Annotated in this window: 50 protein-coding genes, 1 tRNA gene and 1 pseudogene (2 of these 52 cut by a window edge); 31 read left to right on the top strand and 21 right to left on the bottom strand. The window is 69.2% G+C overall.

The window, feature by feature from the left end:
* Window positions 1-390, bottom strand: the 5' portion of a protein-coding gene (locus tag AJAP_RS39120) for a DUF2848 domain-containing protein (RefSeq protein WP_038521031.1). The gene continues 291 nt to the left of window position 1, outside the view; the window shows 390 of its 681 coding nt (coding positions 1-390); it begins with the start codon at window positions 388-390; its stop codon lies beyond the left edge, outside the window.
* A gap of 107 nt (window positions 391-497) precedes the next feature.
* On the opposite strand from AJAP_RS39120, the gene AJAP_RS39115 reads away from it, so the two are divergent.
* Both AJAP_RS39115 and AJAP_RS39110 read left to right on the top strand, forming a co-directional pair.
* Entirely contained in the window at window positions 498-1,802 is a 1,305-nt protein-coding gene (locus AJAP_RS39115) for an MFS transporter (protein WP_038521028.1), read from the top strand.
* Window positions 1,799-2,134: a cupin domain-containing protein gene (locus AJAP_RS39110; protein WP_038521025.1), complete on the top strand. Its 336-nt coding sequence runs from the start codon at window positions 1,799-1,801 to the stop codon at window positions 2,132-2,134. The genes AJAP_RS39115 and AJAP_RS39110 overlap by 4 nt, the downstream gene beginning before the upstream one ends.
* A gap of 55 nt (window positions 2,135-2,189) precedes the next feature.
* Here AJAP_RS39110 and AJAP_RS39105 read toward each other — a convergent pair whose 3' ends face one another.
* From AJAP_RS39105 to AJAP_RS39095, 3 genes are all read right to left on the bottom strand, one after another.
* Window positions 2,190-2,696, bottom strand: coding sequence for a DUF6319 family protein (locus tag AJAP_RS39105; RefSeq protein ID WP_037335074.1), 507 nt, complete (start codon window positions 2,694-2,696; stop codon window positions 2,190-2,192).
* A 167-nt stretch (window positions 2,697-2,863) separates the two neighbouring features.
* Window positions 2,864-4,834 (bottom strand): acetate--CoA ligase, encoded by a 1,971-nt coding sequence (acs, locus tag AJAP_RS39100; protein ID WP_038521022.1) that lies wholly within the window; start codon window positions 4,832-4,834, stop codon window positions 2,864-2,866.
* Window positions 4,835-4,934: 100 nt separating this feature from the next.
* On the bottom strand, window positions 4,935-5,513 hold the full coding sequence (locus AJAP_RS39095) for a GNAT family N-acetyltransferase (RefSeq protein ID WP_038521019.1): 579 nt from the start codon (window positions 5,511-5,513) through the stop codon (window positions 4,935-4,937).
* A 115-nt stretch (window positions 5,514-5,628) separates the two neighbouring features.
* Here AJAP_RS39095 and AJAP_RS39090 point away from each other — a divergent pair, with 115 nt between their 5' ends.
* From AJAP_RS39090 to AJAP_RS39070, 5 genes are all read left to right on the top strand, one after another.
* Window positions 5,629-6,126, top strand: a complete 498-nt coding sequence (locus AJAP_RS39090) for a phosphoribosyltransferase (protein ID WP_007028464.1) — start codon at window positions 5,629-5,631, stop codon at window positions 6,124-6,126.
* The gene (locus AJAP_RS39085) at window positions 6,123-6,854 is read left to right on the top strand and encodes a Fic family protein (RefSeq protein WP_037335083.1); all 732 of its coding nucleotides are present in this window, start codon (window positions 6,123-6,125) and stop codon (window positions 6,852-6,854) included. Before AJAP_RS39090 ends, AJAP_RS39085 begins: the two co-directional genes overlap by 4 nt.
* Before the next feature lie 159 nt (window positions 6,855-7,013).
* Window positions 7,014-7,772, top strand: a complete 759-nt coding sequence (locus AJAP_RS39080; RefSeq protein ID WP_038521014.1) for a 3-hydroxybutyrate dehydrogenase — start codon at window positions 7,014-7,016, stop codon at window positions 7,770-7,772.
* 26 nt (window positions 7,773-7,798) lie between these two features.
* Entirely contained in the window at window positions 7,799-9,115 is a 1,317-nt protein-coding gene (locus tag AJAP_RS39075) for an MFS transporter (RefSeq protein ID WP_038521012.1), read from the top strand.
* A complete protein-coding gene (locus tag AJAP_RS39070) occupies window positions 9,112-10,947 on the top strand; it encodes a helix-turn-helix domain-containing protein (RefSeq protein ID WP_038521010.1) in 1,836 nt (611 codons plus the stop codon). Before AJAP_RS39075 ends, AJAP_RS39070 begins: the two co-directional genes overlap by 4 nt.
* Here the strand turns inward: AJAP_RS39070 and AJAP_RS39065 are convergent.
* A complete protein-coding gene (locus AJAP_RS39065; protein WP_038521008.1) occupies window positions 10,925-11,509 on the bottom strand; it encodes a nitroreductase family protein in 585 nt (194 codons plus the stop codon). The two genes, AJAP_RS39070 and AJAP_RS39065, sit on opposite strands and share 23 nt — an antisense overlap.
* Before the next feature lie 4 nt (window positions 11,510-11,513).
* Entirely contained in the window at window positions 11,514-12,785 is a 1,272-nt protein-coding gene (locus AJAP_RS39060; RefSeq protein ID WP_174492081.1) for a tannase/feruloyl esterase family alpha/beta hydrolase, read from the bottom strand.
* Between the two features lie 119 nt (window positions 12,786-12,904).
* On the opposite strand from AJAP_RS39060, the gene AJAP_RS39055 reads away from it, so the two are divergent.
* Window positions 12,905-13,759, top strand: coding sequence for an extracellular catalytic domain type 1 short-chain-length polyhydroxyalkanoate depolymerase (locus AJAP_RS39055; RefSeq protein ID WP_038521005.1), 855 nt, complete (start codon window positions 12,905-12,907; stop codon window positions 13,757-13,759).
* Here AJAP_RS39055 and AJAP_RS39050 read toward each other — a convergent pair.
* A complete protein-coding gene (locus AJAP_RS39050) occupies window positions 13,736-14,041 on the bottom strand; it encodes an ArsR/SmtB family transcription factor (protein ID WP_038521002.1) in 306 nt (101 codons plus the stop codon). The two genes, AJAP_RS39055 and AJAP_RS39050, sit on opposite strands and share 24 nt — an antisense overlap.
* Window positions 14,042-14,093: 52 nt before the next feature.
* Here AJAP_RS39050 and AJAP_RS39045 point away from each other — a divergent pair, with 52 nt between their 5' ends.
* Entirely contained in the window at window positions 14,094-15,263 is a 1,170-nt protein-coding gene (locus AJAP_RS39045) for an MFS transporter (RefSeq protein ID WP_038520999.1), read from the top strand.
* A gap of 87 nt (window positions 15,264-15,350) precedes the next feature.
* Here the strand turns inward: AJAP_RS39045 and nicT are convergent.
* The 7 genes and pseudogenes from nicT to AJAP_RS39010 form a co-directional block, all read right to left on the bottom strand.
* A pseudogene (nicT, locus tag AJAP_RS39040) lies at window positions 15,351-16,390 on the bottom strand (Nickel transporter NicT).
* A 56-nt stretch (window positions 16,391-16,446) separates the two neighbouring features.
* On the bottom strand, window positions 16,447-17,376 hold the full coding sequence (locus tag AJAP_RS39035) for an N-acetylmuramic acid 6-phosphate etherase (protein ID WP_007028475.1): 930 nt from the start codon (window positions 17,374-17,376) through the stop codon (window positions 16,447-16,449).
* 17 nt (window positions 17,377-17,393) lie between these two features.
* Entirely contained in the window at window positions 17,394-18,392 is a 999-nt protein-coding gene (locus AJAP_RS39030; RefSeq protein ID WP_370323676.1) for a MurR/RpiR family transcriptional regulator, read from the bottom strand.
* Between the two features lie 210 nt (window positions 18,393-18,602).
* A complete protein-coding gene (locus AJAP_RS39025) occupies window positions 18,603-20,378 on the bottom strand; it encodes a serine hydrolase (protein ID WP_148311639.1) in 1,776 nt (591 codons plus the stop codon).
* Window positions 20,379-20,389: 11 nt separating this feature from the next.
* Window positions 20,390-21,658: an exo-beta-N-acetylmuramidase NamZ family protein gene (locus AJAP_RS39020; RefSeq protein ID WP_038520995.1), complete on the bottom strand. Its 1,269-nt coding sequence runs from the start codon at window positions 21,656-21,658 to the stop codon at window positions 20,390-20,392.
* A complete protein-coding gene (locus AJAP_RS39015) occupies window positions 21,655-23,460 on the bottom strand; it encodes a glycoside hydrolase family 3 protein (RefSeq protein ID WP_038520992.1) in 1,806 nt (601 codons plus the stop codon). The genes AJAP_RS39020 and AJAP_RS39015 overlap by 4 nt, the downstream gene beginning before the upstream one ends.
* Window positions 23,461-24,035: 575 nt before the next feature.
* Window positions 24,036-24,833: an HAD family hydrolase gene (locus tag AJAP_RS39010; RefSeq protein ID WP_016337846.1), complete on the bottom strand. Its 798-nt coding sequence runs from the start codon at window positions 24,831-24,833 to the stop codon at window positions 24,036-24,038.
* A gap of 581 nt (window positions 24,834-25,414) precedes the next feature.
* Here AJAP_RS39010 and ssd point away from each other — a divergent pair.
* The 8 genes from ssd (at window position 25,415) to AJAP_RS38970 (ending at window position 30,851) form a co-directional block, all read left to right on the top strand.
* A complete protein-coding gene (gene ssd, locus AJAP_RS39005) occupies window positions 25,415-26,488 on the top strand; it encodes a septum site-determining protein Ssd (protein WP_038520989.1) in 1,074 nt (357 codons plus the stop codon).
* Window positions 26,485-27,627 carry a TadA family conjugal transfer-associated ATPase gene (locus AJAP_RS39000; protein ID WP_038520987.1) on the top strand — a complete coding sequence of 381 codons (1,143 nt, stop codon included), beginning with the start codon at window positions 26,485-26,487 and terminating at the stop codon, window positions 27,625-27,627. The genes ssd and AJAP_RS39000 overlap by 4 nt, the downstream gene beginning before the upstream one ends.
* Window positions 27,624-28,364, top strand: coding sequence for a type II secretion system F family protein (locus AJAP_RS38995; protein WP_038520984.1), 741 nt, complete (start codon window positions 27,624-27,626; stop codon window positions 28,362-28,364). The genes AJAP_RS39000 and AJAP_RS38995 overlap by 4 nt, the downstream gene beginning before the upstream one ends.
* Window positions 28,365-28,423: 59 nt before the next feature.
* The gene (locus tag AJAP_RS38990; RefSeq protein ID WP_407639390.1) at window positions 28,424-28,927 is read left to right on the top strand and encodes a type II secretion system F family protein; all 504 of its coding nucleotides are present in this window, start codon (window positions 28,424-28,426) and stop codon (window positions 28,925-28,927) included.
* Window positions 28,928-28,942: 15 nt separating this feature from the next.
* Window positions 28,943-29,116, top strand: coding sequence for a DUF4244 domain-containing protein (locus tag AJAP_RS43395; protein WP_038520979.1), 174 nt, complete (start codon window positions 28,943-28,945; stop codon window positions 29,114-29,116).
* Entirely contained in the window at window positions 29,116-29,454 is a 339-nt protein-coding gene (locus AJAP_RS38980) for a TadE family type IV pilus minor pilin (protein ID WP_038520976.1), read from the top strand. The genes AJAP_RS43395 and AJAP_RS38980 overlap by 1 nt, the downstream gene beginning before the upstream one ends.
* Window positions 29,451-29,807, top strand: a complete 357-nt coding sequence (locus tag AJAP_RS38975) for an Rv3654c family TadE-like protein (RefSeq protein WP_038520975.1) — start codon at window positions 29,451-29,453, stop codon at window positions 29,805-29,807. The genes AJAP_RS38980 and AJAP_RS38975 overlap by 4 nt, the downstream gene beginning before the upstream one ends.
* Before the next feature lie 417 nt (window positions 29,808-30,224).
* The gene (locus AJAP_RS38970; RefSeq protein ID WP_038520972.1) at window positions 30,225-30,851 is read left to right on the top strand and encodes a bifunctional DNA primase/polymerase; all 627 of its coding nucleotides are present in this window, start codon (window positions 30,225-30,227) and stop codon (window positions 30,849-30,851) included.
* A 28-nt stretch (window positions 30,852-30,879) separates the two neighbouring features.
* Here the strand turns inward: AJAP_RS38970 and AJAP_RS38965 are convergent, their stop codons facing one another.
* Window positions 30,880-33,345: a DEAD/DEAH box helicase gene (locus AJAP_RS38965; protein WP_038520969.1), complete on the bottom strand. Its 2,466-nt coding sequence runs from the start codon at window positions 33,343-33,345 to the stop codon at window positions 30,880-30,882.
* A gap of 319 nt (window positions 33,346-33,664) precedes the next feature.
* Between AJAP_RS38965 and AJAP_RS38960 the strand changes: the two genes are divergently transcribed.
* The 4 genes from AJAP_RS38960 (at window position 33,665) to AJAP_RS38945 (ending at window position 37,937) form a co-directional block, all read left to right on the top strand.
* Complete coding sequence (locus AJAP_RS38960) at window positions 33,665-35,959, top strand: sodium-translocating pyrophosphatase (protein ID WP_038520967.1); 2,295 nt, start codon at window positions 33,665-33,667, stop codon at window positions 35,957-35,959.
* A gap of 116 nt (window positions 35,960-36,075) precedes the next feature.
* Entirely contained in the window at window positions 36,076-36,615 is a 540-nt protein-coding gene (locus tag AJAP_RS38955) for a hypothetical protein (protein ID WP_228694802.1), read from the top strand.
* Window positions 36,616-36,706: 91 nt separating this feature from the next.
* Entirely contained in the window at window positions 36,707-37,291 is a 585-nt protein-coding gene (locus AJAP_RS38950) for a hypothetical protein (protein ID WP_038520961.1), read from the top strand.
* A gap of 34 nt (window positions 37,292-37,325) precedes the next feature.
* The gene (locus tag AJAP_RS38945; protein ID WP_038520959.1) at window positions 37,326-37,937 is read left to right on the top strand and encodes a hypothetical protein; all 612 of its coding nucleotides are present in this window, start codon (window positions 37,326-37,328) and stop codon (window positions 37,935-37,937) included.
* A 419-nt stretch (window positions 37,938-38,356) separates the two neighbouring features.
* Here the strand turns inward: AJAP_RS38945 and AJAP_RS38940 are convergent, their stop codons facing one another.
* On the bottom strand, window positions 38,357-39,169 hold the full coding sequence (locus tag AJAP_RS38940; RefSeq protein WP_038520957.1) for a S1 family peptidase: 813 nt from the start codon (window positions 39,167-39,169) through the stop codon (window positions 38,357-38,359).
* Between the two features lie 268 nt (window positions 39,170-39,437).
* On the opposite strand from AJAP_RS38940, the gene topA reads away from it, so the two are divergent.
* Window positions 39,438-42,335: a type I DNA topoisomerase gene (topA, locus tag AJAP_RS38935; protein WP_174492080.1), complete on the top strand. Its 2,898-nt coding sequence runs from the start codon at window positions 39,438-39,440 to the stop codon at window positions 42,333-42,335.
* Window positions 42,336-42,414: 79 nt separating this feature from the next.
* On the opposite strand, the gene AJAP_RS38930 is transcribed toward topA, so the two are convergent.
* From AJAP_RS38930 to AJAP_RS38920, 3 genes are read right to left on the bottom strand one after another with little or no spacing between them, the layout of a single operon-like run.
* Complete coding sequence (locus AJAP_RS38930) at window positions 42,415-43,932, bottom strand: carboxylesterase/lipase family protein (RefSeq protein ID WP_038520954.1); 1,518 nt, start codon at window positions 43,930-43,932, stop codon at window positions 42,415-42,417.
* Between the two features lie 11 nt (window positions 43,933-43,943).
* Window positions 43,944-44,570: a VC0807 family protein gene (locus AJAP_RS38925; RefSeq protein WP_051972738.1), complete on the bottom strand. Its 627-nt coding sequence runs from the start codon at window positions 44,568-44,570 to the stop codon at window positions 43,944-43,946.
* 4 nt (window positions 44,571-44,574) lie between these two features.
* Window positions 44,575-45,165 (bottom strand): TetR/AcrR family transcriptional regulator, encoded by a 591-nt coding sequence (locus tag AJAP_RS38920; protein WP_038520953.1) that lies wholly within the window; start codon window positions 45,163-45,165, stop codon window positions 44,575-44,577.
* 112 nt (window positions 45,166-45,277) lie between these two features.
* Here AJAP_RS38920 and AJAP_RS38915 point away from each other — a divergent pair, with 112 nt between their 5' ends.
* The 6 genes from AJAP_RS38915 (at window position 45,278) to AJAP_RS38890 (ending at window position 52,125) form a co-directional block, all read left to right on the top strand.
* Window positions 45,278-46,069: an ESX secretion-associated protein EspG gene (locus AJAP_RS38915; RefSeq protein ID WP_038520950.1), complete on the top strand. Its 792-nt coding sequence runs from the start codon at window positions 45,278-45,280 to the stop codon at window positions 46,067-46,069.
* A complete protein-coding gene (locus tag AJAP_RS38910; RefSeq protein ID WP_038520946.1) occupies window positions 46,062-46,835 on the top strand; it encodes an ESX secretion-associated protein EspG in 774 nt (257 codons plus the stop codon). The genes AJAP_RS38915 and AJAP_RS38910 overlap by 8 nt, the downstream gene beginning before the upstream one ends.
* A gap of 34 nt (window positions 46,836-46,869) precedes the next feature.
* Window positions 46,870-48,090 carry a hypothetical protein gene (locus tag AJAP_RS38905; protein ID WP_038520943.1) on the top strand — a complete coding sequence of 407 codons (1,221 nt, stop codon included), beginning with the start codon at window positions 46,870-46,872 and terminating at the stop codon, window positions 48,088-48,090.
* Window positions 48,091-48,103: 13 nt separating this feature from the next.
* Window positions 48,104-48,718, top strand: coding sequence for a hypothetical protein (locus AJAP_RS38900; protein WP_228694800.1), 615 nt, complete (start codon window positions 48,104-48,106; stop codon window positions 48,716-48,718).
* 147 nt (window positions 48,719-48,865) lie between these two features.
* Window positions 48,866-50,920: a bifunctional MFS transporter/dTMP kinase gene (locus tag AJAP_RS38895; RefSeq protein WP_037335156.1), complete on the top strand. Its 2,055-nt coding sequence runs from the start codon at window positions 48,866-48,868 to the stop codon at window positions 50,918-50,920.
* A complete protein-coding gene (locus tag AJAP_RS38890; RefSeq protein ID WP_038520937.1) occupies window positions 50,917-52,125 on the top strand; it encodes a DNA polymerase III subunit delta' in 1,209 nt (402 codons plus the stop codon). The genes AJAP_RS38895 and AJAP_RS38890 overlap by 4 nt, the downstream gene beginning before the upstream one ends.
* 337 nt (window positions 52,126-52,462) lie before the next feature.
* On the opposite strand, the gene AJAP_RS38885 is transcribed toward AJAP_RS38890, so the two are convergent.
* Window positions 52,463-54,151 (bottom strand): hypothetical protein, encoded by a 1,689-nt coding sequence (locus AJAP_RS38885; RefSeq protein WP_148311638.1) that lies wholly within the window; start codon window positions 54,149-54,151, stop codon window positions 52,463-52,465.
* 140 nt (window positions 54,152-54,291) lie between these two features.
* Between AJAP_RS38885 and AJAP_RS38880 the strand changes: the two genes are divergently transcribed.
* A tRNA-Thr gene (locus AJAP_RS38880) sits at window positions 54,292-54,365 on the top strand.
* Window positions 54,366-54,447: 82 nt separating this feature from the next.
* On the opposite strand, the gene AJAP_RS38875 is transcribed toward AJAP_RS38880, so the two are convergent.
* Complete coding sequence (locus tag AJAP_RS38875; protein ID WP_038520934.1) at window positions 54,448-55,086, bottom strand: TetR/AcrR family transcriptional regulator; 639 nt, start codon at window positions 55,084-55,086, stop codon at window positions 54,448-54,450.
* Window positions 55,087-55,130: 44 nt separating this feature from the next.
* On the opposite strand from AJAP_RS38875, the gene AJAP_RS38870 reads away from it, so the two are divergent.
* Together AJAP_RS38870 and AJAP_RS38865 are read left to right on the top strand one after the other, a co-directional pair.
* Window positions 55,131-56,057, top strand: a complete 927-nt coding sequence (locus AJAP_RS38870) for an alpha/beta hydrolase (RefSeq protein ID WP_174492079.1) — start codon at window positions 55,131-55,133, stop codon at window positions 56,055-56,057.
* On the top strand, window positions 56,054-56,826 hold the 5' portion of the coding sequence (locus AJAP_RS38865; protein ID WP_038520932.1) for an SDR family NAD(P)-dependent oxidoreductase. The gene runs 43 nt beyond the window's last position; 773 of the gene's 816 nt are visible here — the first part of the coding sequence; its start codon is at window positions 56,054-56,056; the stop codon falls past the right edge of the window. Before AJAP_RS38870 ends, AJAP_RS38865 begins: the two co-directional genes overlap by 4 nt.

The raw sequence follows: 56,826 nt of genomic DNA, 5'->3' as shown, positions 1-56,826 counted from the left end.
GAGCCGCCAAGCCTTGGCGGCGAGGACGTCGGGGCCGGCGTTCTTGCTCCACGCGACGCCGTGCGCTTCGAGCGCGCGGTCGGTGTGGTCGCAGGCGGCGGTCAGGAGGATGTCCTCGGGCTCGGCGCCGGTGATGACGATGGCCCATTCGGCCTCGCCGGAGGTCCGCTCGTGCTGCACCGGGACCTCGTCGGTCTGGCTCGCCAGATACGGCGCGACCGGGTAGAGCGCCGGGATCACCGAAGGCGCGGGGACGCCGAGTTCGGCCAGTTCGGCCACGTGGGCGGCGACGTCCTCCTGGCTGCGACCGGCGTATCCGGCGTTCAGCAGCGTGTGGACCTCGGTCCGCCGCTCCTGGCCGTCGGGAAGGGTGAAACGCAGCTCAGGCATCTGTCCTCCGAGATTGGGGGTTGCGCATACAGCTTGTATACAAGGAGTATATCCGCAATTCAACCCCTCCCGGCGGGGTTGCGGACCTCCTACGGACGGATGTGGACATGACCTCACCAGCCGGTGACCGGCGTTCGTTGCACAAGGCCTTCGCGGCCAGCCTCTCGGGAACCGCGCTCGAGTGGTACGACTTCGCGGCCTATTCGGTGGCGGCCGCGACGATCTTCGGGCATCTCTTCTTCCCCTCGGAAGACCAGCTCGCGAGCACGATGGCGGCGTTCTCGACCTACGCGGTCGGCTATCTCGCCCGGCCGATCGGCGGGTTCCTCTTCGGCCGCCTCGGCGACGTGCTCGGCCGCAAGCGCATCCTGGTCATGACGCTCGTGCTCACCGGTGTGGCGACGTTCCTCATCGGTGTCCTGCCCACGTACGAGACGATCGGCGGCTTCGCGGCGGTCCTGCTCGTGGCGCTGCGGTTCGCGCAGGGCGTCGGCATCGGCGGCGAATGGGGTGGTGCCGTCCTGCTGTCGAGTGAGTTCGGCGATCCGGGCAAACGGGGCTTCTGGGCTTCGGCCGCGCAGATCGGCCCGCCCGCGGGCAACCTGCTCGCCAACGGCGTCCTCGCCGTGCTGGCCGCGCTGCTCACCGAGGACCAGTTCAACAGCTGGGGCTGGCGGATCGCGTTCCTGCTGTCCGGCGCGCTCGTCGGGTTCGGGCTGTGGATCCGGCTCAAACTGGAGGAGACGCCGGTCTTCAAGCAGATCCAGGAGCGGGGCGAACGCTCGTCGGCGCCGATCTCCGAGGTCTTCCGCACCGAACGCCGCGCGCTCGTCGCCGCCGTGCTCATCCGCGTCTGCCCGGACGTGCTCTACGCACTGTTCACCGTCTTCGTCCTCACCTACGTCACCACGCACACCGACCTGTCGCGCGGTGCCGGGCTGGCCGCGGTGATGATCGGTTCCGCGTTCCAGCTGATCCTGATGCCGCTGTTCGGCGCGCTTTCGGACCGCGTCTCCCGGCGCAAGATGTACCTGTTCGCGACCATCGCCGCCGGTATCTGGCCGTTCGTGTTCTTCCCGATGGTCAGCGGCGGATCGTTCGCGATGCTGGCGATCGGCATCGTGCTCGCGCTGGTCATCCACGCCGCGCTCTACGGCCCGCAGGCCGCGCTCGTCACCGAGCAGTTCTCGCCGCGACTGCGCTACACCGGAAGTTCGCTGGCGTACACGCTCGCCGGCGTGATCGGCGGGGCGCCCGCGCCGCTGCTGTTCACCGCGCTGCTGGCCGGTTTCGACACCTGGCTCGCGATCGGGGCCTACCTGCTCGCGACCGCGGTGGTGACCATCATCGGGGTCGTGCTCGCCCGTGACCCGGACCGCGAGGAGGCCGCCGCCATGGAGCCCGTGCGATGACCTGGACCGCGATGTCCACAGTGGAGGGTCTGTCGCTGATCGGCGGACAGGGCCGGTTCCGGACGCTCGCGACGGCGGAAGGTGGCCTGGCGTATGAGATCCACTATCCGGCGGGCGTCGCTTCTCCCGTGCACAGCCACGATCACGACAGCATCGTTTACCTGATTTCGGGTTCGCTGCGCGGCACGCTCGACGGTGCGGACGTGACCCTCGAAGCGGGCGGCACGATCGTCCACCCCCGCGGCGTTCCGCACAGCGTCGAGGCCATTGTGGACAGTCAGTGGGTCGAGTTCAAGACCCCGCTGCCCGCGCGGCCACCGATCGCGGAATGAAAGAAACCGGGGCGGACACTGATATCCAGCGTCCGCCCCGGTCGGGAGGAAAGTCTCAGGCGTCCAGCTCGGCCAGCGCCAGCTTCGCCTTCTCCAGCTCGGCTTCGAGCTGAGCCACCTTCGCGGCCTGCAGCTCGCGGGCGGCGTTGATGACCTCGTCGATCGGGCCCGACAGGTCCGCGTGCAGCTCCTTGGCGGCGCGGGACACGGCGGCGGCCGGGATCTCCAGGCCCTTCGCGACCCACTTCGCGCCGTTCTTGAGCTCGGCCTGCCACTCGCCGTCGGCGGTGCCGGTGACCGTGAGGGTCAGCTCGACGGTGCGGGTCTTCTTCGCCGTCGTGGCGACCTTCGGACGGCCGCGCTTGGGCTTGGGGGACTCCGCCGTGGCTTCTTCGGCGGGGGTCTCCGGGGTGCTCGAAGCCTCGGGGGTCTCGGCCTTGGCCTCGGCCGGGGCTTCGGTGGTCTCCGAGGTGGTCTCCGCCTGCGGCGTCGAGTCGACGGGCGCTTCGGTAGCCGCTTCTTCGGACACGGCGTCAGTGCGTGTCAAGGCATCCACGGTCATCGTCGGTGTCGTCTCCTTGCCCGGGTATGGGGTGGTACCCGGCACATCCTAGAACAGGCGTTCGAGTGAGGCGAACCGGGGTGTGGTAGGCGTGTCGGATGCGAGGAAAGGTCCTTTCCTCGCAAATTTTGCAAGGAAAGGACCTTTCATGGCGCGTGCGGGTGGGGTTACTCCTCGGACTTGCCGGACTTCAGACCCGAAGAGATCAGGTCCATCACCGACGAGTCGGCCAGCGTGGTCACGTCGCCGACCTGGCGGTTCTCCGCGACGTCGCGCAGCAGGCGGCGCATGATCTTGCCGGACCGCGTCTTCGGCAGCTCCTGCACGACCAGGATCTGCCGCGGCTTCGCGATCGGGCCGATCTCCTTGGCGACGTGGTTGCGCAGCTCCTGGACGGCGGCGTCTCCGCCGTCCACGGCGTTGCCGCGCAGGATGACGAACGCGACGATGCCCTGTCCGGTGGTCGGGTCGGTCGCGCCGACGACGGCGGCCTCGGCGACCGTCGGGTGCGAGACCAGCGCCGACTCGACCTCGGTGGTCGAGATGCGGTGCCCGGACACGTTCATCACGTCGTCGACCCGGCCCAGCAGCCAGACGTCGCCGTCGGCGTCGTACTTCGCGCCGTCTCCGGCGAAGTAGTAGCCCTGGTCGGCGAAGCGGGACCAGTAGGTCTCACGGAAACGCTGCTCGTCGCCCCAGATGCCGCGCAGCATGCCCGGCCACGGCTTGTCGAGCACCAGGTACCCGCCGCCGCCCTTGCCGACCTCGACGCCCTGGTCGTCGACGACCTTCGCCGAGATACCCGGCAGCGCCTTCTGCGCGGAGCCCGGCTTCGTGGCGGTGACACCCGGCAGCGGCGAGATCATGATCGCGCCGGTCTCGGTCTGCCACCAGGTGTCCACGATCGGCGCCGAGTTCGCGCCGATGTTCTCGCGGTACCAGATCCACGCCTCGGGGTTGATCGGCTCGCCGACGCTGCCGAGCACGCGCAGTGACGACAGGTCGTACTTCTGCGGGATCTCGTTGCCCCACTTCATGAACGTGCGGATCAACGTGGGCGCGGTGTAGTAGATGGAGACCTTGTGCTGCTGCACGATCTCCCAGTGGCGGCCCTCGTGCGGGGTGTTCGGCGTGCCTTCGTAGACGACCTGGGTCGTCCGGTTCGCCAGCGGCCCGTACACGATGTACGTGTGCCCGGTGATCCACCCGATGTCGGCGGTGCACCAGTAGACGTCTTCGCCCGCCTTGTGGTCGAAGACGTTGTGGTGCGTGTACGCGGCCTGGGTCAGGTAGCCGCCGGAGGTGTGCAGGATGCCCTTCGGCTTCCCGGTGGTGCCGGAGGTGTAGAGGATGAAGAGCGGGTGCTCGGAGTCGAACGCCTGCGGCGCGTGCTCCGCGGACTGGCCGTCGACCAGTTCGTGCCACCAGAGGTCGCGGCCTTCGGTGATCGGCACCTCTTCGCCGGTGCGGCGGACGACGATGACCTTCTCGACCGATTCGGCGCCTTCGAGCGCTTCGTCGACATTGGCCTTCATCGGGGCGGCCTTGCCGCGGCGGTACTGGCCGTCTGTGGTGATGACGATCCGCGCCGCCTGGTCGTCCACGCGGGAACGCAGCGCTGTCGGGGAAAAACCACCGAAGACGACACTGTGCAGGACGCCGATGCGGGCACACGCGAGCATCGCGACGATCGCTTCGGGCACCATCGGCATCTGGATGGCGACGCGGTCGCCCGCCTCGAGGCCCAGGGATTCGAGGGCGTTCGCCGCGCGGGAAACGTCGTCCTTCAACTGGGCGTAGGTGATGTCGCGGCTGTCGCCGGGCTCGCCGACCCAGTGGATGGCGACCTGGTCGCCGTGCCCGGAATCGACGTGGCGGTCCACGCAGTTGTAGGCGACGTTCAGCTTCCCGCCCACGAACCACTTCGCGACCGGCGCATTGGTCCAGTCCAGTACCTGCGACCACTTCGTTTCCCAGTGCAGACGCTCGGCCTGCTTGGCCCAGAACGCTTCCCGGTCGGCGTCGGCTTCGGCGTAGAAGTCGGCGGTGGCATTCGCTTGCGCGCTGAAAGCCTCACTCGGGGGGAAGGTCCTGCTCTCCGTGAGCAAATTGTCCAGCGCCGGCGACTGCTCGGTCATGGTGCGATGCCTCCTGTGTTTCGCGTGTCTTCACGCCCGTTGGCACGCTATCGACGTTACGACGCGAAGTAAAAGGTTGCATCGTGGTTGCGCTCGGCATTCACACGCTTGAGGACAAAGCGGTACGGACCGCCGGCCATTCTGGTCCGGTCAGGGAGTAGACGACGGTGTCGCGGATGGTTCCGTCCGGCCGCACGCGATGCGCGCGCAGCACCCCTTCCCTTTGCGCGCCGAGACGTTCGATCGCCTTCTGCGACTTGAGGTTGCGGATGTCGGTCTCCCACGAGACGCGGTTCGCGCCGAGGTCGTCGAAAGCGTGGCGCAGCAACAGGAGTTTCGACTCGCGGTTGAGCCCGGTCCGCTGCCATTCGGAACCGATCCAGGTGTAGCCGACGGAAACGATCTTGTGGCGTGCGTTCATCGCGTAGAACGACGTCGTGCCGGCGACCTCGCCGGTGCGCGCGTCGATCTGCGCCCAGGCGCGGCGGTCGGTGTCGGCGAGGATGCCTTCGACCATCGCTTCGGCCTCGGTGAGATCCGTCGGCTGCCGGAGGCTGAGCCAGGTCCAGATCGCCGGGTCGGAACCCGCCGCGAAGAGGCCCTTGGTGTGGTCGCGGGTGAGGGGTTCGAGGCGGACGCGTTCGCCGGTCAAGGTCGCATGGGAGGTCCAGTCGGTCACGATCTCGACGGTACGACCGGCAATGGCCTCACTGGATAGCCAGTTTCGAAGCATTCGAGAAGGCCACTACGGCGTTGCCTATGCTCGCGGGAACGATCGACGAAGGCGAGGCACCATGGCCGAAGAGCGGGAAGAGCTCACCTGGGAGTTGTTCGGGACGGCCAGCAGGGATCTGGCACAGGCCGTCGCCGACGACGGCTTCGAGCCGGACCTGATCCTGTCGATCGCGCGCGGCGGGCTGTTCGTCGCGGGTGCGCTCGGCTACGCGCTGGACGTCAAGAACCTGCACGTGATGAACGTCGAGTTCTACACCGGCGTCGACCAGCGTCTCGACCTGCCGGTGATGCTGCCGCCGGTGCCGAACGTCGTGGACCTGACGAAGAAGAAGGTGCTCGTCGCCGACGACGTCGCGGACACCGGTGCGACGCTGAAGCTGGTCCGCGACTTCTGCGCCGACCACGTCGCCGAGGTGCGCTGCGCGGTGGTCTACGAGAAGCCGCGCTCCGAGGTCAAATGCGAGTACGTCTGGAAGCACACGGACAGGTGGATCAACTTCCCGTGGTCGGTGCAGGCGCCCGTGGTGCGGCGCGCGGGTCAGGTGCTGGACGCGTGACGGATCCGCTGAAGCCGCTGCTGGATCTCGAAGGGGTCGCGGCGGCCGCGAAATCGGCTCAGGACGCTGTCTTCGCCGTCCACCGGCTGCCCGCCAACCTGCGCGGCGGCGCGGCGACGGCCGCCGAAGCCTCCGTGCGGTCGGCGCGGGCGTCGGCCGGGATCGAGGGTGCCGCGCCCGAACTGCCGGAATCCGGTGAGGTGACCGATCCGGTGCTGGCGGGCGCGCTGCGGGTCGCGGAAGCGCTCGAAGGCCTGCTCCCGACTTGGCGGCGCGCGCCGCTGCAGGCGTTGGCGCGTTTGCACGTTCTCGCCGCGTCGGATCTGGTGACGGATCTCGACGCGCTGGGGCGGCCGCGGTCGTCCGGTGACGTCGGGCCGCGGCTGGAGCTGCTGGCGCAACTGGTCACCGGTGCGACGTCGGTGCCGGGTCCGGTGCTGACCGCCGTCGTGCACGGGGAACTGTTGGCACTCAAGCCTTTCGGCTCGGCGGACGGCGTCGTCGCGCGGGCGGCGGCGCGGCTTTCGGCGGTGGCGACCGGGCTGGACCCGAAGGCGCTGACGGTGCCGGAGGTCGCGTACTTCCGGCGGGTGCCGAAGTACCTCGAAGCCGCTACGGGCTTCTCCAGCGGGACTCCCGACGGCGTCCGCGCTTGGCTGCTCTTCTCGTGCGAAGCGTTCGAGGCGGGCGCTCGCGAGGCGAAGTCCATCTCCGACGCCGCCGGCTGACTCCCCGCGTTTCGTCCTCTGGATGCGGTAGTTCGCGATATCAACTACCGCATTCAGAGGACGAAATGCATGGGTGGGGTGAGGCCACACGGGATCTTGCCCAGGTGTAGTGCGTGACCACATGGCTTAAGCGCGCCGGGAGACCTAACGTCGTCCGGCATGAGTGGTGCGTATCACAGCGATCTGGCGGGTAAGTCCGCGCTGGTCACGGGTGCGGCGGGCGGGATCGGGCTGGCCTGCGCCGAAGCGCTGTCACAGGCCGGGGCCAAGGTCCACCTCGTCGACATCGACGACGCCGTCGGGAAGGCGGCGGCCGACGTCGACGGCATCGCGCACGTCGTCGACCTCACCGACGCCCGGGCCGTCGAGACCCTCCCCGCCGAGATCGACATCCTCGTCAACAACGCCGGTTTCCAGCACATCGCGCCGATCCACGAGTTCCCGCCGGAGACGTTCACCCGCATCCAGGCGCTGATGGTCACCGCGCCGTTCCTGCTCATCCGCCGCGCGCTGCCGAGAATGTACGAACGCGGCTGGGGGCGCGTGGTCAACATGTCCAGCGTCCACGGCCTCCGCGCGAGCCCGTTCAAATCCGCGTACGTCACCGCGAAACACGCGCTCGAAGGCCTCTCCAAGGTCACCGCTCTCGAAGGCGCGGAACACGGCGTGACCAGCAACTGCGTCAACCCGGGCTACGTCCGGACGCCCCTGGTGACCGGCCAGCTCCAGGCGCAGGCCGAAGAGCACGGGCTCGAACGCGACGCCGTCATCGAGCAGGTCCTGCTGCGGCGGTCGGCGATCAAACGGCTCATCGAACCGGCGGACGTCGCCGCGTGCGTGCTCTGGCTGTCCGGCGACCACGCCGCCCATGTCACCGGTACCTCCATCCCCCTCGACGGCGGCTGGACCGCCGCGTGAACCCCTCCCCAGAAAGGACGTCCCCGGTGACCACCCAGAACCGCGGCTCGATCGCGAAGGTCGTCAGCGCCAGCCTGATCGGCACGACGATCGAGTGGTACGACTTCTTCCTCTACACCTCCGCCGCGGCGCTGGTGTTCGGCAAATTGTTCTTCCCCACCAACGATCCGCTCACCGGGACCCTGCTCGCGTTCCTCACCTACGCCGTCGGCTTCCTCGCGCGGCCGATCGGCGGGCTGGTGTTCGGGCATTTCGGTGACCGTGTCGGCCGCAAGAAGCTGCTGGTGCTGAGCCTGCTGCTGATGGGCGGGTCGACCTGCGCGATGGGCATCCTGCCGACGTACGCCACGGTCGGTGTCCTGGCGCCGATCCTGCTGACGCTGCTGCGGCTCGTGCAGGGTTTCGCGCTCGGCGGCGAATGGGGCGGTGCGGTGCTGATCGTCTCCGAACACGGCGACGACAAGCGTCGCGGGTTCTGGGCGTCGTGGCCGCAATGTGGTGCTCCCGGCGGCAACCTGCTCGCGACGGCGGTCTTGGCGATCCTCGCCGCGACGCAGTCCGACGAGGCGTTCCTCAGCTGGGGCTGGCGGATCCCGTTCCTGCTGTCCGGGGTGCTCGTGGTGATCGGGCTGTGGATCCGGCTCGCGGTCAGCGAATCGCCCGTGTTCCTCGCGGCGCAGAAGAACGACACGACCACGCACGCGCCGGTCGTCGAGGTGTTCCGCAAGAGCTGGCGCGCGGTGCTGATCACGATCGGTTCGCGGATGGCGGAGAACGTCTCGTACTACGTGATCACCGCGTTCATCCTCGTCTACGTCACCACCGGGCTGAGCCTGCCGAAGTCGGCAGGGCTGAACGCGGTGCTCATCGGCTCCGCCGTGCACTTCGTGACGATTCCCTTGTGGGGCAAGCTTTCCGACCGGATCGGCCGTCGCCCGGTCTATCTGTTCGGCGCGATCGGCATGGCGGTGTGGAGCTTCGTGTTCTTCGCGATGCTCGACACGAAGAACTCCGGCGTCATCATCCTCGCGGCGACCATCGGCCTGGTGCTGCACGGCGCGATGTACGGCCCGCAGGCCGCGTTCTTCTCCGAGCAGTTCCCGACGAGGGTGCGCTACACCGGGCTTTCGGTCGGCGGTCAGCTGTCTTCGATCGCGGCCGGCGCGGTGGCGCCGCTCATCGCGGTCGCGCTGTTCAAGGAGTTCGGCAGCACGGTCCCGGTCTCGCTCTACGTGGTCTCGATGTGCGCGCTGACCGTGATCGCCCTGCTCGCCGCCCGCGAGACCAAGGGTGAATCCCTGCACTCCGAAGTTCTCACGGAGCGCGGTCACGTGTCAGCATGACCGCTGTGGACGGAGCCGTGGAATTGCGCCGGCTGCTCGAACTGCTCGCCTCCGGCGCGGGCAGCGAGCAGCTGGCGCACGTCCCCGTCGACCCGAAGGCCACCGAGCTGGCGCTGCGGATCCGGGACACCGTCGCCGAACACCGGCGGCGCGAGGCGGAGCTGGCCGCGTTGTTCGACACGGCCAGCGACCTCGCGCGGCTGGACGATCCGGACGCCGTCCTCCGGTCTATCGTGCGGCGGGCGCGGGCGCTGCTCGGCGTGGACGTCTCGTATCTCAGCCTCAACGACGAGACCGAAGGCAAGACCTATGTCCGGGTCACCGACGGGTCGGTTTCCGCGCTGTTCCAGGACATCGTGCTCGGCATGGGCGAGGGGCTCGGCGGGCTGGTCGCGCAGACCGCGCGGCCGTACGCGACGGCGGACTACTTCAACGACAAGCGGTTCCGCCACACGTCGTCGATCGACACCGGAGTGCTCGACGAGGGACTGACCGCGATCCTCGGGGTGCCGCTGGCGATCGGCAGCAAGGTCATCGGGGTCCTGTTCGCCTCGGACCGGACCAGCCGGGAGTTCTCGCCCGACGAGGTCGCGCTGCTGTCGTCGCTGGCCGACCACGCGGCGATCGCGCTGGACAACGCGCATCTGCTCGACGAGACGCGCCGCGCGGTCGCCGAGCTGAACGCCGCGAACGCGACGATCAGCGCGCACAACGACGCGATGCGCCGCGCCGAGGACGCGCACGACCGGCTGATGGATCTCGTACTGCGCGGCGGTGATCTGGCCGAGGTCGCCGCCGCGGTCGCGGACGTGCTCGGCGGGGCGATCGCCGTCTACGACGCGGACGGCGCGGTCCTCGCCAGGACAGACGGCGAGCTGAATCTCTCGCGGACCGCGGTTTCCGCGTCCAGGGCGAGCGGGCGCGCGGTGTCCACTGAGGACGGTTGGCTGTGCGCGGTCCAGGCGGGACAGGAATTCCTGGGCAGCCTGGTGCTGGGCGGCGGGCACTCGCTCGGCGAGGCCGACCGGCGGCTGTTCGAGCGGGCGGGCGTGGTCACCGCCGTGCTGCTGATGCAACGGCGTTCCGTCGCACGCGCCGAGGACGAGGTGCGAGGCGAGCTGCTGTCGGATCTGCTCACCGCGCCCGGCCGCAATCCGGCCGCGCTGCTGGCGCGCGGTCGACGACTTGGAGTCGATTTGTCGACATCGCACGCGGTGCTGATCGCGCATTCCGACGACGTTTCCCGGCGACGGCTGGCCGCGGCGGCTTCGCGGCACGCGGACCTGGTCGGGGTCCACGCCGACGAGGTGGTCCTTCTGGTGCGTGGCGCGGATCCCGGCTCGCTGGCGCGATCCGTCGCCGCCGAACTGTCGTCCACAATGGACTGTCCGGTGACGGTGGGCGCGGCGGGGCCGGCCGCCTCCCCGAAGGCGCTGGCCGTGGCGCACGCCGAAGCCGCTCGATGCGTCGCATCGCTGCTGGCGCTGGGCCGGGCGGGGGAAGGCGCGAGCATGGCCGACCTCGGGTTCGTCGGGCTGCTCCTCGGTGAGCATGCCGACCTCGGCGCGTACGTGACCGCCACTATCGGCCCGGTGCTCGACTACGACGAACGCCGCGGCACGGACCTGATCGGCACGCTCCGCGCGTATTTCGCCTGTGGCGGCAACTTGACGCGGGCGAAGGACCTGCTCCATGTGCACGTCAACACCGTCGTCCAGCGGCTGGACCGCATCGCTTCACTGCTGGGCGAGCAATGGCAGGCGCCCGAGCGCGCGCTGGAACTCCAGCTCGCGCTCAGGCTGCATCGCCTCACCAGTGACCGAAACGGATGACGTCGTCGAAGTCTCGGCGGGCGACCGTGGTCGGCGACGAACCGGGTGACGGACCGGATTCGGCGCCGTGCCCGAGCGCCACGACACCGATCGGGTCGTGATCCTCCGGCACGCCGAACTCGCCGTGGAGCCGGTCCACGCTTTCCGGCGCCAGCCCGAAGAACACCGCGCCGAGACCTTCGTCGACGGCCGTCTGGAGGATCAGCATCGTCGCCATCCCGGTGTCGACGTCCCAGTACGGCACGCGCCACCACGAATCGTCCCGATCGGTGAAACCCTTGTCCGGCTTGGCATAGCGGTCGAGGTACGCGTTCTTGACCGAAAGCGGGACGATCGCGACCGGGGCCGTGGTCACGGTTTCCGGCGCCCAGCTCGCCCCGAACTCCCAGAATTTCGCGAGTTCTTCGCCGGTGAGGACGAGAAATCCTTGTCCCTGTGAGAATCCGGCCGAGGGGCCCTTCAGCGCGTTGCGCAGGATGCGCTGAAGGCTCGCCTCGGCGACGGGCTCGTCGGTGAACTTCCGGACCATGCGACGGCGTCGTACGACGTCCTGGAATTCCATGCGATCAGCTTAGTGCGCAAGAGGTCGCCAGGTCACCGCTCGCGCGCGGGATCGTCGCCGAAGCGGGCGGGCGGACGCCGTCGAGCCAGCCTTCGAGAGCGCTGAAAGCCGTCCGGAAACACGGGCCGATCGGGCGCAGCTTGTCCGGGTACGCGTCGTACAGGCCGTCGACGTGGTTGCCGTCGACGATCCGGTAGTAGCGCTGCAGACCGGCGCGGCCCTGGTCGGTGACCATCCGCTGGTAGACATCGGAATCGCGGGTGATCGGCAGGAGTGTGTCGAGGGTGCCGTGCAGGGTGATCAGCGGTTTGCCGATCCGGCCGGTCAGCGAGATCCGTTCGACCGCGCGGTGCACCGACCGCGGGCGAGCGGCGTAGTCGTAATCGGTCCCGGCGAACGAGGGGTCGAACTCGGCCTGATAGATCCGCTGGGTCAAGCCCCAGTAGACGTCGTTGTGGTACTTCCAGAGGAATTCCGAACCCGGCGCGAACCCGGCGTCGAGGATTTCCTGATGGGCTTGCGCGGAACCGTTGGCGTACGCGGGATAGGCCTTGATCGCGGGCGGCAGGAAGGTGAACAGGTTCGGGCCGTCTTCGTGCCAAAGCGTGCCCTCCCAGTCGATTCCGCCGTCGTAGAGCCACGGCCGGTTCTCGAGCTGCCAGCGGACGAGGTAGCCGCCGTTCGACATCCCGGCCGCGAGGGTGCGGCTCGGCAGACGCCCGTAGCGGTGCGCGACGGCCGCCCTCGCGGCGATGGTCAGCTGCGTGACCCGTGAGTTCCACTCGGCGATCGCGTCACCGGGGCGGCGTCCGTCGGTGTGGAAGTCGGCGCCGGTGTTGCCCTTGTCGGTCGCGGCGAACGCGTAACCGGCGGCGAGGACCTGGTCGCCGATCGCACGATCGTTCGCGTACTGCCGTCGCACCCCGGGCGATCCCGTGACCACGAGGCCGCCGTTCCAGCGATCGGGCAGCCGCAGCACGAACTGCGCGTCGTGGTTCCAGCCGTGCGTCGTGTTGGACGTCGACGAATCCGGGAAGTAGCCATCGATCTGGATACCGGGAACACCCTTGGGCGCGGGGAGGCCGGCGGACGTGAGCCCGGCCCAGTCGGACGGCACGGTATGGCCGGTGGCCAGGGTGCCGGTGGTGGTCAGATCGTCCAAACAGGACAGTCGTTGCGCCGCGGCGCCGGGAACGCGCACGTTCCCGCAACCGCCCGCCGCCTGGGAGGGGGTGGCCAGGGCCAGCATCATCGCGAGGACCAGAAAGAGCCGCATCGGCCGACGGTAAGCGGGCTTTTCGCGGATCGGTACCCGGCGCGACCACACAAAAGGCGCCGTCGCTGTGGTGGTCTTCCACGTGGAAACCCCGCGGGCCCCGGTTTTAGCCTCGGGTGATGCGAAAACTCCTCATCGGCGCGGTGGTTTCGGCATTGACCCTTCTCTTCGCGACTCCGGCACAGGCGGCGACGATCCGTCCGGTGACCGGGTTCGGGAGCAATCCCGGTGCTTTGCAGATGTTCGAATACGTTCCCGACGGGCTGCCGTCCGGACGTCCGGCGGTGGTGGTGCTGCACGGCTGCACGCAGGACGCCGCCGGATACGCGCGTGGCTCCGGCTGGGCCGGGCTCGCGGACAAACTGCGGTTCAAACTCGTTCTGCCACAACAGGTTTCGGCGAACAACTTCAGCAAATGCTTCAACTGGTTCCAGGCGGCCGACATCAAGCGCGGCTCCGGGGAAGCCGAATCGATCGCGCAGATGGCGCGCTATTCGGCCGGGAGCCGGACGTACGTGACCGGCTTGTCGGCCGGTGGTGCGATGACTTCGGTGATGCTGGCGGCGTATCCGGAACTCTTCGCGGGCGGCGGTGTTGTAGCGGGGCTGCCTTACGGCTGCGCGACCTCGATGATCGACGCGTACTCCTGCATGAACCCCGGCAAGGATCTGACCCCGAAACAATGGGGCGACAAGGTGCGCGCCGCGGGCACAGGGCCGCGTTCGGCGGTCAGCGTCTGGCACGGGACCGCGGACTACACGGTCGCCCCGATGAACATGCGCGAGCTTTCCGAGCAGTGGACCGACGTCGGCGCGGCCGTCGACACGCACGCCGTCAGCGGGATGGGGCACGGTCAGCCGATCGCGCCGGGATCCGGCTGCGGGCAGGCGGGGCCGTATCTGCTCGACGTCGGCGTATGCGCCGCGGCGGAACTCGCGGCGAAATGGCGGCTAAGCGAGGACAGCGTCCAGTAGCCCGGGGAAGCGCGCGTGGACGTCCTCGGTCCGTAGCTCGACCCAGCGGGTCCGGCCCTCGACGAACGTCGTCGTGAGGCCGGCCTCGCGTAACACCTTCCAGTGGTGGGAGAGCGTCGGCGCGCTGATGTCGACGTCGTACTCGGTGACGGCGCAGCTTCGCGGCGAAGGGTTGCTTCGCAGGGCGCGGATCAGCTCCAGGCGCACGGGATCCGCGAGCGCCTGGAGCACCGGCACGATCTCGATCTCGTCGATCGACGGCTGCGGCAGCATGCTGCTCACGGCACTCCAAACTATTTGACAGTCATCGAACAGTCCCGCCACTATACCTCCCATGACGATTCGACGATCATCAAATGATCGGCTCGCTCTGGGGGCTCTGCTGGTACTCGCCGTCGGGACGTTCACCGTCGGCACCGACGGATTCGTCCTGAACGGGCTACTGCCCGCCATCGCCGCCGACCTGCGGGTCTCCGAGGCCGTCGCAGGCCAGCTGACCACGGTCTTCGCGGTGACCTACGCGATTTCCTCGCCGCTCATCGCGGCTTTCACCGGACGGCTCGACCGGCGCTGGGTGCTCGGCGCTGGGATGGTGCTGTTCACGATCGGCATGGCCGGTCAGGCGCTCGGCGAGTCCTTCGCCGTGGTCGCCGTCGCACGCGTGCTGGCCGCCCTCGGCGCCGCCGCGTTCCAATCCAACGCGTATGTGCTCGCCGGTGCGTTGGCGTCGGACGAGCGGCGCGGGCGCGCGCTGGCCACGGTCTCGAACGGGATGAGCGTGTCGATGGTGCTCGGCGTGCCGATCGGGGTGCTGGCCGGGAACTGGTTCGGCTGGCGTGCGGTGATGTGGGGGATCGGCGCGGTGGCGCTGATCGTGATGCTGCTCGTGCCGCTGCTGCCCGGGGTTCGGATGCCGACGGTGTCCCTGCGCGACAGGCTCGCCGTCGTCGCGCGGCCGCCGATCGCGCGCGTGCTCGGCGTGAGCGTTCTCGGCACCGCGGCGGGCTTCGCGGCCTTCGTGTACCTGCCGGTGCTGGTGGCTCCGGTGGCGGCGGGCGCGACGATTTCGTGGCTGCTCGTCGGTTTCGGGATCGGGCAGATCGTGGGCAACGCCTTCGCGGGCCGGGCGACGGACTCGCTGGGCCCTTCGCGGGTCCGGTCGATCTCGCTGATCGGGACGGTCGTGACTTTCGCGCTGCTGGACGTCGCCGTGTTGAGCTTGCCCAGTTCGCTGGTCCTCGCGCTGGCTTCGGGGATCTTCGGCGGCATGCTGATGGTGCCGCAGCAGCACCGGCTGTTCTCGCTGGCGCCTGACGCGCCGACGGTCGCCATGGGGCTCAACGGTTCCGCGATCTACGGCGGTGGTGCTCTCGGTGCCGCGCTGGGCGGCGTCGTCCTGTCTTCCGCCGGTGTCTGGTGGATCGGTCCCGTTGCCGCCTTCGTCGCTCTGCTGGGCTTCGCGCTTTCGGTGCCTTCGCGGGCGAAGGTGCCCGAGCCCGCGTGACCCAAGGGGGAGCAAGGGACCTTTGCTACCACTTATCTCAACGTTGAGACAAGTGGTAGCAAAGGTCCCTTGCTCTCTTCCCGCAGGTCAGAGGCTCTGTTTGACCGCCCAGCGCTCCTCGATACGCCCGAAGCGCCACACCAGGAGCGCGAAGAGCCACGTAAGCACGAAGAGCGCTACAACCGCGTAGCCCACGTAGTCCAGGCTCAGCGACCCGATGGCCGCGAGCGGCCCGGTCGTGATGCCGAACCGTTCGGTGATGATCGAGATGACCTCGATCGTCCCGATGAGCAAGGCGACCGCGACGGAAAGCGCCGTCACGATGAGGTTGTAGTAGATCTTCCGCACCGGCTTCGAGAACGCCCAGCCGTACGCGTAGTTCATGAAGCAGCCATCGGCGGTGTCGAACAGCGTCATCCCCGCGGCGAACAGGATCGGCAGCACCAGGATCGCGTACCAGGGCAGCGAGAACGCCGCCGCGCCGCCGGCGAGCACCAGCAGGCTGATCTCGGTCGCGGTGTCGAAGCCGAGACCGAACAGCACGCCGATCGGGTAGATGTGCCAAGGCTTGCGCACCGCTTTGGTGGCGCCGCGAAGCAGGCGGTTCATGAAGCCGCGGTTGTCGAGCTGCCGCTCCAGCGCCGCTTCGTCGAACTCGCCCCGCCGCATGCGCCGGAACACCTTCACGATGCCGACGAGCACCACCAGGTTCATGATCCCGATGAGGTACAGGAACACCGCCGAAACGGACGTCCCGATCAGCCCGGTCGCCGCGTGCAGCGCCGACGAGTCGTCCTCGACGGCTCCGGCGAGCGCGCGGACGCCGAGCGACAGCAGCAGGCACAGGACGAAGACGATCGTCGAATGGCCGAGGGAGAACCAGAAACCGACCGAAAGCGGCCGTTGCCCGTCGGCCATCAGCTTGCGGGTGGTGTTGTCGATCGCGGCGATGTGGTCAGCGTCGAACGCGTGCCGCATCCCGAGCACGAACGCCGTGACGCCGAGGCCGACCCCGAACACGCCCGTGGCGCCGAGCTCGTACTGGCGCGGCGCCACGAAGAGCGTCAGGACCCCCAGCCGATGACGTTGAGCGCCAGGATGAAGCCGGCCATCCCGGCGACGGACACCCGTTCGCGTCGCGTGAGCGCGAAGCGTCGGGATGAACGGGTCTGTCCGCCGGTGTTCAGCTCGCGCGCACCCTCAGGGAGTCGAGAGCCTTTCGTACGTGGCCATCGCTGGCCGTCAGCGCCTTCGCCGCACTCGCGACGTCTTCGCCGGACAGCAGATGGACCAGCGCGACCTTGAGGTCGCCGTCGGCCTCGGTGAGCGCGTCGGAGCAGTCCGCCATGCTCATACCGGTGGCCTCGCGCAGGATCCGGATGGTCCGCCCGCGCAGTTTCGCGTTGGTCGCCCGCATGCTCACCATCAGGTTCGAATACGTGCGGCCGAGTTTGATCATCGTCGCGGTGGAGAACGCCGTGAGGATGATCTTCTGCGCCGTGCCCGCCTTCATCCGCGTCGATCCGGCGATCGCCTCGGGGCCGGTGTCCACCGCGATGAGGACGTCGACGCCCGGCGGCGTCACCGCTGCCGGATTGCCCGAGACCAGCGCGGTACGGGCACCGCGACGGCTGGCCGCGGCCAGCGCGCCGAGGACGTAGGGCGTCCGGCCGGAAGCCGTCAGCCCGAGCACGAAGTCGCCGGGCGCGACGGACTCGGCCACCTCGGCGGCTCCGGCCTTCGCGTTGTCCTCGGCGTCTTCGACGGCTTGGCGCAGAGCGCGCGCGCCGCCCGCGTGATGCGCGATGAACCAATCGGAGGGCACGTTGAACGTCGGCACCAGTTCCGCCGCGTCCAACGTCGCCAGCCTGCCGGAGGTACCGGCCCCGAAGTAGTGCACGCGGTGTCCCGACCGCAGCGCTTCCACGGCGAAGTCGACCGCCCGCGCCACCTGCGGCAGCACCGCGGCGACGGCTTCGGGGACCCGGCGGTCCTCGGCGTTGATCGCGCCGAGGATGCCCATGGTCGACATCAGGTCGATGTCGGTCGTCCGTGGATTGCGCTGTTCGGTTGGCGAGTCGACGTGCACCACCTGGCGTGGGACGGTCATCATGCGCCTCACTTTTTCGCTCATTTGCCGGTTTCCCGCGGCCGCCGCCTGCCGTCGGGCCGGACGCCCAGACGGTGCGAGCCAACCGCGTCCCTGGTCGCGTCGAGCGCGTTGACCGACGCGTCCATGTGCCGCTGCGCGACACCGATGAACAGGCAGTCGATGACGGTCAGCTGCGCGATGCGACTGGCGGTCGCACCCGAGCGGAACGTCGTCTCCCGCGCGGCCGTGGTCAGCACGTGGTCGGCGACCTCGGTGATCGGTGAACGCGGGAAGTTCGTCACGGCGACGGTGATCGCGCCGTGCTCACGCGCCACCCGCAGCGCCTCGACGGTGTCCGTGGTCGCGCCCGTGTGGGAGATGCCGATCGCGACGTCGCCGGGGCTCAGCACGGCCGCCGAGGTGAGCATGATGTGCGTGTCCGACCAGGCGAAGCTGACCCGCCCGATGCGGTGCAGCTTCTGCTGCAGGTCCGCGGCGACGAACGCGCTCGCGCCCACGCCGTAGACGTCCACGCGGCCCGCGCCGGCCACGATGTCGATCACGCGCTGTAGCGACGGGACGTCGAGCTGGTCGGCGGTCTCCTCCACGGCGCGTGCGTCCGCGAAGCTGACCTTGCCGATCACCGCGGCCAGGTCGTCCTCCGGCCCGATCTCGCCGCCGAGGTTGCGGGTCGACCGCGCCTCGGAGCGGGCGGTGTCGGCCGCCAGAGCGATCCTGAGCTGCGGATACCCGCCGACGCCGACCGCCTTGCAGAACCGCGTGACGGTGGTTTCGCTGGTGTTCGCCGCGAGCGCGACCTCGGTGATGCTGCGCCGCGCGACCTGCGCGGGGTCGTCGAGGACGACCTTCGCGACGCGCTGCTCGGCCCGGGCGAGCCCGGGCAGGAGGGAGCGAATCCGGACCAGCGGGCTCGCGTCAGCGTCCCGTGTCGGCTGCGCCGGCACGGCCTCGGACGGTGCGGCCGCGATTACGGATTCGGTATCGCCCACCGTGGGAAAGTTACTAACCGTTGGCATCTGCGACAAGGCTACCCACACCCTTCGGGAAGATCGCAACCTATCCGTGTCTGCGGATTCGATTTGCGATTAATCGTTGACCAGAAAGTCGCTAACCAGGTCGAGGCCGTTAACGAGGTCGAGCTAACGACTTGGCAACTTAGTGTCGCGACGCAAGGGGCTGTGTCCCGGTCAACGGGGCGGTCCGGTCAGCACATCGGAGCCGATTGGCTACCTAGTGCTCAACTTCCAGCCGGTAGCGACGAAAGTAGGGGGATTATGCTCACTGTCCAGCAGTATGCGGCCGCGTTCAGTGACTTTCACACCGTCCAAAGAAATTCCCCGTCCGGTGTAACGGGCATCGGTCGTGTAACGCCAGCGGAGGGTGATTTGTGAGCTTTGTGACACCTCGGCGGCTGCCCGCCACCAAGCGCGATGTCCATGCCCGCCGAGCCCGGTTCGGTCCCCGGCGGGGGCGCCTGGTCCGGACGCACGCAGGGTAATCGATTTCCAGGTGGCTCCGCCGTCGGTACTTATTTCCAGGAACAGCGAATCCGAGGGACCTTCGGTGTCCACGAAGGTGTCGAAGGAGACCTTCAGCGGCCCGCCGCGCGTCTGTAACGGCGGGGTCGTGAGCGTGGCCGTGGAGACGTCCCCGGCGCCGCTGAACCACGCTTCGCGGCCGTGCGCCGGGCGGACGGCCATCGCCTTCGCGAGCGAACTCGCCCACGTCTCCCTGGCGAGGTTGATCGAGCCCCAGTTCCGCGTCGGGTGCACGCGGTTGGTGAGCAGGATCGCGAACGACCGCGACAGCGGGTCGATCACCAGCGAGGTCCCGGTGAAGCCGGTGTGCCCGGCGGTCGACGGTGCCGACAGCGCTCCCATGTACCAAGGCTGGTCGAGTTCGAAGCCGAGCCCGTGCGCGTTGTCGGGGAACTTGTGGTTGTAGTTCGTCAGCATCGCCCGCACGGTCTCCTCGCGGAGGATCCGGTGACCGCGGTACGCGCCGCCGTTGAGGATGGTCTGCGCCAGCACCGCCATGTCGGGCGCCGTGGAGAACACGCCCGCGTGCCCGGCGACACCGCCCAAGGACCAAGCGTTCTCGTCGTGCACTTCGCCGCGTACGAGCCCCCGCGGCGGCTTCGCGGCGTACTCGGTCGCCGCGACCCTCGCGAGTTTCGACGCAGGCGGGTTGTACCCGGTGTCGACCAGACCCAGAGGCGCGGAAATGCGGTCCTGGACGACCTTGTCCAGCGGAGCTCCGGCCACCTTCTCGACCAGGAAGCCGAGCGTCAGCAGGTTGATGTCGGAGTAGAGGTACGTGCTGCCCGGCGCGTTCTTCAGCGGGCTGTCGAGGACGGCCTTCCGGCGGGACGGGATGTCCGGGTAGCCCTCCCACAGCGACGGGAGCGGTGTCGCGGCGAAGCCCGAGACGTGGGTGAGCAGCTGCTGGACGGTGACGGACTCCTTGCCGTTCACCCCGAACTCCGGCAGATACCGCACCACCGGCGCCGAGATGTCCACCTTGCCCGACTCGGCCAGCTGCATCACCGCGATGGAGGTGAACAGCTTCGAGATCGAGGCCATGTCGAAGATGGTGTCCGCGCGCATCGGCACCTGCTGCTCGGGCGGCAGTTCCGTGCCCTTGGCGTCGGCGTAGCGGACCGCGCCGCCGACGGCCTGGCGCTCGACGACCACGCCGTCGTGCGCGAGCAGGCCGACCGCCCCGGAGAAGTGCGGATGCCCGGTGGCGTCCGGCTTCGTCCAGCTCTCGATGAACCGCTCGGCCGCCTTGATCGGCTCGGGGTCGAGGCCGACCTCCGAGGGCGCGCCATCGCGCAGCACGGTGGACGCGGGCGCGAAGCCCCCACGCGGCTTGTCGAACCGGCCAGCCGCGCCGTTTCCCTGTTGCCCGGTACCCGGAATCGCCTGTGCTCCCGCCGTCGACAGCGTGGTCGCCGCGACCAGTACGGAGACGGCCGCGATCAGGATCTTCCTAACACGCAAGGTCGTTCCCCTCAGCGATAGATGAGATGGCGGCGGCGTTTCCGGTCGAACTCGGCCAGTTCCGCCTGCCAGGACCCGACGATCTCGTCCACCCCGGCGCCCTTGTCGATCATCGTGCGCAGCCTGGCGGAGCCCGAGAGCTTGTCGAGGAAATTGTCGGGGCGCCATTTGAACTTGTCCGGATGCACCTGTTTCGCGGTGACGAACATGGTGACCGCGGTGCGGATGGCGTCGAACGCCCGCGGATCGGTGATCGTCACCTGCACGCCGCCGCAGGGTTCGTTGACGAACTTGCCGAACGTCGGCACGAAGTAGGCCTCACGGAACTTCACTCCGGGAAGCCGTAGTTCGCCGAGCTTCTCGCGCCAGCGCCAGTCGAGGCCCGGCGCGCCGATGATCTCGAACGGCCTGGTGGTGCCCCGGCCTTCGGAGAACACGGTGCCCTCGAACATCCCGGTGCCGGGATAGACGAGCGCGGTGTCCGGCGTCGGCATGTTCGGGCTCGGCGGGACCCAGGTCAGCCCGGTGCGGGCGAAGAGCTGATCACGGCGCCAATCACGCACTTCGACGATCTCGAGCTTGCCCGGCGTGACCCCTTCGGCCGGCAGGAACTCGGCCGCGAAGAAGCGCGCGAGTTCGCCGACGGTCATGCCGTGCTGCTGCACGATCGGCTTCCGGCCGACACCCGAGGCGAACGCCGGGTCCAGCATCGGCCCGGCGGCCTTGCCACCGAGCGGATTCGGCCGGTCCAGTACGACGACCGCCGCACCGACCTTCGCCGCCGCGACCATCGCCGTGTACAGCGACCAGATGTAGGTGTAGAACCGCGCGCCGACGTCGGCGATGTCGAAGACGACGGTGTCGACGCCCGCCTTCGTGAACATCCCGGCGAGCTTCGTCGCGTCGGCGCCGTACGCGTCGTACACCGGCACGCCGGTGCGCGGGTCGGTGTAGTCGCCCTCGGAGCCGCCTGCCTGCGCGCTGCCGCGAAACCCGTGCTCCGGCCCGAACGCGGCGAGCGGCCGGACCCCGGCGGCGACCATCGAGTCGACGATGTGGTCGCCGCTCGCCAGCACACCCGTCGGATTCGACAGCACGCCGAGCTTGCGGCCGGACAGCGGTGCCCAGCCCCGGGCGGCGAGCACGTCCGCTCCGGTGCGGGTGAGCGGGGGACCTTTGCTCTCGCTTTCCGGCTGGGCCCCCGCGACCGAGGACCCGGCCGTCAGCGCGGGGACCGCGAGCGCGCCGGTGGCGAGGAAGTGGCGGCGGTTGAGGTTCACCAGGTCAGCCCGTGGCCGAAGGGGTACTTCACCGTGCCCACGTCCTTGCCCGCGGGAACGTCGACCGGCAGCTTGCCCTGCGGCGTCACCTTCCCGAGGATCACCTTCGCCAGCGCTTCGAGCGAAGGCGTGATGTAGCCGTACGTGGCGAGCCACGTCTTGATCGGGTTCTCGTAGCCGGCGTCGTAGGGAATTTGGGCGGCGACTGCGACGACGGGCTTCCCGGTGTCGGCGAGTGCCTGCAACAGCTTGCCCTGCAACGGATACGTGCCGACGTTGTTGGTCAGCACGACGACGAGGTCGACGTTCTTGGCCGCTGCGGCCGCTTGCGCGATCTGCGCGTCCGTCGGCGTCTGGCCGGTCTGCAGCGCGGTCGCCTGCGTGCCGTGCGCGGTGAGCTTCGCGGCCAGCGACGTCGTCGTGGTCGCGCCCCAGCCGGTCACGAGGGTCTTCGCGGGCTGCTGCTTGAGCGGCAGGACACCGCCGTCGTTGCGGATCGCGGTGACCGACCGGTCGGCGATGCCCTGCGCGGTCGCGAGGTTGGCCGGGACACCGACCTTCGACATCACCTTGGCCGGGTCGACGAACGGCGAGGTCAGGATGCCGCGGTTCAGCTTGAGCTTCAGCACCCGCAGGACGCTCTCGTCGATACGCCGCTCGGTCAGTTCGCCCTTGCGGACGGCGTCGAGTACCGAGTTGATCGCCAGTTCGAGGTTCACCGGCATGAGCAGCTGGTCGATACCCGCCTTGAGGGCCAGCACCGGGATCTCCGCGTCGCTGTGCATCTCGCGCACCGCGTCCATCGAGAGGGAGTCGGTGACGACGACTCCGCGGTATCCGAGCTCTTCGCGCAGCTTGCCGGTGAGGATCGGCTTCGACAGCGTGGCCGGCTCGCCCGACGGGTCGAGGCTGGGGAACTGGATGTGCGCGCTCATGATCGAGTCGATGCCCGCCTTGATGGCGGCCTTGAACGGCGGCACGTCGGTCTCGCGCCAGCTGGCCTCGCTCCGGTCGATCCGGGGCAGCTCGTGGTGACTGTCGGTGGCCGCGTCGCCGTGGCCGGGGAAGTGCTTCGCGGCGGCGGACACCGTCTCGGAGCGTCGGCCGGAGTTCTGGAAGCCCCTGACCTGGGCTTCGACGAACTGGCTCGCCAGCTCCGGGCGGCCGGAGAAGGAGCGGACGCCGATCACCGGGTTCGCCGGGTTCGAGTTCACGTCGGCGTCGGGGGCGAAGTCCTGGTTGATGCCGACGGCGCGCAGTTCGTGCCCGAGGATCCGGGCGGCGTCCTGCGCGGCCTTGGTGTCACGGCCGGCCGAGATCGCCATCGCGTTCGGCAGTTCGGTGGCGGGGGCACCCATCCGGGTGACCGTGCCGCCTTCCTGGTCGGTCGCGATCTGCAACGGGATGCGGGCGCCGCTGCGGAGGGCCGCCCGCTGGAGCCCGTTCGACAGCTTGGCGACCTGCACCGGGTCGTCGAAGTTGTCGCGGCTGTCGTTGTTGAAGTAGATGACGCCGCCCAGGTGGTACTTCTCGATCACCTGCGCGGGGGTGTCCACGCCGAAGTCGGCCTTGTTCTTGGCGTTGACCTCGTCGGCCGACTTCCCGTTCACCCACGTGACGAAGAGCTGCCCGACCTTCTGCTCCAGGGTCAACCCGCGCAGCGCCCGCTGCGCCTCCGCGTCGGCCGTCACCGGCTGCGCGGTCGCCGGTACGCCCGCGACACCCAGGGCGAGCAGGCCCGCGAGGGGCAGGGCGAGCGCATGGATCCTCCGATGACGGGCGTGCGCGATTCGGGTCGTCACCTCAAGCCTCCCAGATTCGTGCCTGACTCTCAGGTGGAAAGAAGTCCACCTGGAAGCACTGATATCCGGAAGCTACCCACGAGCACTTTGCTTGTCCATCGGCCACCCGCACGAACGGTCCGTTCATACACAAAGGGACGCGAACGGGCCTGTCACGCTTGAAAACCTGGGCAAAACACTGGCGGCGCCCGTCGGCCGAAGCCGGCGGGCGCCGCCAGTCAGTGCGGGCAACTCGGGCGACCAAGCGTGCAACTCTGGTCGTACCTTCATGGACTCGGCGTCCGGCGTCCCGGTACGCAGTCCCTAGACGACGAGCCTCCCGCGGCGCGCTGCGCGTGGGTACCCGGTGTCCGCACACGGAGATTCGCCGGGGTGGAACAGGCTTCTCTTCTACCTGTTCCCTGGCCGACCGAACGTCCGCACCTACTTTCTACGCCGTGAGCCGGGTCACTTCAAGTGCGCAGACGGGTGCACCGGTACAGAGGCTCGATCTAGTGACACGGGTACCCTCCGCGACGGACAATTCGCGGCCCTGACTGCGAAAACCGGCCCGGTACCGCCGTGTGGGTGCGTGCTCAGCGGGTGCGTTTGCGCCGGTTGTAGCCGTACCAGGTGGCCCCCGCCGCGAAGGCGCCGAGCGCGACCAGGCCGGCCGACCGTGCGGGGATCCGGGTCCGCAGCGACATCGGGTGCTCGAAGGCGAGGATCTCCCAGCCCTGTTCCGTCGCGTGCTTGCGCAGGACGCGGTCGGGGTTGACCGCGTGCGGCCGTCCCACGACCTCGAGGAGCGGGATGTCGGTGCTCGAGTCGGTGTACGCGTGGCACTGGGTGAGGTCGTAGCCGTACGTCGCCGCGAGCTGCTTCGCGGCGACGGCCTTGTTCTCGCCGTAGCAGTAGAAATCGACTTCGCCCGAGTAACGGCCGTCCACGATCTGCATCCGCGTGGCCACGCTGCGCGTCGCGCCGAGCATTTCCGCGACCGGCGCGACGACTTCCTCGCCGGTCGCCGACAGCACCACGACGTCGTGCCCGTCCGCGCGATGGGACGAGATCAGTTCCGCGGCCTCCGCGTACACGAGCGGGTCGACGACGTCGTGCAGCGTTTCGCGGACGATCGCGGACACCTGCGCGACGTCCCATCCGGTGCACAGCGCGGAAACCTCGGCTCGCATCCGCTCGGTCTTCGCCGCGTCCGCACCCGCGAGCGAGAAGACGAGTTGGGCGTACGCACTGCGAAGCGCGGCTCGTCGGTTGATCAGGCCTTCGCGCAAAAGTGGCTTGCTGAAGGCCAATGCGCTCGATGACGCGATGATCGTCTTGTCGAGATCGAAGAACGCCGCGACCTGGCTCGGCGTCGTGCTGGGTCGGTCCACTCGCCAAGGATAGGAGAGCGGTACGGCCGGGCGCCCGTTGGTCGACCACGATCGGGATACGGCGGTGGAAAATTCACGACCGCGTACCCGATCCGGCGCGTCGTGCCGTTATCGAATTGTGGGTACCGGCGCCGCCCGCAACGGGCCGGTATCGGAGTTACAGTGAGATTGTCCGGTGTTGCACCGGGCCCAGGTTCAGTCCGACCCCCCGGGGCTGAACCCCAGGCGGCCCTCGTCCCTCCCCCCTGGCGAGGGCCGCCTCCTATTTCCCCGTCGTACCAATGGTTCAGACCTTGTCGGCCGCGGAAACCTCGTCAGGACAAGGCGGAATCGGCCGGAGTTCGTTAACTTTCCTTTCTCTCAAGGGTTTCTTGAGTTCTGTCCCGCTCCGTGGCCCATAGCGGAAAGGGCCGACGGAAATCGCGGGAAACCGGTTTCCCGCGGCGGAGTTGTCCACAACACCCCAGTTGTCCACAACACCCCAGTTGTCCACAGGCGGGGCGGAATGGCGTTGTGCGGGGTGGGGAAGCGGCGCGACCGTGGAGTGATCACCCGAGTCCGACCGAATCACTGGGGGAGTCATGACCGCGGAACATCCGCTCGTCGTCGCCGGAGACGACGTCCTGCTCGACGAGATCCTGCGCGTGGCGGCGGCCGCGGGGTGCGAGGTCGAACGAGCACCCGATCTGGACGCCGCACGCGGGAGATGGGCCCGTGCGCCGCTCGTGGTGCTCGACGAAGAGGCCGCGAGCGCGCCGAACCGGCTGCTGCGGCGGAACAAGGTCCTGCTCGTTTGCAAGGGCGCACCGACACCGGTCACGTGGGAGCGTGCCGTCAACACCGGTTCGGAGAAGGTCCTTTCGCTGCCGGACGAGGAAAGCGACCTCATCGGCGAATTCGCCGATGTCGTCGACGGGCCGCCACGGGACGACGGCGTCGTCATCGGGATCATCGGCGGGCGAGGCGGGGCCGGGGCATCGGTGCTTTCGGCCGCCGTCGCGTACCGGGCGGAGAAGTCCGGCACCGGCGGGCTGCTCGTCGACTGCGATCCACTCGGCGGCGGGGTCGACGTCCTCCTCGCCGCCGAACGGGATCGCGGGCCACGCTGGCCGGAGCTCGAACTCGGCGGCAGGGTGTCCATGGCCGCGTTGAGCGAAGCCCTGCCGCGAAAGAAGTACGCGACCGGCTCACTGTCCTTTGTGTCCTATGGCAGGGAAGGACGAGGGCCGGGGCCCGATGCGATCGAAGGCGTGCTGTGCGCCGGACGGCGAGCGGGACGGACGGTCGTCTGCGATCTGCCGAGGTATTTCGGCGCCGAGACGTCCGCCGTGATCGGGCTCGCCGATCTGGTCGTGGTCGTCGTCCCCGCCGAACTCCGTGCCTGCGCGGCGGCGAAACAGGTCCTCGCCAGGATCGAGCCCCACGCGTCACGGATCGGTGTCGCGGTACGGGGGCCGTCGCCCGCCGGGCTGATCCCGCAGGAGATCGCCGACGCCGTCGGCGTTCCGCTCATCACTTCGATGGGCCGCGAGCGCTCCCTCGCGGCGGCCCTCGACCGCGGTGAGTTCGTACTGAGGCATCGCGGGCATCTGGCCATCGCCGCCGGCGAAGTCCTCGCGGCCGCGCGCGGGCGGCTGGCCGGTGCCTCGCGATGACCGACGATCTGGTCGAGCGGGTCCGGCGGCGGCTGGCCGGATCGGCCGCCCCGGCGGATCCGGTGAGCGTCGCGCGGGCCGTCCGCGCCGAAGCCGGTGGCGCGCTCGGGCAGGAGGCCGTCCTCGGAGCGGTCCGGCTGGCGCGTGACGAGTTCGTCGGAGCCGGTCCGTTGGCGCCGCTTCTCGAAAAACCCGGCGTCACCGACGTTCTCGTCACGGCACCCGACGAGGTCTGGACCGACACCGGTGAAGGCATCCGCCTGACGGATGTTCGTTTCGCCGACGAGGAAGCCGTCCGCAGGCTGGCCCAGCGGCTCGCCCTCGCCGGCGGGCGGCGCCTGGACGACGCTCAACCGTTCGCCGACTGCTGGCTGCCGGGAGTGGGTCCGCAAGGCCGCGTCCGCATGCACGCGGTCCTCCCGCCGATCGCGCCGGCCGGGACCGCCCTCTCGCTTCGCGTGCTCCGGCCCGCAACCCACGATCTCGCCGAACTCCGGCTGCGCGGGGTGTTCGGCACCAGCGGCGCGGACCTGCTCGGCTCGGTCATCCGGCGGCGGCTCGCGTTCCTGGTTTCCGGCGGGACGGGGGCGGGCAAAACGACCCTGCTCTCCGCGTTGCTCGGCGCGGTGCCCCCGGCCGAACGCATCGTCTGTGTCGAAGACGCCGGAGAACTGCAACCGGACCATCCGCAGTTCGTCAGCCTGCTCACCCGGCCGCCCAACGTCGAAGGCGCGGGCGAGGTCGGGTTGAGCGAGCTGGTGCGGCAGGCGTTGCGCATGCGTCCGGATCGGCTGGTCGTCGGCGAAGTGCGCGGTGGCGAGGTCATCGCGTTGCTCAACGCCATGAACACCGGGCACGAGGGCGGCGGCTGCACCGTGCACGCCAACTCGCCGGCGGACGTCCCCGCGCGGCTGGAGGCGCTGGCCGCGCTCGGCGGGCTGAAACGGGACGCGCTGCACAGCCAGCTGACGGCGGCGATCCGGGTGGTCCTGCACATGCGCCGCCTGCCGAGCGGGATCCGGCGCCTGGACGAGGTCGGTGTCCTCCGGTCGTTTCGAGGCGAGGCCAAGGTCGTCCCGGTCTGGAGTAAAGGCTCCTGGATCGGCGACCAGACGCCGTTCGAGGAGATGGCGGCATGAACCCGTGGTTCCTGCTCTCCTGGGGCGCGGGTCTCGCCTGCTGGCCCAAGTCGATGGCGCGTACCCGGATCGCCTGGCGGCTACCTCGCGCCGTCCGGGTGTGCTGGTGGCCGCTGCCCGCGCTGGCTCTGTCCTTCGTGGGAATCGGCTGGGCGGTGGCGACGCTCGTACTCACCTGGACCCTCCGCCAAGAGCATCGGTGGCGGGCGCGGGAGAAGGCGGCGCTGGCCGAAGCGGAACTCACCGGGTCCGTATTGCGGACGATGATCGCCGAGCTCCGTGCGGGTGCCCATCCGGTGGCCGCGGCCGAAGCCACCGCAGAAGCGGTTCCCGCGGCGTCCGAGCGCTTGCGCGGACTCATCGCGGCCGCCCGGTTCGGTGGTGGCACCGCCGCCGATCCGGACGCGCCTCCGGCGCTGGCCAACGCGTGGGCACTCGCGAACCGGTTCGGGCTTCCGATGGCCGAGGTACTCGATGCCGCACGACGGGACGCCGAGGCGGAGATCGGCTTTCGTCGTCGGCTCAAAGCCAAGATGGCGGGCCCCAGGGCGAGTGCCGCCGTGCTCGCGGTCCTCCCGCTGCTGTGCCTGGTACTCGGCGAAGCGATGGGGGCCGGACCGGTCCAGGTCTTCACCGGTACGGGCGCCGGGCAGCTGTCGCTCATCGTGGGCAGTGGCCTGATCTGGGCGGGTACGGCCTGGTGCCGGGCCCTCACCGGGAGGGTGGCGCCCTCGTGATCGGGGCGGCCTTGATCCTGCTGGGCGGTGCCGTCTTGTGTTGGCCGCGCGTCACCTCCATGGCCACAGCGCGGCCCGGGTGGCTCCGGCCGCGCGGGAGAACTTCCCGCGACAACGGCGTCTCCGAACTCCTCCGATCCGCGGCCACCCTCGACCTGCTGGCCGCCTGCCTGGGCGGCGGGCTGCCGGTACCCGTCGCACTCGAAGCCGTCGTACCGACCGCGTCACCGAAGACCGCGGCGGCACTGCGCTCGGTGGCGTCGCACCTCGCCGTGGGCGTCGGACCGGCCGAAGCCTGGGCCCCGGTCCGCGACCGGCCCGGCCTGACCGAACTGTCCGTCGCCGCCGTCCGTACGGCGAGGGCGGGCACCGCGCTCGCCAACCATGCGAAGGACCTCGCGCGAAGACTGCGTGAGTCGCTCTCCGCCGAAGCCGAGGAACGAGCCGAACGGGCCGGAGTGCTGCTGGCCGCACCGATCGGTCTGTGCTTCCTCCCCGCGTTCCTGTGCCTCGGTGTCTTCCCCGTCGTGCTCGGCCTCGCCGGGCGTCTCGACCTCCTCTGATCGAAAGGCGATCCCATGACCAAGCTCCCCACCTTCCGCGAAGACGACGGCATGACGACGGTCGAGTACGCCATCGCCACGTTGGCCGCGGCCGGGTTGGCAGGCCTCCTCTATCTGGTCGTCACCAGTGATGCCGTCTCCGCCGGGCTTACCGCGCTCATCGAGCGGGCCTTGTCGGTGAAGTTCTGATGGCCGACCACGGCTCCGTCACGGTGGAGGCCGCCCTCGGCATCGGCGCCCTGACCTTCCTCTCGGCCCTGCTGTTCGCCGGGATCGGCGTGGCCTCCGATCAGCTCCGCTGCACCGACGCGGCACGAGAGGCGGCCAGGCTCCTCGCCCGTGGCCAGCCCGCCCGTGCCGAACAAGCGGTTCGGGAGATCGCGCCGTCCGGCGCTCGGCTGGACGTCGTCCGCGAAGGGGAGGCGATCACCGTCGGCGTCGAGGCCGAACCGGTCGGCGGCCTCCTGCCTGGGATCCGGCTGCATTCCCGCGCGTTCGCCATCGCCGAGCCTGGGAGCGGGCCATGACCTCGAACGACCGCGGGGTCGCGACCGTGTGGACGGCCTCGATCGTCGCGGCCCTGGTCTGCGCGGCGGCGTTCGTCTTCTGGGTCGGCGCCGCCGTCACGGCCCGGCATCGCGCCGAGGCCGCCGCCGATCTGGCCGCGCTCGCGGCCGCCTCGCACGCGACGGAGGGCCCCGGCGCGGCCTGCGAACGGGCCCGGCAGGTCGCCGTCCGGATGTCGGTCACGCTGCTCACCTGCCGGTGGGAGCGCGGCGATGCCCTGGTCGAGGTGCGCTCGGAGCCGTCGGGGCGGCCGGCGGTCACCGGACGGGCGGAGGCCCGCGCCCGGGCAGGGCCGGTCGACCGGCCACCGTGACGTGCGTCGCACGACGAACGGTCGTCCAGTGGTGACCGGCCGGTAGTACGCGTGAGTAACCGCTCGGCGCGAGCAGCGGTCGTTGACGTACGGCGAGCGGTCGAAGTCATGATCAGCCCGCCGCCGAACGGCCGCCCGCCGCTCACCGTGGGCGCCGTCACGCGGTACGGAAACCCAGGTCGGCTGCGACGAACGGCCTCGGACCGGTCGCGCACGCCCGTTAATCGGGCGTCCGGCGTTCGGTCCGTCCGGTCGCACTACCGCGCGTTCATCGCTAAGTAACCGCCGGTTGTCGCGCGAGGTCTTCTCCCGATGTGCAACTTGCCGTTTATTGAGATGTGCGCCACCTCGAGAAGGTCGCCGGGTAGCGCGGAGCAGAACCGACACAGGACAGAGTTGACCTGAGGCAGGGACGGAATGTTGGACGCGAATTGGCCGGACAGCTGGCGGGGCGCCTTCCGCATCGAGATGCGGGCGGAGGCGATCGGCCTCGCGTGGCGTGGCTGGCCGGTGCTCCCGGGTGCGGAGCCCGCCGCGATCACCGCGGAGGGTGACGACCTCACCTGGCGTCGTCCCGTCCCGGCGCAGGACAACTGGCGTGAACTGCTCGAGACCCACCCGCACGAGGTCGCCACCTGGTTCGGCGACGACACCCACAGCCTGCTCGTGGCCACCGGCACCGTGCTCGACGCCATCGAGGTCGACGACGAGCTCGGCAAGGCCGCCGCCCGCCTGCTTCGTGCCACCGGCCACCCCGCCCCGATCGTCGCGATGCCGAACGGCCGCTGGCTGTTCCTCACCACCGTCGCCACGAGCATCCCGCGGGAACTGGCCGACCAGGCCTCGATCCAGTGGCACGGCGCGAACGGCTACATCCCGCTGCCCCCGTCGCCGTTCCAGCACGGTGTCGTGCACTGGCGGGTCAAGCCCGAGGTCTGGGGCTGGCAGCTGCCCGAGGCCACCGAGGTGCACGACGTGCTCGTTCGTGCGCTGGCCGGTGACCAGGCCGTCGCCCCGGTGGCGACCCTGAGCACCGCCGCCTGATCAACCCACAATTTCAAGCCACAGCCCTTCAAACCACCAAGTGGCCGGACACGGACCCGTGCTGACGCAAAGCCCCGAGCACGGTGTCCAAAACGGCCACTGCCCCCGCCTTGTCCAGCGGATCGTTGCCGTTCCCGCACTTCGGCGACTGGACGCAGGACGGGCAGCCGGCCGGGCACTCGCAGGAAACGATCGCCTCCCGCGTTGCGGCCAGCCAAGGGACAATCGCGGCAAATCCGCGGTCGGCGAATCCCGCACCCCCGGGATGGCCATCGTGCACGAACACCGTCGCCTCCCCGGTGTCTTCGTGCCACGCGGTCGACACCCCGCCAATGTCCCAGCGGTCGCACGTAGCGAACAGCGGTAGCAGGCCGATCGCCGCGTGCTCGGCGGCATGCAGGGCACCGGGGACGCGCGCCGGATCCAACTCGGCGCTCGTCCCCGGTGCTCCGCCAAGTTCCTCGGTCCCCACCCTGGAGCCTCCGGTCCCCACCGGCTCCAGAACTTCGGTCCCCGCCCGATGGCCCCCGGTCCCCGCCACACCATCGGACACACCGAGCAGCTCCGCCGAGATCGTGTACCAGACGGCGCGGGTGTGCAGGCTCTGCTCCGGCAGATCCAGCGGCGTCTGGTCCAGCACCTCACCGGACGGGCGCCGCCGCAGGTAACCGACCACTTGCGAACTGACCGACACCTCGCCGAGATTCACCGTGACACCGCCGTGCGTGCTGGTCTCCTCGGTGCGCAGCACACTGATGTCGACGATCTCGCGCGGTGACGTGGTCCAGTCCGGATCCTCCGCGTGCACCAGCGCGAGCCCGGTCTCCAGATCGAGTTCGTCGACCACATAGGACGAACCCTGGTGCAGGTACACCGCGCCAGGATGCACCGCGTAACAGGCGGAACCCGGGTCGACGGTGCCGAGCATGCGGCCCGAGTCGGCCTCCACGACGGCGATCTGCTCGCCGCCGGAACCGCGGATGCCGACCTCGGCGTGCGGCCGGTCCCGCGAAGTCCAGTACCAGCCGCTCGTCCGGCGCCGGACGATCTTCTCCTTGACCAGATCGCCGAGCACGGCACGCGCCGGGTCGCCGCCGAAGGCCGCGACCTCCGGCTCGGTCAACGGGAGTTCGGCGATGGCGCACGCCAGTTGCGGCCCGAGGACATACGGATTCGACGGGTCGAGGACGGCGGCTTCCACCGGCCGGTCCAGGATCGCGGCCGGATGGTGCACGAGATAGGTGTCCAGCGGATCGTCCCTGGCCACGAACACGACCAGCGCCGCGTCGCCCGCGCGCCCGGCCCGCCCCGCCTGCTGCCAGAACGACGCGAGCGTGCCCGGGTATCCCGCCAGCACCACCGCGTCGAGTCCCGCGATGTCGACGCCGAGTTCGAGCGCGTTCGTCGTCGCGACGCCGAGCAAGCGCCCGGACAACAACGCCGCTTCGAGGGCGCGCCGTTCCTCCGGCAGGTAGCCGGAGCGGTACGCGGCCACGGATTCCGCCAAGGAACCGTCCACTTCGGACAGAATGCGCCGGGCGCCGAGCGCGGTCAGCTCCGCGCCTCGCCGCGATCGGACGAACGCCAGCGAACGAGCGCCTTCGATGACCAGTTCGGCGAGGATGCGGGAAGCCTCGGCCCCCGCCGAGCGCCGCACCGGCGCCCCGTTCTCGCCCGAGAGTTCCGACAGCAGAGGGGGTTCCCACAACGCGACCGTGCGGGCGCCCCGCGGTGAGCCGTCCTCGGTGACCGGGACACAGTCCTGCCCGGTGAGTTTCGCCGCGAACGCCGCCGGGTCCGCCGTCGTCGCGGACGCGAGGACGAAGACGGGCGAAGCGCCGTAGTACGCCGCGACCCTTCGCAGCCTGCGCAGCAGCAGTGCCACGTGGGAACCGAAGACCCCGCGATAGCTGTGGCATTCGTCGACGACGACGAACGCGAGCCGCCGGAAGAACCGTGACCAGCGCGAGTGCGACGAGAGGATCCCGCGGTGCAGCATGTCCGGGTTCGTGAACACCCAGTTCGCGTGCGCGCGGACCCAGTCCCGCTCCTCCAGCGGGGTGTCACCGTCGAACGACGCCGCCCGCGCCTTCTTGATGTCCAAAGAGGACACCGCGCGCAACTGGTCGGCGCCGAGCGCCTTGGTCGGCGACAGGTACAGCGCCGAGGCGCGCTCGTCCTCGACCAAGGCCGAAAGCACCGGCAACTGGTACGCGAGCGACTTGCCCGACGCCGTTCCGGTGGAGATCACCACATGCTCGCCCGCGCGGGCCAGCGACGCGGCTTCCACCTGATGCCGCCACGGCGCCTTGACGCCGTTCGCCTTCAGTGCCTCGACGACCGGGGCCGCCGCCCACTCCGGCCAGTCGACCGAATCCGCCGGACGGGCGGGCAGTTCGGCCACATGGGTGACCGGGTACAGCGAAGCCGGGATCCCCGCCGTCGCGCGGTCGAGAAGCCGCCGCCCTTTGCCGGGTCGCACCGTGCCGTCCACGTTCCGAGCTTCGCACAGCGCACCGACAGAAACGGGCCGCCGCCGAACGGATCCGGCACTGGAAGCGACCTTCGATGATCGATAAAGTGACCAGCCTCACAAGGTAACGGAACGTGCGGTGGCGGGGACGCCTTGCCGTCCGCCATCCCACTACCAATACACTCCCGCAATCCACACCGTCTGTGGCGAGCGTCATGTGAGACGTACCTTGCAGTGCGACTAGCGTGACATTCGGTTCAGATCCCCATGCCAGCGCGGGAGCCGCCGGTCCCATCGGCGGGTCGTTCGCTGGCCAACGGCGACGTCTCCAGGAGGACGAATGTCCCGGCAGTTCCTCGCGGAGGGCGAACTCACGCTCTCCGGAGGTGGTTACACCATCGTCGGTGTAATCGCCGTGGTCGCCCTTGCCGCACTGGTCATCGGCTACGTTCTGCTCAAGGAGGTGCTGGCCGCCGGCCAGGGCACCACCAAGATGCAGGACATCGCGAAGGCAGTGCAGGAAGGCGCGGCTGCCTATCTGAAACGGCAGCGCAACACCCTCGCGATCTTCGGTGCGATCGTGTTCGTACTGCTTTTCGCCTTGCCGGCCGATGACTGGAACGAAAAGATCGGCAGGTCGATCTTCTTCCTGGTCGGCGCGGCGTTCTCCTTCGCGATCGGCTATCTCGGCATGTGGCTGGCGACGCAGGCGAACCTGCGCGTCGCGGCCGCTTCGCGGGAGGAAGGCGGTCGCGAAAAGGCGATGCGCGTGGCCTTCCGCACCGGTGGCGTGGTCGGCATGATCACCGTCGGTCTCGGCCTCTTCGGTGCCGCGGTGGTCGTCCTCGTCTACACCGGACAGGCCCCGAAGGTGTTGGAGGGCTTCGGTTTCGGTGCCGCGCTGATCGCGATGTTCATGCGTGTCGGCGGCGGTATCTTCACGAAGGCCGCCGACGTCGGCGCGGACCTGGTCGGCAAGGTCGAACAGGGCATCCCCGAGGACGACCCGCGCAACGCGGCCACCATCGCCGACAACGTCGGTGACAACGTGGGCGACTGCGCCGGGATGGCGGCGGACCTCTTCGAGTCGTACGCGGTCATGCTCGTGGCGGCGCTGATCCTGGGTAGCACCGCCTTCGGCATGCACGGCCTGATCTTCCCGCTCATCGTTCCCGCCATCGGCGTGATCACCGCGGTCATCGGTGTCTACATCACCAAGGCCAAGGCGGGCGAAGGCGGTCTGGTCACGATCAACCGCTCCTTCTACATCTCCGCCGGTATTTCCGCGGTGCTCTCGACGATCGCGGCGTTCGTCTACCTGCCCGGTTCGTTCTCCGAGCTGACCGGTGGCGCCACGAGCGAGTCCGGGAACCCGGCGCTCATCGCGACCATCTCGGTCATCATCGGCATCGTGCTCGCGGCGATCATCCTCAAGATCACCGGGTACTACACCGGCACCGAGCACAAGCCGGTCAAGGAGGTCGGCAAGTCCTCGGAAACCGGTGCCGCGACGGTGATCCTGGCCGGTATCTCGGTCGGTTTCGAGTCCGCTGTGTACACCGCGCTGGTCATCGGCGCGGCGGTGTTCGGCGCGTACCTGCTCGGTGGCGGCGTCGCGCTGTTCGCCGTGGCGCTGGCCGGTACCGGTCTGCTCACCACCGTCGGCGTCATCGTCGCGATGGACACCTTCGGCCCGGTTTCGGACAACGCGCAGGGCATCGCGGAGATGTCGGGCGACGTCGACGAAGACGCCGCGCAGATCCTCACCGAGCTCGACGCGGTCGGCAACACCACCAAGGCCATCACCAAGGGCATCGCGATCGCCACGGCGGTCCTCGCGGCGACGGCGTTGTTCGGGTCCTACCAGGACGCGATCAGCAAGGCGCTGAAGTCGATCCCGGAAGCCGCGGAAGCCAGCATGTCGACGCTGAACTTCTTCGTGAACACGGTGGTCAGCCCGAACACCCTCGTCGGCGTGATCGTCGGCGCGGCGGTCGTGTTCCTGTTCTCCGGTCTCGCGGTCAACGCGGTGTCCCGTGCCGCCGGCGCGGTCGTCTACGAAGTGCGCCGCCAGTTCCGCGACATCCCGGGGATCATGGAGGGCACCACCCGTCCCGAGTACGGCCGGGTCGTCGACATCGTCACGCGCGATTCGCTGCGTGAGCTGACCACGCCCGGTCTGCTCGCGGTCTTCGCCCCCATCGCGGTCGGCTTCGGTCTCGGCACCGGCGCGCTCGCCGGCTACCTGGCCGGTGCGATCGCGACCGGCACCCTGATGGCGATCTTCCTCGCCAACTCCGGTGGCGCCTGGGACAACGCGAAGAAGCTCGTGGAGGACGGAAACCACGGCGGCAAGGGTTCGGACGCGCACGAGGCCACCATCATCGGTGACACCGTGGGTGACCCGTTCAAGGACACCGCCGGTCCCGCGATCAACCCGTTGATCAAGGTGATGAACCTGGTGTCGGTGCTGATCGCCCCGGCGATCGTGCAGTTCTCGATCGGCGCGGACGCCAACGTCGGCATCCGCATCGCGATCTCGCTGGTCGCCGTCGCGATCATCGTCGCGGCGATCGTGGTCTCCAAGCGCCGCGAGTCGGTTCTTTCCGACGCTCCCGCGGACGCGAAGGCGTAACACCGAACAGTTTCCTTCCGCCGGGCCCGCCACGATTTCCCGTGGCGGGCCCGGCGGCTGTCCGGGGCGGGCTAATCTCTGCGCGTCACGCCGATCCGATTCGGGGAGTTCCTGTCATGAGGCGTTCGATCGTCCTGTTCGCCGCAGGATTCCTGCTCGCGGGCTGCGGTGGGGCCGCTCCTTCTCCTTCTTCTCCCGCTCCGGCGGCGGGGAGTGCGTGGATGGACGGTTTCTGCGGTTCGCTGATCGACTTCGCCAAGATCGGCGATTTCACGATGCCCGACTTCGAACAGAACGACGTCGCCAGTGCGCGGAAGGTGATGGACGATGCCTTCGGGGTGTTCGCGCCCGGTTTCGACAACGCGGTCACCGGCTTGGGAAAACTCGGCCAGGCGCCGAGCGCGGAGGCCGACGCCGCGCGCAAGAGCATCGTCGACGCGCTGACGCCGATCCGGGACGAGGTGCTCGCCGCGAAGGCGGCACTCGACGCCGCGCCGAAGGACGACAAGAACGCCGTGGTGGCCGCGGGGGCCGCCTTCCGGCGAATCGGTTCCCACATGAACGACATGCCCGACCCGTTCCAGCAGCTGGAAACGAACGTTTCGTTGAAAACACTGGCCGCGCAGGCCCCGAACTGCGGAAAGCTGCCTTCTTGACCGTTCTTTCCGCCACGTTGATTTGCATTGCCCCCCGGTATCGGTACCGTCGGGGTCCAGCCGGGAAGTCGTCAGGTCGGGAGGTGTTTTCGTGCGGCCGCGGTTCACCGTCCTTGCCGCGCTAGCAACAGGTATCGGACTCGGCCTCGCCGGGTGCGGGCAGCAGCCCGCGGTGACTTCCCACGCCAGACAAGAAGGTCTCGCGACGGTCAGCGCGTCGGAGGCCGACCCCACCTCCGCTTGGGCGGAGGCGTACTGCGGCGCGGCGGGCGGACTCGTCCGGACGCTGGCGGCGCTGCCCAGCGTCGATCCGAGCACGCCGCAGCAGGCCTCGCGTACTTCCAGCGAGCTGATGCTCTCGGTGGTCGAAGGGCTGGATCGCACTTCCGCCGCGCTCGAGAACCTCGGCCCGGCACCGGTCGCCGGCGCTGACTCCTCGCGGACGGCCGCCGTCGCGCAGCTCGGCGGCATCCGCGCCCGCGCCGACGACGTCCGCCAGCGTCTCGACTCCTCAGCCGACCCCGAGGCGACGAAAACCGCGCTTCGCGACGCCAGGACCTCGCTCGACGAACTGGACCGCCTTGACCTTCTCAGGGGCCTTAACGACGTCCCTCAGCTCGCCGCGGCGAGCAGCCGGATCCCGGTTTGCCAGGAATTGGTGAAACAACCTCGCTGAGTCATCGGCCGATCACTGGCCATGAGTCGAACTTGTGTTCTATTCTGTCCGGGTGGACGGGACGATCTCGCTCTTCTCGGCGGAGGCGAGCGGGCCGGTGCTCGCCGACCTCGCCGGGGTGCTGTGCGGGCCCGGGCGGATGACGGGCTTCGGGCGGACGGCCGGGCGGCTGTCCGCTGTGGTCGACGAGCCGTGGCGAGCGGGAGCCCTCGCCAGGGAATGCCGTCGGCGCGGCGTCCAGGCGCAGGTCTCGGCCGCCGAATGCGGGCGGCCGCTCGTGAGAACGCCGTTCCGGGTCGATCTGCTGCCGCTGGAGCGGCGGTGGAACCGTGGTGAAGAGAAGGTCCTGCCGGAAGGCTTCCGGCTCGACGGGGCCATGTTGAGGATGTGGGCGCTGGCGGCTGGCAGTCCCCAGGGCAACGGCTACCTGCTCGCGCTCGATCCGGCGGCGCCGGAAACGCACGAGCTGCTGATCACGGCACTGGCGCGGCTGGGTGTGCCCGCCAAAGTGCAGAAGGGGGAAGACGCGCTGCTCCGGGTCACCGGACGGCGACGGCTGGCGCACGTCCTCGAGCTGATCGGGGACGCGCCCGCGGGTGCCGAGCCCGCCTGGCCGAGTCTGGTGCCGGTGGTGCGCGCCGTCTGAGGCTCTTGGTCGCGTGGGTCGTGAGTGGCGATTCGTGTTCTAACCCGAATCGCCACTCACGACCCACGCGAGACCGCACTCACGTGATCGAAGCCGTGACTCGCGTGATCGAAGGCGGAACTCGCGTGATCAGAGGCGGAACACCCGAGTGCGGCCTCCAGTCACGCGAGTCACGTCCCTGATCACGCGAGTCACGCCTCCGCGCACGCCGTGCCCTGTGTCCGGTCCGTGAAGGCCTCCTTGAGGGAACCAGAGTCCCTCAAGGAGGCCTTCACGGACACGGTTGGCGCCAACCCGGGTTGCCACTCGCGACCCACCTGACCTGCGTTCGGCCGCCGCCTGAACGCCATGAAAGGTCCTTTCCTTGCAAATTTCGCAAGGAAAGGACCTTTCATGGCACTCGGTGAGAAGGCGGAAGGTCAGGGCTTCGGCGCCCGGCAGTTCGGGTTGGCGAGGTCGAGTTCACTGTGCGAAAGGCAGGAGGTCAGCTGGTAGGTCTGCTCCCCGTAGTTGATGCCCTGCCGCACGGTCACGTTCCCGGCCGCGTCGACCTCGCACGGGTTGTTCATCGTGCACCGCTGGCCGCTTTCGTTGCCGGTGTTGTTGACGCCGACGACCTTCCCGGTCGAGGTCTCGATGATGGGCGACCCCGAGGTCCCACCGATCGTCTTGCACGCCGAGGTGTACCGGATCGAGTCCTTCCAGACCCAGTCCGCCTCGTGCAGCTCGTGGACGAAGCCGTCGATGTTGCAGGAGTAGATCTTCTTCCAGTATCCCGAGACCACGTCCATCGCGATACCCGCGGACGGACGGGTGGGCGAGAGCGTCAGCGGGGCGATACCGTACGTCGACTTGATCTTGGCGTAGCTGGTGTTGAGCTGGTAGAGCGAGACGTCCGTGTCGGTCATCGTGGCGTAGAGCAGCTTCTTCGCCTTGAGCGTGCCCAGTGACGAGCGGCCGTCCTTGGACAGCAGGCTGAACGTCCGTGACGAGGGCTTGTCGACGATTACTTCCCCGGGGTCCGGGAAACCTTCTTGCAGGCAATGCCCGTTGGAAAGGACGAGGGCGGGGTCGTCGAGGCTCGCCTCGGGCGGTTTGACCACCGACCCGGAGCAGTTCGACAACGCCACCGTTCCGGCGAAGGTGGTCGTGGCCGCTTCCGCCGGTGCGGTTCCGACCAGGGCGGACGCGGTCAGCATGGCGAACAGTGTGCCGAGGAGTCGTCGGGTCACGTGGAGTCCTTTCGGGTCGGCGTGGACATCAAGTGAAGCGTTGGCGGCTGTGAGCCACCACCGTCGAACGGAGGGTGTTCACCCCGTCACGCGGGACCCCAGGCGGACGTGTCCGACATCACGTGCTAGGTGTTGAAAGGAAACATCGACGAGGTCAGCGGCGATGCGCTGGACACACGATCGGCGGCGTGTTGCGCCACCTAGCCGTGGTCCAGGCGGTGCGAGCGTGCACACTGACGGGTCGAGAGGCGGCGCGAAGGCGCCGAAGATGAGCGGAGAGCAGGACAGCGTGGCAGGAGCACGGACGAAGAAGACCGCGGCGTCGGACGACGGCGCGGGCCGTCGTCGGCTGGTGATCGTCGAGTCGCCGACCAAGGCCCGCAAGATCGCCCCGTACCTCGGCGGTAACTACGTCGTGGAGTCCTCCGTCGGACACATCCGCGACCTTCCCCGCGGCGCGGCCGACGTGCCCGCCCAGTACAAAGGCGAGTCGTGGGCACGGCTGGGTGTCGACGTCGACAACGACTTCAAGGCGCTCTACGTCGTCACGCCGGACAAGAAGTCCAAGGTCACGGAGCTGAAGGGCCTGCTGAAGGACGTCGACGAGCTCTACCTCGCCACGGACCCCGACCGCGAGGGCGAGGCCATCGCGTGGCATCTGCTGGAGACCCTCAAGCCGAAGGTCCCGGTGCGCCGGATGGTCTTCCACGAGGTCACCGAGCAGGCGATCCGCGCCGCGGCCGACAGCACCCGTGAGCTCGACGGAGACCTCGTCGACGCGCAGGAGACCCGCCGCATCCTGGACCGGCTCTACGGCTACGAGGTCTCGCCCGTGCTGTGGAAGAAGGTCATGCCGAAGCTTTCGGCGGGCCGCGTGCAGTCGGTGGCGACCAGGATCGTGGTCGAGCGGGAGCGCGAGCGCATGCGCTTCACCTCGGCGTCGTACTGGGACATCTCCGCGACGATGGACGCCGGTGCCGAGGCGTCCCCCCGTAACTTCCCGGCCAGGATGATCGCCGTCGACGGCGCCCGGCTGGCCACGGGCCGTGACTTCGGTTCGGACGGGCAGCTCAAGGCTTCGAACAACGAGATCCGCGTGCTGGCCGAGGCCGACGCCGTCCGGCTGGCCGAGGCGCTGAAGAACCGCGACTTCAAGGTCGCGAGCGTCGAGGAGAAGCCGTACACGCGCAAGCCGTACGCGCCCTTCATGACCTCGACCCTGCAGCAGGAGGCAGGCCGCAAGCTGCGGTTCACCTCCGAGCGCACCATGCGGATCGCGCAGAAGCTGTACGAGAACGGGTACATCACTTATATGCGTACCGACTCCACGACGCTGTCGGAGTCGGCGATCTCGGCGGCGCGCAGCCAGGCGACGCAGCTGTACGGCAAGGAATACGTCTCGCCGTCGCCGCGCCAGTACACCCGCAAGGTGAAGAACGCGCAGGAAGCCCACGAAGCGATCCGTCCTTCGGGTGAGGTCTTCCGCACGCCGGGCCAGGTCGCGAAGGATCTGGACACCGACGAGTACCGCCTTTACGAGATGATCTGGCAGCGCACGATCGCGTCGCAGATGGCGGACGCGAAGGGCACCACGATGTCGGTGCGCATCGTCGGCACGGCCACCAGCGGCGAGGAGTGCACGTTCGCCTCGTCGGGTCGCACGATCACCTTCGCCGGGTTCCTCAAGGCGTACGTCGAGGCCGTCGACACCGAAAGCGGTGGCGAGGCCGACGACAAGCAGAGCCGTCTGCCGCAGCTGGTCAAGGACCAGGCGCTGACCGCGACCGAGCTGAGCCCGGACGGGCACACCACGTCGCCGCCGGCGCGCTACTCGGAGCCGAGCCTGGTCAGCAAGCTCGAAGAGCTGGGCATCGGCCGCCCGTCGACGTACGCGTCGATCATCAAGACCATCCAGGACCGCGGCTACGTGTGGAAGAAGGGCTCCGCGCTGGTGCCCTCCTGGGTCGCGTTCGCCGTGATCGGCCTGATGGAGCGGCATTTCGAGCGGCTTGTCGACTACGACTTCACCGCCGGCATGGAGGACGAGCTCGACCGCATCGCCGCCGGTGACGAGCACCGGACGCAGTGGCTGTCGAAGTTCTACTTCGGCGGCGACATGGGTGTCGACGGTTCCGTCGGCCGTCTCGGCGGGCTGAAGAAGCTGGTCGGCTCGGGTGTCGAGGACATCGACGCCCGCGAGATCAACTCGATCCCGCTGTTCAGCGATGCCGACGGGCACACCGTCGTCGTGCGCGTCGGCCGCTACGGCCCGTACCTCGAGCGCGAGGTGGACGGGACGTCGCAGCGGGCGAACCTGCCCGAGGACCTGCCGCCGGACGAGCTGACCAAGGAGATCGCGGAGAAGCTGTTCGCGACGCCGCAGGAAGGCCGCGTGCTCGGCAAGGACCCGGTCAGCGGACACGAGATCGTGGCGAAGGAAGGCCGCTTCGGCCCGTACGTCACCGAGCTCCTGCCCGAGCCGGAGCCGCTGCCCGAAGGCGCGACCGCCGCGCAGAAGAAGGCCGCGAAGGCGAAGCAGCCGAAGCCGCGGACGGGTTCGCTGTTCAAGTCCATGTCGATCGAGACGATGAACCTCGAAGACGCGCTGAAGCTGCTTTCGCTGCCGCGCGTCGTCGGCAAGGACCCGGAATCCGGCGACGAGATCACCGCGCAGAACGGGCGCTACGGGCCGTACCTGAAGAAGGGCACGGACTCGCGTTCGCTCACCACCGAGGACCAGCTGTTCTCGATCACGCTCGAAGAGGCGCTGAAGATCTACTCGGAGCCGAAGCAGCGTGGCCGGTCGGCGACCGCGAAGCCGCCGCTGAAGGAACTGGGCGACGACCCGGTGTCCGGTAAGCCGATGGTCGTCAAGGACGGCCGCTTCGGTCCGTACGTGACCGATGGCGAGTACAACGCGACGCTGCGGAAGTCGGACAGCATCGAGGAGCTGACCGCCGAGCGTGCCGCCGAACTGTTGGCGGAGAAGCGCGCGAAGGGCCCGGCGCCCAAGCGCAAGGCCCCGGCGCGCAAGCCGGCGGCGTCGAAGACGGCGGCCACCAAGACGACCGCGGCCAAGAAGACCACCGCGACCAAGACCGCGGCGGCGAAGTCGACGGCGGCGAAGAAGCCTTCGACGCGCTCGACGGCCACGAAGACGAAGTAGCTCCCGTCAAGTGCGATGAAGGGGCCTTTCATAGCAAAATTTGCTATGAAAGGCCCCTTCATCGCACACGGGACGCTCGTCAGGAGCGCAGGCCCGCCCAGAAGCCGCATCGATGGTCGACGTCGTGCGCGACAGGCCGGATCGCGTCCGGGGCGAGCGACAGCACGGCATCCGAATCCCATCGGGGCGATCCGGGCGCGTTCGGATCACCCGTGCGCATGAAGGTGGTCCAGTACGCGATCATCTGCCGCGAAAGCCGTTGCTGCGCCGCGTCCAGCGACTCCTCCACCCCGCTGAGCTCGAAGAGGTAGACCAGGTCCAGCGCGTGCGCCGCGCCGTGCGGCACCGTGGGGACGTCGTTGCCGTTGACGTTCGGCGCGTTCTTGTCGTCGAACTCGTAGGCGTGCACGGAGGTCCGCCGCGACAGCAGCCGGTTCCCTTCGGTCGTCGGGCAGGCCCACGACCGGTCGGTGGTCACGGTCGCCCAGGCCATCGCGGGCGACAGGTGGTCCCGCGAAGGGTATTCGGCCGCGACCTCGTCCGCGTACTCGCCGAACGACTTCCGCAAGAGCTCCTGATAGCGCTCCTCGGTGATCGGCTTGAGCTTCTCGACCCCGGCGATGAACGCCCGCATCTCGTCGTGCGTGCCGCCCGAAATCACCGGCACGCGGTGGAAAGCGCCGCGCCGCAAGGCTTTCGCGGGGTCGAGCGGGAGCAGTGGGGTCCCGTAGGTCAGGTGGTTGGCGAAAGTCTGGTTGTCCTTCAGCAGATCGGCGGCCGGAAGACGCCGCAGGCAATCGAGCGTGTCCGGGCCCTCGCAGCCGTGACTCGCGGCCACCGCCGCGCCGTCGGCTTCCGTTTTCGCGAGCGGGGCGTAGGGCGTTTGGGCTTCCTGGTTCGGGATGAGACCGCCGGGTGGCCAGTTCAGCAGGCATGAGCCGGACATGATCGCGGCCTTGTGGAACAGGCCCGCCGCGGCGGGCGAGGTGAGCAGCGCGCAGGTGCTCATCCCGCCCGACGACTGCCCCGCCACCGTCACGTTCCGCGGGTCGCCGCCGAACGCGGCGATGTTGCGCTGAGTCCAGTGCAGCGCGGAAAGCTGGTCCATGAAGCCGAAATCGCCGGAGCCCGCGAGCCCCGGAAGGCCGAAGTAGCCGAAGACGCCGAGCCGGTAGTTCGTCGTCACCACGACGACGTCGCCCTGATCCGCCAGGCGTCGTGCGCCGTAAAGGCTTCCCGCGTCCATCGTGTAGCCGCCGCCGTGCAGCCAGACCAGCACCGGCAGCCGTCGGTTCCCCGCGTCGCGCGGCACGGTGACGTTCAAGAAGAGACAGTCCTCGGCGCTGCCCGGCATGAGCTGGGTGCAGGCGGCGCCGGGTTTCGTCGCGTCCGCGACCTCCTTCCACGGTTCGGGCGGTCGCGGCGGCTTCCATCGATCCTCGCCGACGGGTGGCGCGGCGAACCTGATCCCGTCGAACGTCCGGGTCGGCCCGGAGTCCATTCCGCGGACCGGCCCCGCGTCGGTGCGCACGACGAGCGGGTCGACGGGGGCGACGATCGTGAGCAGGCCGGTGACGATGGCCAGCAGAAGATGCATGAGAGGTCCTTTCAAGAGGCCGCGAGCCGGCGCCAGAGCCCGACGCGGCGGAAATAGAGGTGTTGCAGAACCTGCACGGCGACGAACGTGACGCCGTACAGCGCGGTGCCGAGCGCGGGCACCCAATCGACCGGCAGCGTGTACGCCAGCAGGACCCGCCCGGCGGCGTCGGCGACCAGGGCGACACCCCACAGGACGGTCGCGACCCGCCACGCACGCCGGAACCACGCGTGCCGCGGCCACAGTTCGTCCCATTCGGCGGCGCGCAGCGAGTCCGCGAAACGGCTCTTCGCGATCATCGAGCGGGCCATGCCGAACGCGAGCGGCCTGGCGAACAGCAGCGAGACCAGGAAACCGGCGCCGATCACCCCGGTGACCCAGCCCGCCTTCGCCAGCATGAACCGGGGACTGCCGGTGACGAACGAGACGCCGACGCTGATCGCGAAGATCGTCAGCACGAAGATCGCGAGAGTGTCGATCTTCCGCCAGCGGATCGCTCGGTAGAGGACGAAGAGCACGGTCGGCAGGGCGCAGAGGGCGAGCGCGAAGAGCACGTCGACGCCGAAGCCACGAAGCACGTAGTACCCCGCCACGGGCACGACGACTTCGAGCAGCACCACACCCCACTGCCGGATCACGGGATCACTGCCTTCGGGTCGCGAGTTCGAAGAGGGTCACCAGCTCGGCCGCGTAGGTGGTGAGATCCAGCTCCGGCGTTCCGGCGAGCAGGAACACCGGGCCTTCCACCGAACGCCGGATGGTCGTCGCCATCACGTGCACGTCGAACTCGCGGAACTCGCCCGATTCCTGGCCCCAGCGCAGGATGCGTTCGACCGGTTCCAGCGCCGCCCGTTCGCTCGCCGGGTCGTAGTCGAGAGCGCCGCCGAGGAAGATGTTCAGCAACGCGCGCATCCGCGTCGGCTGCGCGGCGGCGAACTCCAGGTTCGCCTCCAGGTACGTCCGCAGCGCCTCGCTCGCCGACGCGGGTTCGCTCATCCGCTCGGCCATGAACGCGCCGATCTCGCGGAAGACGTCTTCGAGGACCGTGCGGACGAGTTCTTCCTTGTTCGCGAAGTGGTACGAGATGAGCCCGGTGCTCGACAGCTTCGCCTGTTTCGCGATCCGGGCGAACGACGCGCGGGTGTAGCCGAGCTCCGCGATCGTCTCGATGGCCGCCGCCACGATCTGTGCCCGTCTCGCACTCTCGGTGAACGACTTCGCTTTTGCTTGCATGAGCAAAAAATAGCTCAGGTGAGCAAATCCGTCCACCGGCGACCGCTCACCGACCGCTCGCCGAACCACCTCACCCGTTCGAACAAAAGTTCTAAAAATTGTCGGTACCAGGGTGTTCAATGGTCAGGTGAGCACTTCAACGACCGCTGTCTTCGACGTCATCGACGAGGTCATCGCCCCGCTGGCAGCCGAGGTTCCGGAGCGTCCCTCGGTGATGGAGTTCTACGACCCGGAGCTCGCCGTGCCGCCGGTGCTGGCCGACGAGGAGCCGACTCCAGGGCTCACCCTGGCCGAGGAGGTGGAGCAGTACACCCGGTTCGTGAGCGGGATGGCGACCATCGGGCTGGCCCCCGGCGGTGAGGTCACGCCCGAGGCCGTCGGGCTGTATCGCGCGCTGCGCGGCGGGTTCATCCGCGGCGTGGTGACCGGCGTGTTCCCGTCGCGTCCGGAGCCGTGGGAGGTCCGGTTCTTCGGCGACGAGGACTACACCACGGTGCTGAACAAGCTCGGCAGGCGAGCGCGGCTGCGGTCCGGTTTCCTCAGCGCGCTGCCGGGCTGGGTGTTCGACGGCCTGCCCGACCATCCGCCGGGCACGGGCGAGACGGTGCGCATCGTGACGGACGCGGGCGGGCTGATCCCGCTGAGGGCCCGCGAGGCCGTCGAGGTGATCCGTGAAGGCGCTTCGCGGCCGCGGCACGGCACGGTCCTCGTCGATCTCGCGGTGCGGAACTCCATCCTCGCCGAGTATCCGCACGGCGCGTTCGGCCTGGTGGACAACGACCTCGGCCGGTACCAGTTCAGCGCGGCGATGGACGGCGACGGCCGTTGGACGCTCACCTGGGGCCCGGCCAGCCGGTCGACGGCCGAGCAATGGATCGTGAAGGCGGTGCAGAACCATGCGTGAACCGGCGACCGTGAAGGAACTGATGAGGCGTGCCGCCGAGCCGGTGCTGCGCGCGGTGCCCGAGCGGCGGAGCGTGTACCTGGGCTACGACCCGGAGATCACCGACGACGAGATCCGCCGCTTGTGCCCGTCCTACGACGAGCCGGCGGATCTCGTCACCCAGGCCGAGCGGTACGCGGCCAAGGCGGCGATGCTCGAAGAGGCCGGGCTGATGGAGAACGGCGAGATCCATCCGGCCGCGGTCCAGATGCACGGCGTGATGCTGCGCGGCTCTGTGCGAGGCGTCCTCACCGGCGTCTTCGCCTCCGCGCCGCGCTCGGTGCGCGTCGATTGCTACGGAGACGGGCATCAAGCGGTCGTCTGGCGGATGCGGTCGGGGCGGCGGACCACGTTCAGCCTCAGCGATTTCGGCGAGCTGGGGGCCCGGGTCTTCGGCGGGCTCCCGCATGTCCCCGCCGGGGAGACCGAGCCGATGCGCATCAGGATCGACGAGCACGGCGTGCCGCTGCCCGGCCAGGAAGAGGAGGTCGGGTTGGTCGTCGACACGCTGAACCGTCCGCGCACCGGCACGGCGATCCTCGATCTGGTCGCCTTCGGCGGGCTGAACGCCGAGTACCCGGACTACGGCTTCGTGATCGTCGACAACGATTTGGGGAGGTTCGTGTTGTACGCCGCCCCTTCCGAAGGGTGGCTGATGTTCGGTGGAATGGACCGCCGGGCACTGGCGGGCTGGCTGCACGAGGCGGTGGACTTGAGCCGGACGTAGCCGCCTTGGGCGATGACGACTGGGGAGGGCGGGCATGGACCTGGACCGGCGCGCGGCCGACGCGTGGTTCCGGCGGCGAGGGCTGCCGATGGTCATCCACCGGCGGAGGCGCGGAGCGGGCATGTTGCGCCGGTCCACGCCGGGGCTGGTGTTCCTGTGCCTGCTCGACCTGCTGCTGGCCGGGTTGCTGAAGCTGCTCGACGTCCCCGAGGACGTGCTCGCGGCCAGGATGCGCAGCAGTGGCGTCGGCTACGTGCTCGGCGTGCTGGCGCTGACGTTCGCCGTGGTCGTGGTGCCGGTGATCGCCGGACGGCTGATGGCGAAGCTGCTTCGCGTGCTGAGCCGCACCAGAGTCCGCTTGGCCGTGATGGCGGCGACGATCGGCTTCTGGCTGCTCGTGCTGCCGCTCGGCGAGCGGCTCACCGGGCTGGTGTCGTGGGACAACCCGTTGTGGGTCGCCATCCTCACCAACCTGGTCGCGCTGGCCGTGCTGATGTTCCTGGTCCGGATCGGCGTCGGCTCGATCCTCACCTGGGCGGCACGGAGCGCGGTCGCCCAGGTCAGGGCCATCGGCACGCTCGCGTCGCGGGCGTTGCCGCTGCTCCTGCTGGTGGTGATGTTCAGCTTCTTCACCGCCGAGCTGTGGCAGGCGGTGGAACGGCTGACCCCCGGCCGGTTGTGGCTGGTGGTCGGCTTCCTCGTGCTGATCGGCGCCGTGTTCCTGGCGTCGATGCTGTCCGACGAGATCAAGGAACTGAAGTCCTGGACCGTGGAGCCCGGCGCGACCGTCCTGCGCGGCACGCCGTTCGACGACGACACCGAGCCACCTGGCAGGCGCGCGCTGACGAAGACCGAGCGCCTGAACATCGCCCTGGTGCTGTTCTTCGCCCAAGCGGTGCAGATCGTGGCGTTCGGGGTGCTGGTGTTCGCGTTCTTCGTCGTGTTCGGGGTGCTGATCCTGAGCCCGGAGGTCGTGACGGAGTTCGCCGGCCGTGAATCGGCGCCGGGGACACTGCTGGGTGTCCCCCTTCCGGTGAGTTCCGCACTCGTCAACGTCTCCGTCTTCCTCGCCGTTTTCTCCGGTTTGTACTTCGCCGCATCGACCGCGACGGATGCCCGGTACCGGCGTTCTTTCTTCGAACCTTTGCTGGAGGATGTGAAGATCAGCCTCGCGGCGCGTGACATTTATCTGGCCCATTGGGCGGATGTGCGGCGGGCCGAGGTGGTTACCCTGGAAGCAGAGGACATTCCGTAGTGAGGTGGTCACCATGAGCGGGAAGGGCGGAACTCCCTTCTTCGATGCCCCCGACTTCGTGAAAGGCGATGGCACTCAGGCAGATCCTCCGGGCGACACGTTCGCCGACCCGCTGTCCGGGCTGGTCACGACCGGCACGACGGCCCCATCCGATCCGTCGGCGGGAGCCGACGATGTCCACGTGCAGGTGCCGGGACCGGTCCAGCACGACCCCGAAGTGGTGAGCAGGATGGTCAGCGCGGCCATGCTCGCGGACGACCAGCCCGCCGAAAGCCCGGGCGCGGAGCAGACCGCGGCCCCGTCGCCCGCCAAGGTCGTCAGCACGGTGGGTGAGCAAGGCGCTGCGCCGATCGGGATCCTGCCCCAGCAGCGGACCTGGCCGTCGAGGCCGTCTCAGCTGATCCGCCAACCCCGTCGGCTGAAGCCGGAAGAGCCGGTCGAGGTCGACGAGGAGGCGGAGGTCGAAGTTCGGCGTGCCAAGCGTTCCATGCAGATGCCGAGGTTCGGCAAACCGTCGTCGAACACCGCCGGCGTGATGATCGCGATCGCCCTCATGATCGTCTTCGCGGTCCTCGCCATCCAGCTGCTCGCGAGCCTGTTCAACAGCATCGCGGGGATCTTCGGGTAACCCGTCCGGCGGATAGCGCCGGACGGGGCCGTCCGTCCAGACGTCACCCATCGGGATACCCTGGCCCTACGGTCGGGGTACCCGGTGTTGACCCGGGTCGCAACCCCGGCGCCGCGTGACTAGTGGGGTGGGCGTATCAGCGAGGGCGTGCAGTCGGTGCCCGAGACGGGCACGAGTGGTCCGTCGGGACGTGACGCTTCCACCATGCACCGGGTGCGGCGGGTGCTGGCGATCAAGCCGTTCCGCCGGATCTGGGGTGTCTCCTATCTGTGCAGCGTCGCGGACTGGCTGAACCTCCTCACGCTGACCGGTCTGGTCACCAAACTGACCGACAACTACGCCGCGCAGAACTTCGCGTTCGTCGGGGTCGTGCTGACGTCGCTGCTGCCGGGGCTGCTGTTCGCCCCGCTCGGCGGGCTGCTCGCCGACCGCTTCGACCGGCGCAAGGTGATGGTGCTCTGCGACCTCGGCCGGTGCGGGTTCCTGCTGTCGATCGCGTTCGTCGGCACCCCGTGGTGGGTGTTCGTCGGCAACTTCCTGGTCGGCTGCTGCTCGATGATGTGGATCCCGTCGAAGGACGCGGCGGTGCCGAACCTGCTGCGCCGTCCGGACCAGGTCGAGACGGCCAACCAGCTCGGCATGGTGATGACCTACGGCCTCGCGGTGATCACCGCCGCCGGGGCGAACGCCGTGCTCACCGGTAGCAACACCACGTTCCACTTCTTCCAGGGCGACGCCCAGCTCGGCATCGCCAAGGTCGCCGTCGTCATCACCGGCCTGCTGTACCTGACCAGCGCGATCGTGATCGCGACCCGGATCCCCGAGCTGTCGCTGCGCAACGTCCACGCGGTCGAGAAGCCCAAGGTCAAGCCTGCCGACGAGGAGAAGTTCGGCTTCCGGCAGATGATCGCCGACGGCGCCCGGTTCGTGCGGACGACGCCGCTGGTGCGCGGGCTGATGATCGGTGCTTTCGGCGCCTTCGCCGCCGGTGGCGCGGTGATCGGTTCGGCCAAGCCGTACTCGTCCAGCCTGCTCGCCGGTGACGCGGCGTTCAACCTGCTCGTCCTGGCCGTCTTCCTCGGGCTCGCCACCGGTATGGCGGTGGCCCCGAAGCTCGCGCGGCGGCTCGCGCACGACCGGCTGTTCGGGATCTCGATCGTCGCCGCGGGCCTGTGTCTCGTCGTGGTGGCGCTGTCGCCGCATCTCGCCGTTTCGCTGGTCGCGGTCGCGGCCGTCGGTGTCTGGGCGGGGACGGCGTTCCTGACCGGTGTCACGATCATCGGTTCGCGGATCGAGGACTCGATCCGCGGCCGGATCAACGCGATCTACCAGTCGCTGATGAAGATCGTGCTGTTCGGCTCGACGGTGTTGGTGCCGGTGCTGATCAGCGCGGTCCGGACGACCGAGGTCGAGCTGTGGGGCGGCACGATCACCATCGACGGCACGCGGCCGGTGATGGTCGGCGGCGGCATCCTCGCGCTGCTCGCCGGCATCTTCGCGTACCGGCAGATGGACGACCGGCGGGCCGAACCGATCCTCGCCGATCTCCGCAACGCTTTGCGCCGCAGCCCGCGTCGCGTGAACGGGCTGCTGATCGCGCTCGAAGGCACGCGGGCGATCAACACCGAAACGCAGGCCGCGCGGCTGGCCGAATGGCTGCGCGCGGGCACGCGTCCGGTCGTGCTGGCCGCCGACCCGGCGTTGGACGATCAACGGCTCGCGAAGCTGGTCTCCGGTGCTTCGCTGTCCGGTGCGCGGGCGCAGGCGCTGGCCGCCGCCGCGGTGCGGGCGGACATCGTCGAACGGGACATCCAGCCCGCGCTCGACGCCGGTTCCGTCGTGGTGATGGAACGGTTCGTGGACTCGCCGCTGGCGCATCTGTCCGCGGTCGCCGGACTGGACAGCCAGGAACTCGAAGGGCTCGCGGACTGGGCGACCGGCAGGCTGCGGCCCGACATCACCATCCTGCTCGACGCCGATCCCGGCACGGTGATGCGGAAGTCGGAGTCGCTGGACGCGCAGTGGCGGGTGCAGCATCTGCTCACGGAGATGGCCGCCGCAGACCCGGACCGCTATGTCGTGGTCGACGCGGAAGGTACCGAGGACGAAGTGGGCGACCGGGTGCGGACCGCGATCCGCGCGGTGCTCGTCGGCAGGCTCGCCGGGCTCGCTCCGGCGGAGGAGAAGGTCGAAGCGAAGTGACGGAAGCCCCTGTGCTGATCGGTGTCTGGAAGCAGCTCGTCGGCCAGGAGCCCGCCGCGCGCACGCTTTCTTCGGCGTCGACGGCGGCCGCCCGGATCATCGACAACCAGCCGGTCGCGCCCGGCGCGATGACTCACGCCTGGCTGATCACCGGTCCGCCGGGTTCGGGGCGTTCGACGGCCGCGCGGGTTTTCGCGGCGGCGTTGCAGTGCAGCACCGGCACCGGCTGCGGCGAGTGCCCCGGCTGCCGCACCGTGATGGCCGGGACGCACGCGGACGTCAAGCTCGTCGTGCCGGAAGGCCTTTCGATCTCGGTCGCCGAGATGCGTTCGCTGGTGCAGGCCGCCGCCCGCCGCCCGACCACCGGGAAGTGGCAGGTGGTGATCATCGAGGACTCCGACAGGCTGACCGAAGGCGCGTCGAACGCGTTGCTGAAGGCCGTCGAGGAGCCGCCGGATCGCACGGTGTTCCTGCTGTGCGCGCCGTCGGATCACCCGGACGACGTGTCGGTGACGATCCGCTCGCGGTGCCGTCTGGTCACGTTGCGGACGCCGCCGCCGGAGGCGATCGCGCAGGTGCTGATGGAGCGGGACGGTATCGAGCCCGAGCGTGCGCGGTGGGCCGCGTCCGTCTCCAGTGGACATGTCGGCCGTGCGCGGCGGCTCGCGACCGACGAGGCGGCGCGGCAGCGGCGGGCGACGGTGCTGCGGATCCCGCTCGGCCTGCGGCGGCCGTCCGATGTGTTCACTTGCGCCGATCAGCTGATCAGCGCGGCGGAGGCCGACGCGGGCGAGGAGAGCAAGGTCCGCGACGAGGCCGAACGTTCCGAACTCCGCACCGCGATGGGCGGCGATGGCACCGGAAAGGGTGTCGCCGGGGCGAAACGCGCCGCCGAAGCCGCCGTGAAGCAGCTTGAGAAGCGCCAGAAGTCCCGCGCGACCCGTACGCAGCGAGACACTCTGGATCTCGCGCTGGTGGATCTGGCCGCGTTCTACCGGGACGTGCTCGTGACCGCGAGCGGCGCGGGCGCGACGCTGAACCACCCCGACCACGCCTCGGAAATCTCGCAGGCCGCCTCCGCCTGGGCGCCGGACTCGATTCTGCGGCGGCTCGAAGCCGTCCTGGAATGCCGCGAGGCCATCGACCTGAACGTGAAGCCGAGGATCGCCGTCGAAGCCATGGTCACCACCCTGCGCCAGGGCTGATTCGCGCTTCGCTCCCTACCCCACCCCCCGCCCTTCCCAGGGGGGCGTCCCCGAGTCCAGTCTACCGGGGGTGGAGGGGGAAAAGGGCTGGTGGCGGGAGTTGTCCACAGGTGGGGATGGTTGTGGACAAGTGCTGTGGGTAAGTGAAGAGGCTTCGGGTTCGGGGCGGGCTCCGGCATGCGGGGAGGGGGTGACTGTGTGGATTTCAGGTCATCCAACGCACCAAAATCCACACGGTCAGCGGCGAAGGCCCCACTGCTGAAGAGCGATCAGGGGGTACGAACGGTCCTCTCACGCGGGGACGTGAAAGGACCGTTCATCACCCTCCTCGCCCCGTCTAGTCCTCCGAGTCCAGCGAGCGCGGCCGCGGCGAAGGCTTGAAGCCAGGCGACTTCTTCGCGACCGGAACCACCGCGAGCCGGCGCCGTCCCGGCATGGCGGCCACGAGAACGACACCGATCAGCAGCATCGCCGTACCCGACCAGAACATCGGCACCGTGTCGTAGGCGGCGTTGGTGTACGCCAGGTTCTTGACCGGCCCCTTCGGCGCCGCGCCACCGTTGTTGCCCGCGGGCGGCGGGGTAGCGGTGCCGCACTCGACACCACCGGTGGGCGCGTACGCCCGGGCGATCTGCTCGCCGAGCGACACCTGCGCCAGCGACGAAGGCAGCTTCTTCGCGGCGTCCGGCGGCAGCGCCTTCTGCAGCGCCGTCGTCGGCAGGATCTGCAGGTCCAGCAGTCGCGCCGAGGCGCCCATCTGGAAGCCCTTGAACGGCGAGGTCATGTCGCTCGACTTCTGGTTCAGTCCGGCGATCGACAGCTTCAGCACCCCGATGTCGAGGGTGAGCCCGTTCCCGGCTTCGCCGCCGGGGAGCTGCTTGGTGGCGCCGTTCAGCATCTCGGCCAGCCCGCCGATCACCGGCACGTTCTTCAGCTGGTCGAAACCCGGGACCTGCTTGAGCGACGGCAGCGGGATCCCGATCGGGATGTCCTTGGTCGGGTTGTTCGCGTCGAGCGTGAACAGCACCTTGTCACCGCGGACGATCTGCAGCACCGGGGCGCTGTACTCGACCTTCGACGTCTTCTTCTCGCCGGTCGAGGTGACCCTCAGCGTCGGCTGGCTGGCGACCTTGATCGTCAGGCCGAGCGGCGTGCCCTTCAGCAGTTCGATGTTGGCCGCCTGCAGGGTCGACGTCGATTCGACGGCCTTGTTCTTCGAGCCGGGGATGTCGACCAGCCGCACGACGGAACGCGACGACAGCGTGTTCGGCAGGCTCAGCACCGCGCCCTTGCCGTCGGCGCTGGTGCTGGTGCCCGACAGCAGCCCGCCGAGGTTCGCCAGGGGGCCCAGGGCCGAGAGACCGGCCTTGAGCTGGTCGGAAGCCTGGGTCAGCTGGTCGGCGCCCGGGATGTTCGGGATGGTCGGCAGGAGCGCGAGGTTCGCGATCGACGTGCTCGAATCGGCGATCGTGCCGACGCACGGCCCGAGCGTCGGGCTCCAGCGCGCGTGCGCTTCACCGTTGAGCAGGCCGAGGTTGAACAGCGGGTTCTTCGGCGCGTTGAGGCCGCCGCTGATCGGCTTCGGGTTGTCCGGCAGCGCCGTCTGCACGAGGCTGCCCGGCGTCTGCGGCGCGTTGCCGGCGGCGGACAGGCCGAACGGCGACGACTGCGCGATCGACTTCTCGTAGTTCAGGTAGGCCTCGGAGTTGGCCTGCGCGCTGGAAAGCCCCATCCCCGCTTCGAGCGCGGACTGCTTCGGCAGCAACTCGCCCGCGCCGGGCAGGATGGCGCTGGTCGGCACCGCGTTCGGCAGCAGCCGCAGCACACCGAGCGCCGCCCCCGCGTCACCGACCGCCTTGCCGAGCGGCTGCGGCCCGATCGGCGCCGACATCGGCGGCTGTCCCGGATTCGCCGGATCGGGGATCGGCGTGGTCGGGATCGTCTGGGCGGTCGCCGGAGCCGCGGTCAGCAGAAGCAGGGCCGCGGCGGCCGGAAGCGCCAGCACACGGGGCAGTCGTTGCCGCATGAACAGGTCCTCCAGTGGGGATGGGCCGATCTTGGGGAACTGAGACCGGCGTCATAGGACCTTAACGACGGTGGCCCTCGAAGGTGACGTTCAAGCCTCCGCTACACTTGGCTCCGTCATCGGGTGCGAGCCCGATGTCCGCCGCCTTAGCTCAGTCGGCCAGAGCGATTCACTCGTAATGAATAGGTCAGGGGTTCGATTCCCCTAGGCGGCTCCGCAGGTCAGGGCCCCATTCGGAACACTCCGGATGGGGCCCTGATTCGTTTCCGGCTCAGCGCCGGGGTCGCACCCAAAGTTCACCCGTTGGTGTCGCCCTTGAGGAACATCCGCGACAGCGAGGTGCCCACTCCCGTGAGGTGCTCGACGAGCGTGTCCGCGTCCGCGTCGAGCAGTCCGGAGCGCCACGCGAGCATGATCTCGACGAAGCCGCCGATGCCCAGCAGGACGTTGACCCGGAACTCCAGCCCGTCCACGTCCGGTTTCAGATGCGGCCGCGCCAGGTCGATCAGCAGGCCGGTGGTCTCCTGGACGGTCTGCCGCCGCAGTTGCTCCAGCACCGCGCTGCCCGCGTGGTCGCCGAACAGGATCTGCGCGCGCGACGGCTCTTCCTGCACGTGGTGCACGACGACGTCGACGGCGGCGCGGAGCTGGTCCAGGGCGGGTTGCTCGATGCGGGCGGCGACGGCGTCGAGGACCATCCGCAGGGTTTCGTCGCGGACCTGTTCCCAGGCGGTGGCGAGCAGCGCGTCGCGGTTGGCGAAGCTCTCGTAGAAGTATCGGTCGGTCAGGTTCGCCCGCGCGCAGACGCCGCGCATGGTGACCGCCGCCCAGCCCTGTTCCTGCCAGATCTCCAGCGCGGCGCCGAGAAGTGCCAGCCGTCGTTCGGCGCGGCGTTCGTCGGCGGTTTTGCCGCTGTAGCGGCGGGACGTGGTCACCCCTCCATCTTGACAGCAGGTGCCCTCAGATTCATTCTGAGGGCATGCGACCGCAGAATGGCCTGCGCGCCGGGTTGGCCTCCGCGCTGACGTCCGCTTTCGTGCGGCCGATCGCCAACGCGATCCCGGCCAACCGCGCGGGCGTCGCGTTCTCCCGGGCCTTCATCGCGAGCAGTTTGTGGCTGGCGTCGCCGCCGTTGAAGGGGAGCCGCATCGAGCCTGGCATCCGTGGCGAGTGGGTCCGCGCGCCCGGGACGAGCGAGGGCAACGCCGTGGTCCTCTACATCCACGGCAGCGGTTACGCCCTTTGCTCGGCGCGCACGCACCGCGGGCTGACCACGCGGGTATCCGCCGGCACCGGGCTGCCGGTCTTCGCCTGCGAGTACCGGCTCGCGCCGCGGCATCGGTTCCCGAGCGCCGCCGACGACGTCCGCGCGGCCTACGACCGGCTCCTCGATCAGGGATATCGGCGGATCCTCGTCGCGGGCGACTCCGCGGGCGGGCATCTCGCGGTCGACCTCGCCGCGCAGCTGCTCCGGGAACGCCGTGAGCCACCCGCGGCGCTGGCGCTTTTCTCGCCGTTGTTCGACGTGACCTTCGGGCTCGCCGCTCAACGAGAACGGATGAGCCCGGACCCGATGATCTCCGCCGCCGCGGCCGCGCGGCTGGTCGGTCTGTACACAGTGGACGCCGACCTCGCGTCGGCGCGGCTGCGGTTCGCCTTCGACGACATCAAGGGCTTCCCGCCGACGATCATCCAGGCGGGCGGGCTCGAAATGCTCGCCGCGGACGCCATCGAGCTGGCCAGGGCGCTGCGCCGCGCGGGAGCCGACTGCGAACTCGACGTGGTGCCCGGTCAGATGCACGTCTTCCAGGCCTTGACCCGCTTCATCCCCGAAGCGGCGCCGGCGATGGAGCGGGCTTGCCGCTTCCTCACCGGGAACCTTCCAGCGATCGTGAGGGCGGCATGACGAAACGGACCCACGGAGCGCACGCCGTCGTCACCGGCGCGGGAAGCGGGATCGGGCGGGCGATCGCGGCCGAGCTCGTCCGGCGCGGCAGCCGGGTCGTTTGCGCCGACATCGACCTCGAAGCCGCTGAGGAAACCGCGAAAACGCTCGAGAACGCGGTCGCCATCGCCTGTGATGTGTCCGAGGTGGACGAAGTCGCGGACTTGGCGAACCAGGCGCGGTCCTGGTTCGGCCGCGAGCCGGACCTCGTCGTCAACAACGCCGGCATCGGCGCGGGCGGCAAACTCGTCGGGGAGAGCCCGCTGTCCGATTGGCAGCGAACGCTCGGGGTGAACCTCTGGGGCGTGATCCACGGCTGCCACACCTTCGTCCCCGCCATGCGCGCGGCGAAGGCGGGCGGCGTCATCAACGTCGCGTCGGCCGCCGGGTTCACCGCCGCGCCGAGGATGGCCGCGTACAACGTGAGCAAGGCCGGGGTCGTCAGCCTGTCCGAGACACTGGCCGCCGAACTGTCCGGCACCGGCGTCGCGGTCACCGTGCTGTGCCCGACCTTCGTACGCACCAACATCTTCGGCGGCGAGCTCATCGAAGACGGGGCGCGCGGCCTCGCGCAACGGGTGTCCGACGTGGTCGGGTTCTCGCCGGAGCGCGTCGCGAAGACGACGCTCGACGCCCACGATCGCGGACGCCTCTACGTCGTGCCGCAGCCCGACGCCCAGCTTCTGTGGCACGCCAAACGGTTCGTGCCCGTCCCGTACACGCGGATCGC

Source organism: Amycolatopsis japonica (genome assembly GCF_000732925.1).
Lineage (GTDB): Bacteria > Actinomycetota > Actinomycetes > Mycobacteriales > Pseudonocardiaceae > Amycolatopsis > Amycolatopsis japonica.
The sequence above is the reverse complement of the archived record's forward strand: the minus strand, read 5'-3'. Positions and strand labels throughout refer to the sequence as shown.

What these genes read in the sequence shown, in the direction of transcription:
- AJAP_RS39035 (WP_007028475.1), bottom strand. Translation starts at nt 17,376, where the DNA reads ATGATGACCGTCCCACGCCAGGTGGTGCACGTCGACTCGCCAACCGAA.
- AJAP_RS38900 (WP_228694800.1), top strand. Translation starts at nt 48,104, where the DNA reads ATGAGCGGGAAGGGCGGAACTCCCTTCTTCGATGCCCCCGACTTCGTG.
- acs (WP_038521022.1), bottom strand. Translation starts at nt 4,834, where the DNA reads ATGACCGAGCAGTCGCCGGCGCTGGACAATTTGCTCACGGAGAGCAGG.
- AJAP_RS38910 (WP_038520946.1), top strand. Translation starts at nt 46,062, where the DNA reads ATGCGTGAACCGGCGACCGTGAAGGAACTGATGAGGCGTGCCGCCGAG.
- AJAP_RS38970 (WP_038520972.1), top strand. Translation starts at nt 30,225, where the DNA reads ATGTTGGACGCGAATTGGCCGGACAGCTGGCGGGGCGCCTTCCGCATC.
- AJAP_RS38995 (WP_038520984.1), top strand. Translation starts at nt 27,624, where the DNA reads ATGAACCCGTGGTTCCTGCTCTCCTGGGGCGCGGGTCTCGCCTGCTGG.
- AJAP_RS39105 (WP_037335074.1), bottom strand. Translation starts at nt 2,696, where the DNA reads ATGACCGTGGATGCCTTGACACGCACTGACGCCGTGTCCGAAGAAGCG.
- AJAP_RS39070 (WP_038521010.1), top strand. Translation starts at nt 9,112, where the DNA reads ATGACCGCTGTGGACGGAGCCGTGGAATTGCGCCGGCTGCTCGAACTG.
- AJAP_RS38905 (WP_038520943.1), top strand. Translation starts at nt 46,870, where the DNA reads ATGGACCTGGACCGGCGCGCGGCCGACGCGTGGTTCCGGCGGCGAGGG.
- AJAP_RS38870 (WP_174492079.1), top strand. Translation starts at nt 55,131, where the DNA reads ATGCGACCGCAGAATGGCCTGCGCGCCGGGTTGGCCTCCGCGCTGACG.
- AJAP_RS38975 (WP_038520975.1), top strand. Translation starts at nt 29,451, where the DNA reads ATGACCTCGAACGACCGCGGGGTCGCGACCGTGTGGACGGCCTCGATC.
- ssd (WP_038520989.1), top strand. Translation starts at nt 25,415, where the DNA reads ATGACCGCGGAACATCCGCTCGTCGTCGCCGGAGACGACGTCCTGCTC.
- AJAP_RS38980 (WP_038520976.1), top strand. Translation starts at nt 29,116, where the DNA reads ATGGCCGACCACGGCTCCGTCACGGTGGAGGCCGCCCTCGGCATCGGC.
- AJAP_RS39090 (WP_007028464.1), top strand. Translation starts at nt 5,629, where the DNA reads ATGGCCGAAGAGCGGGAAGAGCTCACCTGGGAGTTGTTCGGGACGGCC.
- AJAP_RS38920 (WP_038520953.1), bottom strand. Translation starts at nt 45,165, where the DNA reads ATGCAAGCAAAAGCGAAGTCGTTCACCGAGAGTGCGAGACGGGCACAG.
- AJAP_RS38955 (WP_228694802.1), top strand. Translation starts at nt 36,076, where the DNA reads ATGAGGCGTTCGATCGTCCTGTTCGCCGCAGGATTCCTGCTCGCGGGC.
- AJAP_RS39055 (WP_038521005.1), top strand. Translation starts at nt 12,905, where the DNA reads ATGCGAAAACTCCTCATCGGCGCGGTGGTTTCGGCATTGACCCTTCTC.
- AJAP_RS39110 (WP_038521025.1), top strand. Translation starts at nt 1,799, where the DNA reads ATGACCTGGACCGCGATGTCCACAGTGGAGGGTCTGTCGCTGATCGGC.
- AJAP_RS38960 (WP_038520967.1), top strand. Translation starts at nt 33,665, where the DNA reads ATGTCCCGGCAGTTCCTCGCGGAGGGCGAACTCACGCTCTCCGGAGGT.
- AJAP_RS39000 (WP_038520987.1), top strand. Translation starts at nt 26,485, where the DNA reads ATGACCGACGATCTGGTCGAGCGGGTCCGGCGGCGGCTGGCCGGATCG.
- AJAP_RS39080 (WP_038521014.1), top strand. Translation starts at nt 7,014, where the DNA reads ATGAGTGGTGCGTATCACAGCGATCTGGCGGGTAAGTCCGCGCTGGTC.
- AJAP_RS39060 (WP_174492081.1), bottom strand. Translation starts at nt 12,785, where the DNA reads ATGCGGCTCTTTCTGGTCCTCGCGATGATGCTGGCCCTGGCCACCCCC.
- AJAP_RS38885 (WP_148311638.1), bottom strand. Translation starts at nt 54,151, where the DNA reads ATGCGGCAACGACTGCCCCGTGTGCTGGCGCTTCCGGCCGCCGCGGCC.
- AJAP_RS39115 (WP_038521028.1), top strand. Translation starts at nt 498, where the DNA reads ATGACCTCACCAGCCGGTGACCGGCGTTCGTTGCACAAGGCCTTCGCG.
- AJAP_RS38930 (WP_038520954.1), bottom strand. Translation starts at nt 43,932, where the DNA reads ATGCATCTTCTGCTGGCCATCGTCACCGGCCTGCTCACGATCGTCGCC.
- topA (WP_174492080.1), top strand. Translation starts at nt 39,438, where the DNA reads ATGAGCGGAGAGCAGGACAGCGTGGCAGGAGCACGGACGAAGAAGACC.
- AJAP_RS38990 (WP_407639390.1), top strand. Translation starts at nt 28,424, where the DNA reads ATGGCCACAGCGCGGCCCGGGTGGCTCCGGCCGCGCGGGAGAACTTCC.
- AJAP_RS43395 (WP_038520979.1), top strand. Translation starts at nt 28,943, where the DNA reads ATGACCAAGCTCCCCACCTTCCGCGAAGACGACGGCATGACGACGGTC.
- AJAP_RS39030 (WP_370323676.1), bottom strand. Translation starts at nt 18,392, where the DNA reads ATGCCAACGGTTAGTAACTTTCCCACGGTGGGCGATACCGAATCCGTA.
- AJAP_RS39045 (WP_038520999.1), top strand. Translation starts at nt 14,094, where the DNA reads ATGACGATTCGACGATCATCAAATGATCGGCTCGCTCTGGGGGCTCTG.
- AJAP_RS39065 (WP_038521008.1), bottom strand. Translation starts at nt 11,509, where the DNA reads ATGGAATTCCAGGACGTCGTACGACGCCGTCGCATGGTCCGGAAGTTC.